53 protein-coding genes (1 of these 53 cut by a window edge) are annotated in these 56,847 nt (G+C 69.0%); 29 read left to right on the top strand and 24 right to left on the bottom strand.

All coding sequences use genetic code 11. The features are described 5' to 3' along the window. Window positions 1–130: the start of an SRPBCC domain-containing protein gene (locus ACZ5IK_RS09760; protein WP_465487354.1), read on the bottom strand. The gene continues 350 nt to the left of window position 1, outside the view; the window shows 130 of its 480 coding nt (coding positions 1–130); its start codon is at window positions 128–130; the stop codon falls past the left edge of the window. 151 nt (window positions 131–281) lie between these two features. Here ACZ5IK_RS09760 and ACZ5IK_RS09755 point away from each other — a divergent pair, with 151 nt between their 5' ends. Further along, window positions 282–524 (top strand): hypothetical protein, encoded by a 243-nt coding sequence (locus tag ACZ5IK_RS09755; RefSeq protein WP_465487353.1) that lies wholly within the window; start codon window positions 282–284, stop codon window positions 522–524. Window positions 525–908: 384 nt separating this feature from the next. Then, window positions 909–1,724, top strand: coding sequence for a DUF1206 domain-containing protein (locus tag ACZ5IK_RS09750; RefSeq protein WP_465487352.1), 816 nt, complete (start codon window positions 909–911; stop codon window positions 1,722–1,724). A 43-nt stretch (window positions 1,725–1,767) separates the two neighbouring features. On the opposite strand, the gene ACZ5IK_RS09745 is transcribed toward ACZ5IK_RS09750, so the two are convergent. Together ACZ5IK_RS09745 and ACZ5IK_RS09740 are read right to left on the bottom strand one after the other, a co-directional pair. After that, the gene (locus tag ACZ5IK_RS09745) at window positions 1,768–2,091 is read right to left on the bottom strand and encodes a putative quinol monooxygenase (protein WP_465487351.1); all 324 of its coding nucleotides are present in this window, start codon (window positions 2,089–2,091) and stop codon (window positions 1,768–1,770) included. Window positions 2,092–2,180: 89 nt separating this feature from the next. Beyond that, window positions 2,181–2,954 carry an AraC family transcriptional regulator gene (locus tag ACZ5IK_RS09740; protein WP_465487350.1) on the bottom strand — a complete coding sequence of 258 codons (774 nt, stop codon included), beginning with the start codon at window positions 2,952–2,954 and terminating at the stop codon, window positions 2,181–2,183. Between the two features lie 93 nt (window positions 2,955–3,047). On the opposite strand from ACZ5IK_RS09740, the gene ACZ5IK_RS09735 reads away from it, so the two are divergent. The 5 genes from ACZ5IK_RS09735 to ACZ5IK_RS09715 all read left to right on the top strand — a co-directional run bounded on the left by ACZ5IK_RS09735 (window position 3,048) and on the right by ACZ5IK_RS09715 (window position 8,856). Next, window positions 3,048–3,851: a sulfite exporter TauE/SafE family protein gene (locus ACZ5IK_RS09735; RefSeq protein WP_410605623.1), complete on the top strand. Its 804-nt coding sequence runs from the start codon at window positions 3,048–3,050 to the stop codon at window positions 3,849–3,851. 144 nt (window positions 3,852–3,995) lie between these two features. Then, a complete protein-coding gene (locus ACZ5IK_RS09730) occupies window positions 3,996–5,981 on the top strand; it encodes a peptidase S8/S53 subtilisin kexin sedolisin (protein ID WP_465487349.1) in 1,986 nt (661 codons plus the stop codon). An 81-nt stretch (window positions 5,982–6,062) separates the two neighbouring features. Next, window positions 6,063–7,244 carry a cysteine desulfurase-like protein gene (locus ACZ5IK_RS09725; protein WP_465487348.1) on the top strand — a complete coding sequence of 394 codons (1,182 nt, stop codon included), beginning with the start codon at window positions 6,063–6,065 and terminating at the stop codon, window positions 7,242–7,244. 160 nt (window positions 7,245–7,404) lie between these two features. Continuing rightward, window positions 7,405–8,232: a poly(ethylene terephthalate) hydrolase family protein gene (locus ACZ5IK_RS09720; RefSeq protein ID WP_465487347.1), complete on the top strand. Its 828-nt coding sequence runs from the start codon at window positions 7,405–7,407 to the stop codon at window positions 8,230–8,232. 69 nt (window positions 8,233–8,301) lie between these two features. Then, complete coding sequence (locus ACZ5IK_RS09715) at window positions 8,302–8,856, top strand: isochorismatase family protein (protein WP_101609623.1); 555 nt, start codon at window positions 8,302–8,304, stop codon at window positions 8,854–8,856. Between the two features lie 6 nt (window positions 8,857–8,862). Here the strand turns inward: ACZ5IK_RS09715 and ACZ5IK_RS09710 are convergent, their stop codons facing one another. After that, window positions 8,863–10,290, bottom strand: coding sequence for a SpoIIE family protein phosphatase (locus tag ACZ5IK_RS09710; protein ID WP_465487346.1), 1,428 nt, complete (start codon window positions 10,288–10,290; stop codon window positions 8,863–8,865). 369 nt (window positions 10,291–10,659) lie between these two features. Between ACZ5IK_RS09710 and ACZ5IK_RS09705 the strand changes: the two genes are divergently transcribed. Both ACZ5IK_RS09705 and ACZ5IK_RS09700 read left to right on the top strand, forming a co-directional pair. Beyond that, window positions 10,660–11,484 (top strand): GAF and ANTAR domain-containing protein, encoded by an 825-nt coding sequence (locus ACZ5IK_RS09705; protein WP_369862235.1) that lies wholly within the window; start codon window positions 10,660–10,662, stop codon window positions 11,482–11,484. 28 nt (window positions 11,485–11,512) lie between these two features. After that, window positions 11,513–12,382 carry an alpha/beta fold hydrolase gene (locus tag ACZ5IK_RS09700; protein ID WP_465487345.1) on the top strand — a complete coding sequence of 290 codons (870 nt, stop codon included), beginning with the start codon at window positions 11,513–11,515 and terminating at the stop codon, window positions 12,380–12,382. Between the two features lie 7 nt (window positions 12,383–12,389). Here the strand turns inward: ACZ5IK_RS09700 and ACZ5IK_RS09695 are convergent, their stop codons facing one another. From ACZ5IK_RS09695 to ACZ5IK_RS09675, 5 genes are all read right to left on the bottom strand, one after another. Next, the gene (locus ACZ5IK_RS09695; RefSeq protein WP_465487344.1) at window positions 12,390–12,731 is read right to left on the bottom strand and encodes a hypothetical protein; all 342 of its coding nucleotides are present in this window, start codon (window positions 12,729–12,731) and stop codon (window positions 12,390–12,392) included. A 163-nt stretch (window positions 12,732–12,894) separates the two neighbouring features. Beyond that, on the bottom strand, window positions 12,895–14,433 hold the full coding sequence (locus tag ACZ5IK_RS09690) for an alkaline phosphatase D family protein (RefSeq protein WP_465487343.1): 1,539 nt from the start codon (window positions 14,431–14,433) through the stop codon (window positions 12,895–12,897). An 83-nt stretch (window positions 14,434–14,516) separates the two neighbouring features. Further along, on the bottom strand, window positions 14,517–15,479 hold the full coding sequence (locus ACZ5IK_RS09685; RefSeq protein WP_465487342.1) for an NAD(P)-dependent alcohol dehydrogenase: 963 nt from the start codon (window positions 15,477–15,479) through the stop codon (window positions 14,517–14,519). Window positions 15,480–15,492: 13 nt separating this feature from the next. Beyond that, window positions 15,493–15,708, bottom strand: a complete 216-nt coding sequence (locus ACZ5IK_RS09680; RefSeq protein ID WP_465487341.1) for a helix-turn-helix transcriptional regulator — start codon at window positions 15,706–15,708, stop codon at window positions 15,493–15,495. After that, window positions 15,702–16,130, bottom strand: coding sequence for a hypothetical protein (locus tag ACZ5IK_RS09675; RefSeq protein WP_465487340.1), 429 nt, complete (start codon window positions 16,128–16,130; stop codon window positions 15,702–15,704). Before ACZ5IK_RS09675 ends, ACZ5IK_RS09680 begins: the two co-directional genes overlap by 7 nt. A gap of 131 nt (window positions 16,131–16,261) precedes the next feature. Here ACZ5IK_RS09675 and ACZ5IK_RS09670 point away from each other — a divergent pair, with 131 nt between their 5' ends. Further along, window positions 16,262–16,657 (top strand): PASTA domain-containing protein, encoded by a 396-nt coding sequence (locus ACZ5IK_RS09670; RefSeq protein WP_465487339.1) that lies wholly within the window; start codon window positions 16,262–16,264, stop codon window positions 16,655–16,657. Window position 16,658: 1 nt separating this feature from the next. Here the strand turns inward: ACZ5IK_RS09670 and ACZ5IK_RS09665 are convergent, their stop codons facing one another. Continuing rightward, window positions 16,659–17,045: a MarR family winged helix-turn-helix transcriptional regulator gene (locus tag ACZ5IK_RS09665; protein ID WP_465487338.1), complete on the bottom strand. Its 387-nt coding sequence runs from the start codon at window positions 17,043–17,045 to the stop codon at window positions 16,659–16,661. 86 nt (window positions 17,046–17,131) lie between these two features. Between ACZ5IK_RS09665 and ACZ5IK_RS09660 the strand changes: the two genes are divergently transcribed. Further along, window positions 17,132–18,589: an MFS transporter gene (locus ACZ5IK_RS09660; protein WP_101609613.1), complete on the top strand. Its 1,458-nt coding sequence runs from the start codon at window positions 17,132–17,134 to the stop codon at window positions 18,587–18,589. 51 nt (window positions 18,590–18,640) lie between these two features. On the opposite strand, the gene ACZ5IK_RS09655 is transcribed toward ACZ5IK_RS09660, so the two are convergent. Continuing rightward, the gene (locus ACZ5IK_RS09655; protein WP_465487337.1) at window positions 18,641–19,891 is read right to left on the bottom strand and encodes a cytochrome P450; all 1,251 of its coding nucleotides are present in this window, start codon (window positions 19,889–19,891) and stop codon (window positions 18,641–18,643) included. A gap of 211 nt (window positions 19,892–20,102) precedes the next feature. Between ACZ5IK_RS09655 and ACZ5IK_RS09650 the strand changes: the two genes are divergently transcribed. After that, entirely contained in the window at window positions 20,103–20,831 is a 729-nt protein-coding gene (locus tag ACZ5IK_RS09650; RefSeq protein ID WP_465487336.1) for an alpha/beta fold hydrolase, read from the top strand. On the opposite strand, the gene pdxR is transcribed toward ACZ5IK_RS09650, so the two are convergent. From pdxR to ACZ5IK_RS09635, 3 genes are all read right to left on the bottom strand, one after another. Continuing rightward, window positions 20,828–22,309 carry a MocR-like pyridoxine biosynthesis transcription factor PdxR gene (pdxR, locus tag ACZ5IK_RS09645; protein ID WP_465487335.1) on the bottom strand — a complete coding sequence of 494 codons (1,482 nt, stop codon included), beginning with the start codon at window positions 22,307–22,309 and terminating at the stop codon, window positions 20,828–20,830. The genes ACZ5IK_RS09650 and pdxR overlap by 4 nt on opposite strands. Before the next feature lie 12 nt (window positions 22,310–22,321). Beyond that, entirely contained in the window at window positions 22,322–25,930 is a 3,609-nt protein-coding gene (gene metH / locus ACZ5IK_RS09640) for a methionine synthase (protein ID WP_465487334.1), read from the bottom strand. Between the two features lie 143 nt (window positions 25,931–26,073). Continuing rightward, complete coding sequence (locus tag ACZ5IK_RS09635; protein ID WP_465487333.1) at window positions 26,074–27,186, bottom strand: acyltransferase family protein; 1,113 nt, start codon at window positions 27,184–27,186, stop codon at window positions 26,074–26,076. A gap of 165 nt (window positions 27,187–27,351) precedes the next feature. Here ACZ5IK_RS09635 and ACZ5IK_RS09630 point away from each other — a divergent pair, with 165 nt between their 5' ends. Next, window positions 27,352–27,891 (top strand): hypothetical protein, encoded by a 540-nt coding sequence (locus tag ACZ5IK_RS09630; RefSeq protein WP_465487332.1) that lies wholly within the window; start codon window positions 27,352–27,354, stop codon window positions 27,889–27,891. Window positions 27,892–27,893: 2 nt separating this feature from the next. Here ACZ5IK_RS09630 and ACZ5IK_RS09625 read toward each other — a convergent pair whose 3' ends face one another. Continuing rightward, window positions 27,894–28,574: a peptidylprolyl isomerase gene (locus ACZ5IK_RS09625; RefSeq protein ID WP_465487331.1), complete on the bottom strand. Its 681-nt coding sequence runs from the start codon at window positions 28,572–28,574 to the stop codon at window positions 27,894–27,896. 166 nt (window positions 28,575–28,740) lie between these two features. Between ACZ5IK_RS09625 and ACZ5IK_RS09620 the strand changes: the two genes are divergently transcribed. Further along, entirely contained in the window at window positions 28,741–29,352 is a 612-nt protein-coding gene (locus ACZ5IK_RS09620; RefSeq protein WP_465487330.1) for a hypothetical protein, read from the top strand. Window positions 29,353–29,364: 12 nt separating this feature from the next. On the opposite strand, the gene ACZ5IK_RS09615 is transcribed toward ACZ5IK_RS09620, so the two are convergent. Continuing rightward, window positions 29,365–29,634 carry a DUF2631 domain-containing protein gene (locus tag ACZ5IK_RS09615; RefSeq protein ID WP_101609606.1) on the bottom strand — a complete coding sequence of 90 codons (270 nt, stop codon included), beginning with the start codon at window positions 29,632–29,634 and terminating at the stop codon, window positions 29,365–29,367. A 95-nt stretch (window positions 29,635–29,729) separates the two neighbouring features. Here ACZ5IK_RS09615 and dxr point away from each other — a divergent pair, with 95 nt between their 5' ends. The 6 genes from dxr (at window position 29,730) to map (ending at window position 37,212) form a co-directional block, all read left to right on the top strand. Next, window positions 29,730–30,935: a 1-deoxy-D-xylulose-5-phosphate reductoisomerase gene (gene dxr / locus ACZ5IK_RS09610; protein WP_101609605.1), complete on the top strand. Its 1,206-nt coding sequence runs from the start codon at window positions 29,730–29,732 to the stop codon at window positions 30,933–30,935. A 3-nt stretch (window positions 30,936–30,938) separates the two neighbouring features. Next, window positions 30,939–32,180 (top strand): M50 family metallopeptidase, encoded by a 1,242-nt coding sequence (locus ACZ5IK_RS09605; RefSeq protein WP_465487329.1) that lies wholly within the window; start codon window positions 30,939–30,941, stop codon window positions 32,178–32,180. A 118-nt stretch (window positions 32,181–32,298) separates the two neighbouring features. Then, window positions 32,299–33,450, top strand: coding sequence for a flavodoxin-dependent (E)-4-hydroxy-3-methylbut-2-enyl-diphosphate synthase (gene ispG / locus ACZ5IK_RS09600; RefSeq protein WP_168214373.1), 1,152 nt, complete (start codon window positions 32,299–32,301; stop codon window positions 33,448–33,450). Between the two features lie 154 nt (window positions 33,451–33,604). Beyond that, a complete protein-coding gene (locus ACZ5IK_RS09595) occupies window positions 33,605–34,459 on the top strand; it encodes a GNAT family N-acetyltransferase (protein ID WP_410605595.1) in 855 nt (284 codons plus the stop codon). A gap of 66 nt (window positions 34,460–34,525) precedes the next feature. Continuing rightward, on the top strand, window positions 34,526–36,331 hold the full coding sequence (locus ACZ5IK_RS09590; protein ID WP_465487328.1) for a penicillin-binding transpeptidase domain-containing protein: 1,806 nt from the start codon (window positions 34,526–34,528) through the stop codon (window positions 36,329–36,331). Between the two features lie 23 nt (window positions 36,332–36,354). After that, entirely contained in the window at window positions 36,355–37,212 is an 858-nt protein-coding gene (gene map / locus ACZ5IK_RS09585; protein WP_409490326.1) for a type I methionyl aminopeptidase, read from the top strand. A gap of 75 nt (window positions 37,213–37,287) precedes the next feature. On the opposite strand, the gene ACZ5IK_RS09580 is transcribed toward map, so the two are convergent. Continuing rightward, a complete protein-coding gene (locus tag ACZ5IK_RS09580; protein ID WP_465487327.1) occupies window positions 37,288–37,977 on the bottom strand; it encodes a FadR/GntR family transcriptional regulator in 690 nt (229 codons plus the stop codon). A 48-nt stretch (window positions 37,978–38,025) separates the two neighbouring features. Here ACZ5IK_RS09580 and ACZ5IK_RS09575 point away from each other — a divergent pair, with 48 nt between their 5' ends. Both ACZ5IK_RS09575 and ACZ5IK_RS09570 read left to right on the top strand, forming a co-directional pair. Next, on the top strand, window positions 38,026–39,273 hold the full coding sequence (locus ACZ5IK_RS09575) for a CynX/NimT family MFS transporter (RefSeq protein ID WP_101609598.1): 1,248 nt from the start codon (window positions 38,026–38,028) through the stop codon (window positions 39,271–39,273). A 55-nt stretch (window positions 39,274–39,328) separates the two neighbouring features. Then, window positions 39,329–39,838: a hypothetical protein gene (locus ACZ5IK_RS09570; RefSeq protein WP_465487326.1), complete on the top strand. Its 510-nt coding sequence runs from the start codon at window positions 39,329–39,331 to the stop codon at window positions 39,836–39,838. Between the two features lie 73 nt (window positions 39,839–39,911). Here ACZ5IK_RS09570 and ACZ5IK_RS09565 read toward each other — a convergent pair whose 3' ends face one another. The 3 genes from ACZ5IK_RS09565 to ACZ5IK_RS09555 form a co-directional block, all read right to left on the bottom strand. Further along, window positions 39,912–41,306, bottom strand: coding sequence for a mycothione reductase (locus ACZ5IK_RS09565; RefSeq protein ID WP_465487325.1), 1,395 nt, complete (start codon window positions 41,304–41,306; stop codon window positions 39,912–39,914). A 75-nt stretch (window positions 41,307–41,381) separates the two neighbouring features. Continuing rightward, on the bottom strand, window positions 41,382–42,107 hold the full coding sequence (locus tag ACZ5IK_RS09560) for a M15 family metallopeptidase (RefSeq protein ID WP_465487646.1): 726 nt from the start codon (window positions 42,105–42,107) through the stop codon (window positions 41,382–41,384). Further along, window positions 42,034–42,291, bottom strand: coding sequence for a hypothetical protein (locus ACZ5IK_RS09555; protein ID WP_465487658.1), 258 nt, complete (start codon window positions 42,289–42,291; stop codon window positions 42,034–42,036). The genes ACZ5IK_RS09560 and ACZ5IK_RS09555 overlap by 74 nt, the downstream gene beginning before the upstream one ends. A 132-nt stretch (window positions 42,292–42,423) precedes the next feature. Here ACZ5IK_RS09555 and ACZ5IK_RS09550 point away from each other — a divergent pair, with 132 nt between their 5' ends. Together ACZ5IK_RS09550 and ACZ5IK_RS09545 are read left to right on the top strand one after the other, a co-directional pair. Then, window positions 42,424–43,257 (top strand): S1 family peptidase, encoded by an 834-nt coding sequence (locus ACZ5IK_RS09550; RefSeq protein WP_465487324.1) that lies wholly within the window; start codon window positions 42,424–42,426, stop codon window positions 43,255–43,257. Between the two features lie 40 nt (window positions 43,258–43,297). Further along, a complete protein-coding gene (locus ACZ5IK_RS09545) occupies window positions 43,298–43,774 on the top strand; it encodes a GNAT family N-acetyltransferase (RefSeq protein ID WP_465487323.1) in 477 nt (158 codons plus the stop codon). Here ACZ5IK_RS09545 and ACZ5IK_RS09540 read toward each other — a convergent pair. The 4 genes from ACZ5IK_RS09540 to ACZ5IK_RS09525 form a co-directional block, all read right to left on the bottom strand. After that, window positions 43,740–44,927, bottom strand: coding sequence for an 8-amino-7-oxononanoate synthase (locus tag ACZ5IK_RS09540; protein WP_101609593.1), 1,188 nt, complete (start codon window positions 44,925–44,927; stop codon window positions 43,740–43,742). The genes ACZ5IK_RS09545 and ACZ5IK_RS09540 overlap by 35 nt on opposite strands. Window positions 44,928–45,084: 157 nt before the next feature. After that, window positions 45,085–46,584: a DEAD/DEAH box helicase gene (locus ACZ5IK_RS09535; RefSeq protein ID WP_465487322.1), complete on the bottom strand. Its 1,500-nt coding sequence runs from the start codon at window positions 46,582–46,584 to the stop codon at window positions 45,085–45,087. Window positions 46,585–46,950: 366 nt separating this feature from the next. Beyond that, a complete protein-coding gene (locus tag ACZ5IK_RS09530; RefSeq protein ID WP_465487321.1) occupies window positions 46,951–47,892 on the bottom strand; it encodes a serine protein kinase RIO in 942 nt (313 codons plus the stop codon). A gap of 256 nt (window positions 47,893–48,148) precedes the next feature. After that, on the bottom strand, window positions 48,149–50,974 hold the full coding sequence (locus ACZ5IK_RS09525) for an ATP-binding protein (RefSeq protein ID WP_465487645.1): 2,826 nt from the start codon (window positions 50,972–50,974) through the stop codon (window positions 48,149–48,151). 309 nt (window positions 50,975–51,283) lie between these two features. Here ACZ5IK_RS09525 and ACZ5IK_RS09520 point away from each other — a divergent pair, with 309 nt between their 5' ends. From ACZ5IK_RS09520 to ACZ5IK_RS09500, 5 genes are all read left to right on the top strand, one after another. Next, window positions 51,284–52,447, top strand: coding sequence for a S8 family peptidase (locus ACZ5IK_RS09520; protein WP_101609588.1), 1,164 nt, complete (start codon window positions 51,284–51,286; stop codon window positions 52,445–52,447). Then, window positions 52,447–53,994: a S8 family serine peptidase gene (locus ACZ5IK_RS09515; protein ID WP_465487320.1), complete on the top strand. Its 1,548-nt coding sequence runs from the start codon at window positions 52,447–52,449 to the stop codon at window positions 53,992–53,994. The genes ACZ5IK_RS09520 and ACZ5IK_RS09515 overlap by 1 nt, the downstream gene beginning before the upstream one ends. Window positions 53,995–54,065: 71 nt before the next feature. Further along, complete coding sequence (locus ACZ5IK_RS09510; RefSeq protein ID WP_465487319.1) at window positions 54,066–55,589, top strand: phytoene desaturase family protein; 1,524 nt, start codon at window positions 54,066–54,068, stop codon at window positions 55,587–55,589. A gap of 27 nt (window positions 55,590–55,616) precedes the next feature. After that, window positions 55,617–56,396 (top strand): DddA-like double-stranded DNA deaminase toxin, encoded by a 780-nt coding sequence (locus ACZ5IK_RS09505; RefSeq protein WP_465487318.1) that lies wholly within the window; start codon window positions 55,617–55,619, stop codon window positions 56,394–56,396. After that, window positions 56,387–56,776, top strand: coding sequence for an Imm1 family immunity protein (locus tag ACZ5IK_RS09500; RefSeq protein ID WP_465487317.1), 390 nt, complete (start codon window positions 56,387–56,389; stop codon window positions 56,774–56,776). Before ACZ5IK_RS09505 ends, ACZ5IK_RS09500 begins: the two co-directional genes overlap by 10 nt. The last annotated feature ends 71 nt before the right edge of the window (window positions 56,777–56,847 follow it).

Raw genomic sequence — 56,847 nt, 5'->3', positions numbered from 1 at the left:
GGTCGGCGGCCTCCTGAACCCAGCCGGTGCCGTCGATCGCGGAATGGGTCGTCGGATCCGCGAGCACCTCGAACACCCTGGTGACAGGCGCGGCGACGGTCAGCTTGGCGTTTACGTTCTCTTCGGTCATGGTGGCAGGTTCCTTTCCTCTCACCCTGCCTACGAACGGCGTCGGCGCCATCCGACATCGCGGCGGAGAAAATTTCGGGAGGATGTGGGCATGTACTGCCTGCAAGCCGTCATCGTCACGGAGACGGCACTCGGTGGACTGATCGCCTGCCGTGGCGTACGTCGAAGCCGAGTACTTCGGCGGTACCGGGACGCAGTCCGCGCAGGTCTGGGAAAACGGAGAGACGGTCCTCGGCACGCTGCAGGTCCCCGAGGACGAGCCAGATCCGGCCGACGGCAGCCCGATTTCCCGGGCGCTTCGGCGGCTCGGCGTGATCAAGGGTGATCACTTCGACGAGTTCGCCGCCGTCGGGCTGGGCAGGCATCGCGATACGGCTGACTGGCTTTCCGCCTAGGAGTTCGCGTCGGAAGCGTGTCGTGTTCGCGGGCGGGTCGTGCTGGGACTGAAGGGAAGCCTCGGCGTCGCGGATCTGGCTTGGCCGACGAGAGCCGGCCGCACCTGACTGTCCACACAGGACACTTCCGGGCGGGCAAATGTCTGGTTGATAACCGGTTCGCAAAGCGCGCAAAGCGCCTAGATCAGACATCTGTCCCGCCGCCGACACGCTGACGCCCTTCTTGCTCGCGGCGAGTTCGACGGCTCGCGGCCGGGATCCTCGAGGTAACCGGGCCTTCGCTGTCTTGTCGATCACGTCGTTCGGCCGGATGGCCCAGTCGCACGGCGGTCTTGGTCGTCGGCCACGAGACTCAGGGAAAGACTGATGAGGAGCGTGAATCGAATGCCCGCGACCAAGGCGAGACAGGTGCGCCACAACAAGGCCGTCCAAGTGATCGGGCGGATCGGGATGGGGTGCTACGGACTGGTGTACCTGCTCATCGGGTACCTGGCGGCGCGCATCGCCTTCGGCGGTGGCGGTCAAGAGGCCGACGGACGCGGCGCGGTCGCCGAGGTCGGTTCGACCCCGGCGGGCGGCGTGCTGTTGTGGGTACTGGCGGCCGGTTTGGTGGCGTACGGCCTGTGGCAGGCCCTGCTGGCCGCGGTCGGGTACACGTGGATCGACAAACAAGGACGCCGCGTCGTCAAGCGGGTGACGTCCGGAGTTCGTTGCGCGGTGGGGATTTCGCTGGGGGTGTACGCGGCCCGGCTCGCGGCGGGCGCGGGAGAACAGGGCAGCGGTGACCAGAAACAGCAGGAGCTCACCGCGCGGCTGCTGAGCTTGCCCGCCGGTCCGTTCCTGGTGATCGTGGCGGCCGTCATCGTGCTCGGCGTCGCGGTGGCCTCGGTGGTGAACGGTGTGCGCCGGAACTTCGTGAAGGATCTCGACCTCTCGTCGCTGCCGTCGGGAACACAGCGTTGGGTCGAACGGCTCGGACGGATCGGTTATATCGCAAGGGGACTCGTCTTCGGCGTGATCGCGGTGCTCCTCGGCTACGCGGCGGTGTCGCACGACCCGTCCCGTTCCGGCGGGCTCGACGCGGCCTTGCGCACGTTGGCCGATCAGCCGTTCGGCACGGTGCTGCTCAGCGTGGTGGCCCTCGGTGTCGCCTCGTTCGGCGCGTACTGCGTCGGCGCGGCGCGGGCGCAGCGCGGCTGAAGTCCCGCCTCGGTCCGTCGAAGAACCGAGGCGGGAAGCGAAACTACTCGACGGCCAGTTCGCCCAGTTCCGACCAGCCGTCCTGGTCGATCTTCGCGTTGACGATCCGCGGCGTCTCGGCCAGGTACGGCGGCAGCTCGCGCTGAGCCGCGCGGAAATGCTCCGAACCGACGTGGGCGGCGCCCGCGTCGTCGTCCCGGAAGGCCTCGACGAGAACGTACTCGTTCGGGTCTTCGAGGCTGCGGGACCAGTCGTACCAAAGGCAACCGGGCTCGGCGCGGGTCGCCTCGGTGAAGTCGCGCGCGATTTCCGGCCACCGGTCCGCGTGTTCGGGACGGACCCGGAACTTCGCCGTGATGAAGATCATGATCGTCCTGCTTCCTGCTCGAGAGAACGGGGATTACTCCGTCGATCATCGCCGACTGGCCGTTTCGACGATACCCGGGCGGTACCCGTTCAGAGCGCGGACGCCGCCCGGTAGTCCCTCGGCGAGGTCCCGAGAAGCCTGGTGAACATGGTGGAGAACGCGGCGGGGCTCTCGTAGCCGAGCGAGGCGGCGATCCCGGCGATGGGGCGGCCGTCCGACAGCAGTGACAGGGAATGCAGCACACAGGCCCGTTGCCGCCAGCGGGCGAAACCCATCCCGGTCTCGGCGGTGAAGATCCGGTTCAGTGTCCGCTCGCTCACGTGCAGCCTAGATGCCCAGGTGCCCACCGGATCGTGGATGTCCGGCTTGTCCAAAAAGGACTCGCACAGCGCGCGCAGCCGTTCGTGCTTCGGCAGTGGGAGATCGAGCGGGACCGGGGCGGACCGCCGGATCTCGTGCAGGATCAGGCCGATGACGGCGGCGTCCCGCCCGCGCGGCGAGTACAGCTCCGGCACGCCGACGGCCTCGTTCAGCAGTTCCCGGAGCAGTGCGGAGACCTCGACCACCTGGCACCGTCGCGGGAACCACGGCACCGCCTTCGGCTCGATGTACAGGCTTCGGGTGCTCACGGTCGTCGTGAAGACCTGATGACCGGTCTCCGGCGGGACGAGCACCGCGCGCCGGGTCGGGATGGTCCACGTGCCGTCGGCCGTTTCGACCCGCATCGACCCCGTCGCGCTGTAGAGGAACTGTGCCCGCCGGTGCCGGTGCGGGGGAATCCGGTGGCCCGGCGGGTAATCGGTGCGGATCGCCACCACCGCCCGGTCGAGGTGGTCGACCTCGTCGATGGGGATGTCACGCACTCCGCCGAGGCTACCCTCGCGCTGTCCGATGCGCGAAAGAAAGTGGCGCCCTTTCGAATGCCCGCCGCGCCGGGAGCACCTACCGTCGAAGGAGTGCTGATCGAGATCTCGGTGCTCCTCGGGTTCGGATGCCTGAGCGGCGTCACCACCGTCCTTTTCGGATTCGGCGGCGGATTCATCACCGTGCCCGTCGTTTACGCCTTCGCACTCGCCGGGCCGGACACCGCCCTCGGGGCGATGCACGTGGCGGTCGCCACGTCGACCGCGGTGATGGTGGTCAACGCCGGGAGCGCGACCCTCGCCCAGCTTCGGACCGGACGGCTCCGCCGCGACTACCTGTGGCCGATCATCGCCTTCATCGGCCTGGGCGCCGTTCTCGGTTCCTTCGCCGCCACCGCGGCCGACGAAAGCGTGCTGCGCTGGCTTTTCGTCGCCTATCTCGCGCTGACCATCGTCGACAGCGTGGTCCGGAAAGGATTCGTGAGCAGGCGGGACGACACGCGGCCCCGTGCGCTCGGCGGGATCACCACCACCGCGGGCGGGACCGGGATCGGTGCCGTGGCGAGCTTCCTCGGTGTCGGGGGCAGCGTGCTCACCGTCCCCCTCATGCGGCGCAAGGGCCTGCCGATGGCCGACGCGACCGCGCTGGCGAACCCCTTGAGCCTGCCGGTGGCGGTGATCGGCACCGCCGTCTACGCCTTCGCGGCGACGGGTGTGTCTTCGGGCGCCTCGCACCTCGGCTACATCGACCTGGTGGCCGCGGGCGCGCTGCTGTGCGGATCGCTGCCGGCCATCGCCGTGACGCGCCGGGTGGTCGGCCGGATCCCGGACCGCGCGCACGCGATCGCGTACCTCGCTCTGCTCGGTGCCGCGCTGGTCGCGATCGTCGTCAGTTAGGAGAAGTCGCCCTGAGTGATCTGATGAGTGGGCGCGAAAGTCAAGTCTTGACAGGGATAACCCGAGGATGGCAGCGCGATTGCGGCAGTAAAGATCCGACGAATCCTCTATACCTTTGCGGGATCTTCCGCCAAGATCTTCCGCATGAAGCTGAGATCGATCACCAAACGCATGTTCGTTCTCGGGCTGCTGACGGTTCTCGGGACCACCGGGGCGACGTCAGCGGCCACCGCCGAACCCCTGTCGTCACCCACGGACGTGAACGCGACAGGACTGCCTCGCGGCGGCTGGGACCCCGTCGGCCCGAACAGCATCGGCGGGCTGCTCGCCGTTTCGCCTGCCGGGCTCGCGATGATGCAGCCCGGCCCGCCCGCGTTGTGGCTCTCCGGCGACCGCGGCGGCTCGTGGACCGCGCGCCGGGGACTGCCCGACGACACCGCCATCCAGGGATTCTTCGCCGATCCGGTGAATCCCGACCGGATGCTCGCGGTGGGCAACAAACCCGGGTACCAGATCGGCGAGTGGCGCGGCCTGCTGCTGAGCACCACCGACCGCGGTCAGACGTGGGAGACCCTGCGCGAGTGGTACCCCGACGGCGCGTTCGGCATGGCCACGGATCCGGCGGGCCGGGTCGTCGTGGTGCAGAACCTCGATTCGCTCAGCGTCAGTACCGACGGCGGCGTGAACTGGAACGACGTGCCGAGGACCTGGCCGCGCGAGGGGATCGCCGCGCCGGTCGGCGCGCTCAAGCTCACCTTGGTCGGCGACGACGCCTACTTCACGACGGTCTACCCGGAGTACTCCCTGTGGGTGGTTCGCGGGGTCAGCGGCAAGGAACCGCGTGCCGAACTCGTCTACCGGGTGAACGGCGAGATCGGGCAGGTCGCCTCGGACGGCAAGCGGTTCGTGGTCACGGTCGGCCCCGAATTGCACGGCTCCACCGACGGCGGGAAGACCTGGACGGTGCTGCGCCGCGAACCCGGCGGGCAGCCTTTGCGTGAACCGCGTTTCGTCGGCGGGCGTCTGTATGTCTCGACGTATAACGACATAGACGTCAGCACGGATTTCGGCCGCACCTGGACTCGCAAACCGGTACCCGCGCCCGGCGAGGGCGTCACCGACATGATCGAACTCCCCGCCGCCGCGGGCAAACCCGCCACCACGCTGATCTCCTCGGTGTACCGAGGCGTGTACGCGGACGGTGGCAAGAACGGCTACCAGCAGATCGGCGTGCCCGGCGAGTCCATCCGAGACCTCGTGACCAGCGGGAACATTCTCCGGGAGAGCGTCGTCGCGGCCGGTGTGCAGGAGATCTACAACACCCCGCTTCCGCGCGGCAAGATCGCCGCCGCGGACAGGGCCTGGCAGTCGCACCCCACCGACCGGCTGCACGAGGACGCGCGTCTGTCCGTCTCGCCGAGCCGTCCGGACGTGGTCTGGCAGGTCACCCGGAACGGGTTCTCGCTCGACGTGCTCCGCAGTGGCGACGGCGGCCGCACCTGGCAGTTCGCGGCGAAGGCGAAGGAAGGTCTCCCCAGGGCGATCTTCGCGCATCCGGCCGACCCGGACCGGCTTCTCGTCTCGGCTTTCGCGCCCAGCGGCTATGTGCTCTACCGCAGCGACAACGCCGGGAAGACCTGGGAAAAGCTCACCACCGACAACGGGTTCATCGCGTTCGCGGGTGACCCCTGGAACGCGAACCGGGTCTGGGGCGGGGACTCCGGAGGCCTGTCCAGGTCCGATGACGGCGGCAAGACCTGGACCCGTGTCTCCGACGAACCGGTCAGTTCGATCTCGGTGAGCCGCTGGGGTGGCGGGCGTGTCCTCGTCGGTGGTGCGGGTCTGCTGCTCAGCGAGGACAACGGCCGGACGTTCCGCCGGGTCCGCGACGGTGGGGATCCCCGGGAGATCAGCCGGATCCTGCCGCATCCGTTCGACTTCAGGGTGTGGTTCGCGAGCAGCGCGACCGGGGGAGGCGTGCTGCGCAGCACGGACTTCGGCCGCACCTGGTCGCCGCTGCCGGGTGCGCTGCCCGACCCGCGGGTGCTCTCGATGGCGATCAGCGCGGACGGCCGGTATCTCTTCGCGGGCACCGCGCAGTCCGGCGCGTACCGGCTGACGCTGTACTGAGTCCGGGACGCTTCGTGGCCGGCGAAAGTTCTGGCCACGAAGCGTTTACTCGGTGCCGGACCGGGTGTCAGAGTCGAGGTCATGGCCATCGACGTCGCAGCCCTCCGGCTTCACTTCCCGTCCCTCACCAACGGAACCGCTTTCTTCGACGGACCCGCGGGCACGCAGACACCCCGGTCCGTCGCCGACGCCATCGCCGGGACGCTGACCGGCCCGCTGTCGAACCGGGGCACGGTCAGCCCGTCCGAGCTCAACGCGGAGAAAGCCGTCTCGGGCTTTCGCGCCGCCTATGCCGATTTCTTGAACCTGCCGGCCGAAGGCATCGTCCACGGCCGCAGCGCCACCCAGCTGACGTATGACTTTTCCCGGCACCTGGCCAAAAACTGGCGCGAGGGCGACGAGATCGTCGTCAGCCGCCTCGACCACGACGCCAACGTCCGGCCTTGGGTCCAGGCCGCCGAACGGGCCGGGCTGACCGTCCGCTGGCTCGACATCGACCCCGAAACCACCGAACTCGACCTCGACTCCCTTGTCCTCACCGAGCGGACGAGGCTGGTCGCGGTCACGGCGGCCTCGAACGTCCTCGGCACCAAGCCGCCGATCCGCCGGATCGCCGACCTCGCCCACGACGCCGGGGCGCTGGTGTTCGTGGACGGCGTCCACTACGCCGCACACGAGCTGGTGGACGTTCCGGCGATGGGCGCGGATTTCTTCGTCTGCTCGCCGTACAAGTTCCTCGGCCCGCACTGCGGGGTGCTCGGCGCGTCGCCTGCCCTCCTCGAAACCGTCGAACCGGACAAGCTCATGCCGTCGCCCGACACCGTGCCCGAACGCTTCGAATTCGGCACGCTGCCTTACGAGATCCTCGCGGGCGCGACGGCCGCGGTGGACTTCCTCGCCGCCCTCGACCCGGCAGCGGGCGGATCGCGGCGGGAACGCCTGACGAATTCGCTGAATTCCTTGCACGACCACGAAATCACGCTGCGCACCAAGCTGGAAAAGGGGCTGGAAGACACCGTCACCGTCCACTGCAAGGCGGCCGACCGGACCCCGACCCTCCTGATGGGTCTCGGCGGCCGCGAGCGCGAGGCGCAGCAGCATCTCGCCGAGAGGCAGGTCGTCGCCCCGGCGGGATCCTTCTACGCCTACGAAGTCTTCGCGGCCTTGAAGCTGGAGAATCCGGCGCTCCGGGTCGGGCTCGCGCCGTACACCAGCGCCGAAGACGTCGACAGGTTGCTGGACGGTCTCTCGACGTTCGCGTAGTGAGGAGAAGGGCAAAGTAGCCCCTGCTTTTGGGGCCGGTCACAAGACTCGTTCGCCTGATCTTGTGATCGGCCCCATGGACGTACGGTGACCGGGCCGACACCCTGGGAAGGGAGCGTCGCGGGCAACGGGGCCCGGGCGGAACGGGACGGTGACCACCATGACGAGGCTTCGGGAACGGACACTGATCGCCGGAATGGTCGTGCTCGCGACCGTGGGCATCGCGCCCGCCGCGGCGGCCACGACCGGGATCGCGGACCAGTGGAGCGAACCGGGTCCCTTCGCGGTGACCGTCGAAGCCCTCGACAGCACGCACACCGTGTACCGGCCCTCGCGGCTGGAGAGGCACCCGGTGATCCTGTGGGGCAACGGAACCGGCGCGAACCCGAAGATCTACGACGGCCTGTTGCGCCATCTGGCCTCCCACGGTTTCGTGGTCGCGGCCGCCGACACACCGAACGCGGGCTCCGGCAAGGAAATGCTGGCCGGAGCCACCACCCTGATCGCCGAGAACTCCCGTCCCGGCAGCCGTTACGAAGGGAAGATCGACACCGCGCACATCGGTGCGACCGGTCATTCCCAGGGCGGCGGCGGGGCGATCGCCGCCGGCGCGGATCCCCGCATCACCGCCACGATCCCGATCGAGCCGGGGCCACAAGGCTCCGCCACGGCCTTGAAGGGGCCTTCGTTCTTCCTCGGAGGGCAGTTCGACACCATCGTCATTCCCGCGCTCCTGGTCATCCCGCGGTACCGCCTCGCCGACCAGGTGCCCGCGATCTACGGCGAACTCGCCGGCGCGACCCACTTCACGCCCGTCGGTGACGGTGGCGGGTTCCGCGGCGCGATCACGGCGTGGTTCCGGTTCTGGCTGTCCGGCGACGAGCGAGCCCGCACGGAGTTCTTCGGTGCTTCCTGCGGCTTGTGCCGGGACGGTGCGTGGTCCGACGTCCGGCGCAACGCGAAGGCCCTGGCCGTTCCGGCGGTTTGATCGACTGTTCCTGTCGGTGCTCCGGGTTAAGGTCTGCCACAGCAGCCTGACCAGGAGGGACACCCTGTCATGACCACTCTCGACAACCGCCCGAACACCGCGCTCTTGGTCGTCGACGTCCAGAACGGCGTCGTCGACGAGGGCCACGAGCGCGACGCGGTGGTGGCGAACATCGCCGCTCTCGTCGGCCGCGCGCGACGGGAAGACGTGCCGGTCGTGTGGGTGCAGCATTCCGACGAAGAACTCGTGCGAGGGAGCGAGGAGTGGTGCCTCGTCGGCGAGCTGACCCGGGAAGACGCCGAGCCGCTCGTCGACAAATCCTATGGAGATTCCTTCGAGGACACCGATCTGGAGAAGGTGCTCGCCGAACGCGGTGTCGGGCGTCTCGTGGTCGTCGGGGCGGAGACCGACGCCTGCATTCGCTCGACGTTGCACGGCGCCCTGGTCCGGGGATACGACGCGACGCTGGTCGGCGACGCGCATACGACCGTGGACAAGTCGGAATGGGGTGCGCCCGAGCCGGCGCAGGTCATCGCGCATACGAACCTGTACTGGCGGTACCAGGTCGCGCCGGGCCGGAAGGGAGGCACGGTCGCGACAGCGGACGTCGAATTCAGCGGCTGAGCCGTCTCAGCTCCGGCCCGGCCGCCGAGCGATCAGCAGCCCCGCGTCGCTGGTGAAAACGTTGCCGCAGTGGGACTTCGCCGCCTGTAGGACGCAACGGGCGGTTTCGGGTGGAACCTGCCCGAGGTTGTCGTCCAGGCAGTCGGCGAACGCGAACCGTTCGCCGTCGGCGGCACGTGCGCCGGAGAGGCCTTCGGTGTGCAGGACCAGCAGATCTCCGGGCCGCAGCCGGGCGGTCCCGATCCGGCCGGGCGCCCCGGCGCCGAACGGCGGGCGCTCCATGCTGTCCAATGTGGTCTGTTGGCGGTCGTGGCCGAACACGAGCGGCGGGATGCCTCCCGCATCGAGGTAACGGAGCCCGCCGTCGGCGAGGTTCAGTTCGGCCAGCGTGCCGCGGACCGTGACGCCGTCGCCGAACTGCGTCGACAGCGCTTTGTCGACAGCGGCTTCCTGGCCGCGTAGGTCCAGGTCTTCGCGACGGGCGGACCGGTAGGCCGCGAGCGCCGCCGAGGCCGCCAGGCCCGCGGACAGGGTGTCCCGTCCGGCGTCGAAGATCGCCAGCCACGCTGTCGTTTCGGAGAGCGCGTAGTCGAAGGTGACGCCGCGAACGTCGTAAGTGGGCTCGACACCGCCCGCCACCACGACGTCGCGCGTCGCCGCGGTCAACGGGGGCAGGTTCTGCCAGAGCAGCTCCGCGATGGGGCCGCGCCGCCGCCGTCGCCGCAGCATGTCGAGGCCGTCGCCGTACCTCATCGCGGCCGCGATGAGGTGGCCGGAGAGCGACGCGAGCCACTGGCACTGGATTCGCAGCGAGGGGTCGTTGAGGTCGGCGTCCGGACCGGCCTCGACTTCGAGCACGCCGATGCGCTCGTCACCGTCCAGCAGGGTGATCCACAACCGTGGTCCGCCCGGCTCCTCGACCAGCAGGGTGCCGGCGTGCCGGTACGCCTCGCCCGCGGTGCTGGCCTCGATGGCCAGCGATGCCCTGACGGTCGGCGACTCGCCGGGAAGCGGGATGAGCTGCCGCTGGTCGTAGTCGGCGAGATAGACGGTGATCTCGAGGTCCAGTGCCCGGCCCGCCGCGGCGATGATCTCGGGCAGCCGCTCGGGGGAGGCACGGTGGGCGCCGTCGAGGAGCCCTACCAGCGCGGCCAACGGCCCGCGAGGCCGGAAGTCCTCGCCGGTCGCGCGGCTGTAGGGGGCCCGGCGCACGCCGGAGACCTCGTCGAGCCGTTCGTTGACCGCGTGGGCGACCATGTCCCGCTGGATCCTGGGCAGGGGGATCAGCTCCTGCAGGAAGCCGTCCAGCTCGACTTCGCTGACGTCGCCGCCGAGAGCGAAATATCTCAGCCACAGCTGCTCGACGGTGAGTCCGGTCCGCGCGAAACAAGCCGCGACGATCCGGCGCTGCTCCTCTGCCTGGAGCGAAGCCACGGTGATCACCCCCGAGTTCTCGACGACACCAGCCGGGTACCAACCGGTGCCCGGTCCGAAACATGAGCGGGCATGAACGGACCCCGAGCCGCAGGAGAACGTGAAATTACGCCAGGTGGCCGAGCGGTGCCTGGTCGGCGTGCCCGGTAGGGGTGATCCGGGACGGGCCGAACGTGGGTCGCGGTAGGCGGGGTGATCCCATTCGGCTAAGGTCGGCTTCCGAAAGCGGTTCTGAGCGTTGAGAAGTTAGCGCCGATCCGCCGGTAACCGGGTTGGTTGCGGCGGTTGATGGTGCGCGCTCGGCGCCGGTTCCAGCCGGTGACTCCCGTGGTGCATCACGCCGATGTGCAGAAGTGGGAGAGGCGGGCTTTGGCCGATGAAATCGACTGGCAGCAGGACAAGAACCGATTCGTCGAGGATGTCGGCGACGGCGAACTGCCGGTGACCTCCGAAAACGGCGCTCGGCTCATCGCCGGGCCACTGGTTAGCCAATTCGTGTCCCTGACCAGGGCGTTGCTGGATTCCGGCTCGGTCGCGGCGGTACTCGAACGAGTGGTCTTCGCGACTCGTGACCTGGTGCCGGGCGCGGATCTGGTGAGTGTCACCCTCCTCGATCCCGACGGTGCGTTCCACACGCCGGTGCGGACCGACGAGATCGCGCGCGAACTGGACCAGCTGCAGTACCAGTACGGCGAGGGTGCCTGCGTCGAGGCCGCGCGGGTTTCGGGACCGGCGGCCGCCTTCAGCGACAACCTCGCCGAGGACGCGCGCTGGCCGCGGTTCGGGCCGGCCGCCGCGGCGCTCGGTTTCCACTCGCTGGTCTCTACAGCCTTGCTGCCCGAGGCGTCGAGTTCGCAGCTTTCGGGCGCGCTGAACGTCTACTCGCGACGTCCGCACGGCATCGCCAGGGCCGATCGCGATGTGCTGTTGCTGCTGGCCACACACGCGTCGCTGGCGCTGGCGACCACGCACGCGGTCACACGCGGTCAGCTCCAGGAGGAACAGCTCCAGCAGGCACTGGACAGCAGGGACGCGATCGGACAGGCCAAGGGCATCCTGATGGCGCGGCGGGGGATCGACGCGGCCGAGGCGTTCGAGGTGCTGCGGAACACGTCGCAGAACATGAACATCAAACTCCGGGAACTGGCGGAGATGCTGTCCAAGCGGCATTCGGAACTGCATCTGCCCGACTGAGCGGGCGGGCGCTACTACGATCGCGACCATGGGTTTCGGTGAACTGGCGTTGTCGCGATCGTTCGAGTGGCGTGGCCGTTCGGTGGCGTGGGAACGACTCGGCGAAGGCGCCCCGGTGGTGCTGTGCCACGGGACACCGTGGTCGGCACAGCTGTGGGCGCCTTTCGCGCGAGCGCTCAGCGAGGAGTTCGCCGTCCATGTCTGGGACATGCCGGGGTACGGCCGCTCGTCGAAGGAGCCCGGTCACGCGGTCGATCTCGGCACGCAGGGCGAGCTTTTCGCCGACCTGCTCGCGTATTGGGGACTGACGGCCCCGCACGTGATCGCGCACGACTACGGCGGCGCCGTCTCGCTGCGCGCCAACCTGCTGCACGGTGCCGAATACGCCTCACTCGCCCTGGTGGACGTCGTCGCGCTGCGGCCGTGGGGTTCGGAATTCTTCCGGCTCGTCGCGGAGAACGCCGAGGTCTTCCAGGCGCAGCCCCCGACGGTGCACCGAGGTGCGCTGGAGTCCTATATCGGGACGGCCTCCCATCGTGGTCTCACCGGCGAGCAACTGGCCACGCTGACCGGCCCTTGGCTGGACGAGCAGGGACAACGCGCCTTCTACCGGCAGATCGCCGAGGCGGACGTCCGGTACACCGACGAGATCCAGGATCGCTATCCCGAACTCGCGCTGCCGGTGAAGGTGATTTGGGGCGCGGAAGACACCTGGATCCCGGTCGACCGGGCGGAACAACTCGCGAACGCGATTCCCGGCGCACTCTTGGACGTCATTCCGGACGCCGGGCATCTGATCCAGTACGACGCGCCGGTCGAACTGGCCTTTTCCCTCCATCGCTGGCTCACCGCGGAAGTGGACCGGTGGGGACCCGGGTCAAGATCAACATCGTATTAGCGAAATATTAGAGATCGTCTACGTGATATCCCGCGACGTAGGCGTTCGCGAGCAGTCCGCCGTGACATTCCGCCGTCGACGGTCCGAAACCGCGCGGAACCCAATGGCCGGCGGTGTACCAAAAGGATGACCCCGACGCGCAGTGAGCGACCACTCGATAGGTTTCCGAGTACCTCGGCAGGGAGAAGCAGGTCGTGGAAATCCCCTCGCCGAAGAGGATTCCGAAGCGGTTGCTGTCGCACCCGTAGGGCGGGAAGGGGCTTTCGGTCGCCGCGGAGGCCGGTGAACCGGCCAGGATTCCGGCCGCCGAGAAGGCGGCCATGACTAAAGCGGCGATTCTCTTCTTCATTGCTTTCTCCCGGGGATCGTTCCCAATGGAAAGCTCAGATTAGCCGCACGGAAGAATTGTCGTGAATTCATCGGGCAGGTGAAACGAGAACGCGTGCGGTGAGCCGCGCTGCTCCGAAAGAGCGTCCCCCGACCCCCTTCTGAGTTCCCGGTCCCCTTTTGGCCTAGCGTCGCCGGTATTGCGCGGGGGACGTGATCGTGGCCCTGTCCTCATAGGACCCGGGCCTGCCGCGGTCGACGTGGAACGTCGTCAGGGTGCTCACCGGCGAACGCGGGTCGCGTCGGTCGCCGATCACCCGCATGTGCGTGCTCCAGCGGCGCGGGGTGACCTCGTAGACGTCGTAGCCGTACCGGTTGCCCTCGAAGTACTTGAGGTGCGGGTTCGCCGCGCCCATCTTCGGCCCGTTCGTGGCGTTCCATTCGGGGGAGTAGGCGCCGGAGGAGACCGAATGCGCGGTGAACTCCGTGCCGATCACCGGGGTGGCCGGATCGGCGAAGTCGGGGCGGATGTCGTCGACGAACGCCGAATGCCAGTCGCCGGTGATCACCACGAGGTCTTCGAGGCCGCTCTGGGCGACGTGGGTCAGCACCTCCTTGCGTTCGGCGAGGAAGCCGTCCCACTGGTCGGTGAACATGTAGCCGCCGCCACCCGGCTTCGCCAGCTGGCTGAGCATGATCGAGTTCACCCAGCAGTGCCACGCCTCACCGGCGCCGGTCACCTGATCCTTGAGCCACGCCTTCTGGTCCGCGCCGAGGATCGTGCCGTCGGGAAGGTTCTGCGCCGACCGGTACTGCCGGAGATCCAAAATGGACAGGTCCAGCAGGTCGCCCCAGCGGCGCTGCCGGTGGATCCGCGGGCTCGCCGGGTGGTCCGGGCGCACCGGCATGTGTTCGAACCAGGCCTGGTACGCCGCCGATCGCCGGGCCTGCAGCGCCGGGGTGGTGCCGCTGTAGTCGTTGACCACCTCGTGGTCGTCCCAGGTGATGAACCAGGGGTGGGCCGCGTGAGCGTCCCGCAGCGAGGGGTCGGACTTGTAGAGCGCGTGCCGCCGCCGGTACGCAGGCAGCGTCAGCACCTCGGGGCCTTCGTGGTCGCGCAGCGGGTTCCCGCCGACCTGGCCGTGTTCGTAGACGTAGTCGCCGAGGTGGACGACGAAATCGAGGTCCTCCCGCGCGATCCCGGCGTGGGCCGCGTAGAACCCGTCGTGGAACGCCTGGCAGTTCGCCGAGGCGAACCGCACCCGCCGGACCGGCCCGACGGGCGCGGTGCGGGTGCGGCCGACCCGGCTGACCTTGCCGAGCGCGTGGAAGCGGTAGTAATACTGCGAGCCCGGCTCCAGCCCGGACACCGGGACGTGCACGCTGTGCCCGAGCCCGGCGGTGGCCGGCGCAGTCCCGCGTGCCACGCGGCGGCGGAAACCTCGGTCGGTGGCGACCTCCCAGCCGACCTCGACGGTGTCTTCGAGCGGCTGCTCGAACTCCATCGGTTTCGGCGCGAGCCTGGTCCAGAGCGCGACGCCGTACGGCACCGGGTCGCCGGACGCGACGCCGAGCGTGAACGGCGCCTCGTCCCACGTCGCGCCCAGCGCCGCGGCGGCCTCCTCCGCCTGCGCGACGGTCATCCGCGAACTCAACGGCCAGGCCAGCCCCAGCGCACCGGCGGTGGCGGCGCCTCGCAACAGGTCCCGGCGGTTGACGGACATCGGTGGTCTCCCTCGGCTTCGTGGTGGGTCGTCCCACACCGAACACGCCCAAGATGGCCGGGGGTGAACGCGAGGGAGAACATTCAGACGGTGATGACGACCTTGCCGCGCGCGTGTCCCTCGCTCGCGTAGCGGATGGCTTCGGGCACCTCGGTCAGCGAGTAGGAGCGGTCGATGACCGGCGTCAGTTTCTCCGCCTCGATGAGCGCGCGAAGCGTCTGGAGATCGTCTTGGTTCTCCGTGGAGAACAGGCCGAGGAGCTTCTGTTTCACGAACGGCCCGAGGAACAGTGCCCGCAGGTTGCGGCCCACCGGCCCGATCCACCGCCCGTCGCCCTCGCCGCCGACGATGACCAGGGTGCCGCGCGGGGTGAGGGCTTTCCGCAGCGAAGTCAGCGACCGGTTGCCCGCGGTGTCGAGGATGAGGTCGTAGCCGCCACCGAAGTCCTCACGCGTGTAGTCGAACACCCTGTCCGCGCCGAGCGACCGGACGAGATCCACCTTGCCCGTCCCGCACACCCCGTCGACCGTGGCGCCGAAAGCCTTGGCGATCTGCACCGCGAACGTGCCGACGCCACCGCCCGCGCCGATGATCAGGACCTTTTGCCGGGGCGCGACCTTCCCTTTGTCGCGAAGCGCCTGGAGGGCGGTGAACGCGGAGATGGGGACGGCCGCGGCTTCTTCGAACCCGAGCCGTCCGGGTTTCCGCGCGAGTTTGTCCACTGTGGTCAGTGCGTACTCGGCGAAAGAACCTTGACAGGTGCCGAAAACCTCGTCGCCGGGCCGGAATCGCGTGACGTCGCCGCCGACCGCGTGCACGACACCGGCGAAGTCGAGGCCGCGGACCCGGGCCTTCGGTCTCCGTACGCCGAAGCCCATCAAGCGCACCAGATACGGCGTGCCCTCCATGAGATGCCAGACTCCGGGATCGACGGCAGCCGCGCGGATCCGTACGACGACACCGTCCGGTCCCGGTTCGGGATCCGGCAGATCGATCAGCTTCAGGACTTCCGTCGTGCCGTACTCGTGCTGGACGATCGCCTTCATGGGGGCCTCTTTCCTAGTCTGGGTACTGAAAAACGTCGTCGAGCCCGACGCCGAACACCCGGGCGATCTGGAAGGCCATCTCGAGGGACGGCGAGTAGCGGCCCTGTTCGATGGCGATGACCGTCTGGCGTGTGACGCCGATCCGATCCGCCAGTTGCGCCTGCGTCATCTCGCCGGCGGCGAAGCGCAGGCCGCGGATCGAGTTCATGACCTTGGTCGGTTTCACCATGTCTGGAATCCCCGGCGGTAAGCGGCGATCTTCGCGATCGAACCGAGCAGGGAGGACAGGACGAAGGCGAGGTACACGGTGTTGGCGATCCAGAAGTGGTCCAGTTCCGCCATCGCCATGACGAGCGCCGCGACGCCGCCGATGACGACGAACGACTGCCCGACGTGCTCACCGAACCGGCCGATTTCCCGGTCTCGCTGGTCTTTGCGCCCCGCGTCACGCGGTGAGGTGACCGACGCCGCGATGTGCAGCACGATCGAGGCCACGATGGCCGCCCCGATCGTCCACAGCAACGGTGCCACGTAAGGGACATCGGCGAGCGGGCCGGATCTCGCCCCGCCGAGGACGACGATCAGGTACGCCGCGTAGGCGAAAACCGTGACCACGAGCATGATCCACGCGCGCTTCTCTTCCAGTGCCACGCGGTCCAAGGTAAAGAGTTCTAGACACCATGTCAAACATTCTTTACCTCGGTGGCCCTGATCGGGTGCTAACGATCAGCCACCCTGGCACGACTCTCTTCGGTCTCATCACCACAGACTGGAGTCCCGGGATGACGAAGACCGCCTGCCGGATCGCCCTGCTTCTCGCCGTCGGCGCGCTCGGTCTCGCCGCGTGCGGTGCTCCGAACCCGCGGCCGGGGGCGCCGGCGACCGTCACGGAGACGGTGGTGAGCGCGCAGCCGTCCAGCCGGGCGAGCGCTCCGACAACGGCGGCCGCCAAGCTCGTCACCGTCCCGGACGTCTCGGGGATGAACCATCAGGACGCGCAGGACGCGATGCAGGCGGCTGGTCTGTACAACCTGCGCGAAGTCGACGGGAGCGGCAAGGGCCGGATGCTCGTGATGGACCGGAACTGGGTCCAGACGGGTCAGGACCCGGCGCCGGGGACGAAAGTCGCCGCCGACGCGGTGATCACCCTGACCGCGGTCAAAATCGGCGAGAAGTGACTCAAGCCTCGACGGTGAGGGTTTCGTTCAGCGTCGCCCGGTGGGTCGGCTTCGCCTCTTCGTAGCGACGGCGGCCTTCGTCGGTCACGACGACGAAGATCCCGCGCCGGTCCGACTCGCAGAGAGCGCGCTGCACGAGCCCCTCGCGCTCGAGGCGGGCCACGAGTCGCGAAGTGGCGCTCTGGCTCAAGTGGACGACCTCGGTGAGATCGGCCGCGCGGCATTTGCCGACGACACAGTTCACCAGGCGTTCGAGGGCTTCGAATTCAGTGACGCCGAGGCCGTGGCGCTCCTGGAGCCGGCACTCGAGCCGTCCGAAGACCGCCGCGTGCCGTGCGGACAGGGCGTGCCACTCCTGCAGCAGGTCTTGTTCGGCGACGTCGCTCACGCGGCCCAAGATAGCATGCACATGAATTTTATGCAAAGTCATTAAATGCACTTGCATTAGATGCGTGTGCATGTACTGTACGGATCATGAGTTCTTCCGTGCAGCTGTCCACCAGCTCTACAAGGTGGGACGCGCGCCTCTGGGGTGTCCTGCTCACTGTGTCCGTCGTCGTGGGCCTCGACGCGCTCGACGTGTCGATGGTCGCCGTCGCCCTCCCGTCCATCCAGGCCGAACTCGGTCTCTCCACCGGTGCCCTGCAATGGGTCATCAGCGCCTACGTGCTCGGCTACGGCGGCCTGCTGCTCCTCGGCGGGCGCACCGCCGACCTGCTCGGCAGGCGCCGGGTCTTCCTCGTCGCCGTCGCGGTCTTCGCGGTCGCTTCCCTGCTCGGCGGTCTCGTCGACGACGGCGCGCTGCTGATCGCCACCCGCTTCATCAAGGGCCTCGCCGCCGCGTTCACCGCGCCGGCCGCGCTGTCCATCATCACCACGACCTTCCACGAAGGCCCCGCCCGCAACCGGGCGATCAGCATCTTCGCCGTCTTCGGTGCCAGCGGCTACTCCGCGGGCCTCGTGTTCTCCGGTCTGCTCACCGAGGTGGGCTGGCGCTGGACGTTCCTGCTGCCGGTGCCGATCGCGCTCGCCGCGCTGGCCGCCGCTGTCAAGCTGATCCCGTCCTACCGCCCGCAGGAGGGTGGCGGCTACGACTTCCCCGGCGCGATCACCGGTGCCGCCGGTTCGCTCCTGCTGGTCTTCGCCGTGGTCGAGGCGCCGGAGATCGGCTGGGCCTCCCCGAGGACGCTGATCACGTTCGCGCTCGCGCTCGCGTTGCTCGTCACCTTCGTGCTCATCGAGAAGCGCAGCAAGCACCCGCTGCTCCGCCTCGGCATCCTGCGCTCGGGCCCGCTGGCCCGCGCCAACCTCGGCGGCGCGACGTTCTTCGGCGCCTACATCGGTTTCCAGTTCGTGGTCATGCTGTACCTGCAGACCGTCCTCGGCTGGTCCGCGTTGCAGACCGCGCTCGGATTCCTGCCCGCCGCGCTGATCGTGGCCTTCGGTTCGCCCAGGATCGAGCCGCTGATCGACCGGCTCGGCACGCCGCGCACGATCCTCGCCGGAGTCGTCGCCCACGTCATCGGGTACGCGCTGTTCCTGCGGATCGACGAGAGTTCCAGCTACGCCGGTTCGGTGCTGCCGAGCATGATCCTGCTGGGTGTCGGCTTCATGCTGGCGTTCTCCTCGCTCAACATCCAGGCGACCAACGGCATCTCCGACGACGAGCAGGGGCTTGCCGGCGGCCTGCTGAACACGTCGATCCAGGTCGGCGGTGCGATCGGCCTCGCCGTGGTGACCGCGGTCCTGACCGGCAACGCGGGTGGCGCCACCGGCCCGGCCGCGCTGCTGAACGGGTTGGCGCCCGCGCTGACCGTCGTCACCGGCATCGCCGTGATCAGTGTCCTGGTGGCGCTGTCCGGGGTCGTCGGCCTGCGCAAGGCCGAAGCCCGCTCCGCCGTCGCCGAACCGGAGTTCGCCGCGGCCGAATGACCAGGGGGTGATGGCCCCTTCCCGCGCTCGGGGGCGGGAAGGGGCCTTTCGCTACCAGCGGATTGGCAGGGACTTCAGCCCGTTCTGGAAGTTCGACCGCAACCGCACCGGGGCGCCGTCGAGTTCCACCTCGCCGGGCAGGTCGAGGACCGCTTCGAACATCGCGCGCAGCTGAACCCTGGCGAGCTGGGCGCCGAGACAGAAATGCGGGCCGTGCCCGAAGGTCAGATGGTCGTTGGGCGTCCGGCCGATGTCGAAGCGGTCCGGGGCCTCGAAAACGGACTCGTCGCGATTCGCCGACGAGAACCAGACGACGACCTTGTCACCCGCGCGGATGTCCACATCGGACAGGACGACGTCTTCGGTCGCGGTCCGGCGGAAGTGCATGACCGGCGTCCACCAGCGGAGCATCTCTTCCACCGCGCCGGGAAGCAGCGAACGGTCGGCCAGCAGCCGCCGGTACTGGTCCGGATGCGACAGCAGCGCCAGCATCCCGCCGGGGATCCCGTTGCGCAGCGTTTCGTTGCCCGCCACGGAAAACAGCCAGAACAGATTCTCGAACTCGTCGATCGAGACCCGTCCTCCGTATTCCACGTGACCCATCAGGTTGCTCATCACGTCGTCGCCTGGGTGCCGTCGCTTGTACTCGCCGAGCGCGGTGGCGTACGCGTAGAGATCCGGCATCCCGGCGCGGGTGCGCGGATCGGGCATCGCACCGTCCGGGCCCGGAACCGGCCGCACGGCCAGCGCCGCCCGCGCGAGCTCGGTGACCTCGCCCGCCTCGACGGTCGCGCTCACCGCGTAGTCGGCGTCCTGGTAGCCGATCACGCGATTGCTCCAGTCGTACATCAGCCGCCGGTCCTGTTCGGGGATCCCGAAGACCTCGGCGAGCGTCAGCAGCGGGAGATCGGCGGCGACGGCGGCGAAATCGCATCGCCGTTCCGCCGCGACCGCGGTGATCAGATCCCTTGCCCAGCCGTGGATCCGCTCGGTCAGCCTGCCGATCGCGCGCGGCGTGAACGCCTTGGTGAGCAGGCCCCTCAGCCGGGCGTGCTCGGGCGGATCCATGTTGAGCATCATCCGGCGGACGTAACCGAGGTCCTGTTCGGTCGCCGGATCCCGGATCTGCGTCCCGCCCAGATGCGACGAGAACAGCTGCGGATTCTTCAGCACGTACTTGACGTCCGAATGTCGGAGCACGGCCCAGAAATCATCCATCCGCACGACCGGCGACTCCCGCCGCAGCGCCGCGAGGTGCTCGTACGGCACTCCCCGGGTATAGGTGTCCGGATCGGTGATCACGGCTCCGAACACTAGCCCGTGTCGTGCGCGTCTGTTCGCGGTCTTCGCGCCCAAGTGGTCCCTGACGTCACGAGCGATCCAGCCGAGTACAACCCGGTACGAGGCCGAATCGCCCGTGACGTCAGGAACCACCTGGATCACGAAGCCCATCGAACAGACGCACACGACACGGACTAGCCCGCGGACGGGGGACTGGGGAAAGATCCGTCCGGTGGAAACCCTGAAGATGCGCACCGCCGGAACCGATGGCCCCGCCGTGCTCCTGCTGCACGGCCTCGGCGCGACGGGAGCGGTCTGGGACGGCCTCATGGCGGAGCCGGGATATCGCTGGCTGGCGCCCGACCTGCCGGGACACGGGGGATCGGCCCGGTTGCCGCACTACTCGTTCGGCGGTCTGGCCGCGACTGTCGCCGACGCGCTCCCGGAACGCGGTCCACTGCTGGTGATCGGCCATTCCCTGGGCGGCGTGGTCGGGCTCGCGCTGGCCAGTGGCTGGTTCGGGGTGAAGGTCGCCGGGCTGTTCGCGGTCGGCGTCAAGGTCGAATGGAGCGAGAGCGACCTTTCGAGGGCGGCCGCCATGGCGGCCAAGCCGCCGAGGGTGTTCCCGACCCGTGAGGACGCCGAACGCGGCTTCCTCAAGCTCGCCGGTCTGGTCGGGATCGCCGAGGCGGATCCCGACGGCGTGGCCGAAACCGAAGGCGGCTGGCGGCTGGCGCTCGACCCCCGGGCGTTCGGCGTCGGCGCTCCCGACATGCGTGGCCTGCTCGGCGCGGCGCGCTGCCCGGTCGTCCTCGCGGCCGGAGAACACGACCCCATGAGCCGCCCCGAGCAGCTTCGCGCGCTCAGCCCGCACTCCGCCGTACTCCGGGGACTCGGCCACAACGCCCACGTCGAGGACCCGTCCTCACTCCTGCCCTTCCCCCGGCAATTCGTCCTCTAGTTGCGGTAGTTCGCCGGCGAACTACCGCAACTAGAGGACGAAACGCGGGGAATCTTGCCCAGGACGGCGATGCCTTCGGCGATGTCACTCGCCGGGCTGGCCCCGTAGCCGAGGACGAGACCCGGATTCATCGGCCGCTGGCAGTGCCACGACAGCGGTTGCACCTTCACGCCCTGCTCCAGCGCGGCGGCGGCGAAGTCGAGGTCGGAGAACTCGGCGTCGAAGGTGATCGTCAGGTGCAGACCGGCGGCCGCGCCGTGCACCACGGCGTCCGGGAGATGGGTCCGGAGCGCTTCGATCATCGCGTCCCGCCGGCGGCGGTGCCGTTTGCGCACGAACCGCAGCTGCCGCTCCATCTCGCCGGATTCCATGAGATGCGCGAGCACCAGTTGCGGGAGGACGGCGTTGCCGAGGTCGGCGAACCGTTTGGCCGCGACCACCTCGTCCCGGTACCGCGGCGGCACCAGCATCCAGCCCACCCGGAGCGCGGGCGCGAGCCACTTCGACACGCTGCCCGCGTAGCAGACCTGTTCGGCCAGCATCGAGCGCAGCGCGGGGACCGGCGGGCGGTCGTAGCGGTGCTCGGCGTCGTAGTCGTCCTCGATGATCAGCCCGCCGTCCGCGGCCCAGCGCATGAGCTCACGACGGCGTTCCCCGCCGAGCACGACACCGGTCGGGAACTGGTGCGCGGGCGTGAGCAGGACGGCGGGCGCGCCGCTGCGGACGAGCTCGTCGACGTCGATCCCGTCCTCGTCGACGCGGATCGGCGGCGTCGCCAGCCGCCGGTCGTGCAGATGCTGCCGCGCGCCCAGCGAGCTCGGATCCTCGACGGCGATCTCGGAGATCCCGTTGTCGCACAGCACCTGGGCCAGCAACCCGAGACCCTGCGCGACGCCGGCGACGATCAGGACGTCGTCGGCGTCGGCGGTGATGCCCCGGGTGCGGGCGATCCAGCGCGCGATGGCCAGCCGCAGCGCGGGCGCGCCACGCGGGTCGCCGTAGCCGAAGGCCGCCGCCGAGAGGTCGTTGAGCACGGTGCGTTCGGCGCGCAGCCAAGCCGTCCTCGGGAAGGCCGTCAGATCCGGTACGCCGGGGGACAGGTCGATCTTCGCCGGTGTCGACCGCAGTGAATCGAAGACGCCGATCCCGGGGGCGGGCCGGAAGATCGTGCCCGCCGACGGCGGACCGGGTGCCGCTTGCTCCTTCGTCCTCGCGGGTGCCGCGACGACCACGGTGCCCGCGCGGCCGCGGCCGGCGACGTGGCCGTCCTCGACCAGCCGTTGGTAGGCCTCGGTGACCACGCCGCGCGAGACCCGCAGGTCCGCGGCCAGCGCCCTGGTCGCGGGCAGCCTGCTGCCGACCGGCAGGCGGCCGTCGGAGATGGCGTGCCGCAGCCGCGACGCCAGCCAGTCCGACCGGCGCCCCGGCGGCGCGTCACCGATGTCCAGCTGCAGGAAGTCCGAGCCCTCGGCAGTCACCTGATCATTGTGTCATTCGGGCTCGTAGGCGAGGTTCGGGCGCAGCCATTGCTCCATAATGGACAGTTCGAGGCCCCGCCGGGCGGCGTAGTCCTCGACCTGGTCCTTGCCGAGCCGTCCGACGGTGAAGTACTTCGACTCGGGGTGGGCGAAGATCAGCCCGGACACGCTCGCCGCGGGTGACATCGCGAAGGACTCCGTCAGCATCATTCCGAGCTTGTCGGAGTCGAGCAGGTCGAACAACTCCTGCTTCTCGCTGTGGTCCGGGCTGGCCGGGTAGCCGAGCGCGGGGCGGATCCCGCGGAACCTCTCGGCGTGCAGGTCTTCCAGCTTCGGATCGGCGTCCGGCTCGAACCATTCCCGCCGTGCCTTGAGGTGGATGTACTCGGCGAACGCCTCGGCGAGCCTGTCCGCGAGCGCCTTCACCATGATGGCTCGGTAGTCGTCCTGCTTCGCTTCGAACTCGGCGGCGAAGTCCTCGGCACCGAGGATGGTGACCGCGAATCCGCCGAGGTGGTCGCCCGCCCCGGCCGGGGCGATGTAGTCGGACAGGCAGCGGTTCGGCCGCTCCAGCGGCTTCTTCGTCTGCTGGCGCAGCATCGGGAACTTGACTCCCGACTCCAGGATGATGTCGTCGCCCTCGGAGTGCGCAGGCCAGAACGCGTACGCGCCCTTGGCCTGGAACCGCTCCTCGGCGACGATCTGGTCCATCAGGGTGTTCGCGTCGTCGAACAGTTCCTGCGCGACCGGGTTCGAGAGGATCGCCGGGTACTTGCCCTTCAGCTCCCAGGCCAGGAAGAGGAAGGTCCAGTCGACCATCTCGCGCAGTTCGGTGAGCGTCGGCGAGATGTACCGGACGCCGGTGAACTCGGGCGTCGGGACCTCGTCGAAGGACACCTTCTCCGGGTTCGCCCTGGCCTGCGCGACCGTCAGCAGCGGGGTGCGTTGCTTGTTGGCGTGCTGCTCACGCAGCTTCTCCTGGTCGGCCCGGTTGTTCTTGTCGAGGATCTCGGCGCGGTCCGCGTCGAGCAGGTCACCGACGACACCGACGACGCGGGAGGCGTCGAGGACGTGCACGGTCGTGTTCTCGTACGCGGGCGCGATGCGGACCGCGGTGTGCTGGCGTGACGTGGTCGCGCCGCCGATCAGCAGCGGCAGTTTCAGCCCGCGCCGCTCCATTTCGGTGGCGACGTTGACCATTTCGTCCAGCGACGGCGTGATCAGGCCGGAGAGGCCGATGGCGTCGGCGCCCTCGGAGACGGCGGTGTCCAGGATGACCGAAGCCTGGACCATCACGCCGAGGTCGATCACCTCGTAGTTGTTGCAGCCGAGGACGACGCCGACGATGTTCTTGCCGATGTCGTGCACGTCGCCCTTGACCGTCGCCAGGACGACCTTTCCGTTGCCCTGGCGGGTTTCTACCCGTCCTTCGAGGCGCGCCTTCTCCTTCTCGGCCTCCATGTACGGCTCGAGATAGGCCACCGACCGCTTCATCACGCGGGCGCTCTTGACCACCTGCGGCAGGAACATCTTCCCGGATCCGAACAGGTCGCCGACGATCTTCATGCCGTCCATCAGCGGACCTTCGATGACCTCGAGCGGCCTCGGCAGCTTCTGGCGTGCTTCCTCGGTGTCGTCTTCGATGTAGTCGACGATGCCGTGCACCAGCGCGTGGCTGAGCCGTGCCTCGACCGTGCCTTCGCGCCAGGACAGGTCGATGACACGCTGGGTTCCCTTGCCACTGACCGTTTCCGCGAAGGTGACCAGCCTGTCGGTGGCGTCTTCACGGCGGTCGAAGAGGACGTCCTCGACCAGTTCCAGCAGATCCTTGGGGATGTCCTCGTAGACCGCGAGCTGCCCGGCGTTGACGATGCCCATGTCCAGCCCGGCGCGCACCGCGTACAGCAGGAAGGCGGAGTGCATCGCCTCACGGACGATGTTGTTGCCGCGGAAGGAGAACGAGAGGTTCGAGATACCGCCGCTGATGCGCACGCCGGGACAGCGTTCCTTGATCCGCGGCAGCGCGTCGATGAACGCCTTGGCGTACCCGTTGTGCTCGGAGATACCGGTCGCGACCGCGAGCACGTTCGGGTCGAAGATGATGTCCTCGGCGACGAAACCGGCCTTCTGCGTCAGCAGATCGTAGGCGCGACCACAGATCGCGACCTTCCGGTCGGCGGTGTCGGCCTGGCCCTGCTCGTCGAAGGCCATCACGACCACGCCCGCGCCGTAGTCGCGGATGCGCCGGGCCTGCTGGAGGAACTGCTCCTCGCCCTCCTTGAGGCTGATGGAGTTGACGACTCCCTTGCCCTGCACGCATTTCAGCCCGGCTTCGAGGACCGTCCACCGCGAGCTGTCGATCATGATCGGCAGCCGGGCGACCTCGGGTTCGGTGGCGATGAGGTTGAGGAAGGTGGTCATCGCTTTTTCGCTGTCGAGCAGGTCGGCGTCCATGTTGACGTCCAGCAGGTTCGCCCCGCCGCGCACCTGCTCCAGCGCGACGTCGACGGCGGCCTGGTGGTCGTCGGCCTCGATCAGCTTGCGGAACTTGGCGGACCCGGTGACGTTGGTCCGCTCGCCGATCATGACGAACCCGGTGTCCTTGCCGATCTCGAACGGTTCGAGCCCGCTGAACCGGGTGCTGGCCTTCGGATCCGGGACGGTCCGCGGCGCCATCCCGCGGACCGCGTCGGCGATCTCCTTGATGTGCGCGGGAGTCGTGCCGCAGCAGCCGCCGACGACGTTGACCATCCCCGACGTGGCGAAGTCGCCGAGCAGTCCGCCGGTCTCCTCGGGCGTCTGGTCGTACCCGCCGAACGCGTTCGGCAGTCCGGCGTTGGGGTGACAGGCCGTGTAGGTGCCCGCGAGGCGGGACAGTTCGGCGATGTGCGGCCGCATTTCCTCGGCGCCCAGCGAACAGTTGACACCGACCAGCAACGGTTCCGCGTGCTCGATGGAACTCCAGAACGCCTCGACCGTCTGCCCGGACAGCGTCCGGCCGCTCAGGTCGACGATCGTGACCGAGATCCACAGCGGCAGATGCGGCGCGACGTCGCGGGCGGCGGAGATCGCGGCCTTGCAGTTGAGGGTGTCGAAGATGGTCTCGATGAGCAGCAGATCGACGCCGCCCTCGGCGAGCGCCTTGATCTGGTCCGCGTACGAGGCGTAGACCTCGTCGAAGGTCACCGCGCGGAACGCCGGGTCCTCTACCTTCGGAGACAGCGACAACGTGACGTTCAGGGGCCCGACCGACCCGGCGACGAACTTCCCGCCCGCCGCGTCCGCCGCCTCGCGCGCGATCTGGGCGCCGCGGAGGTTCATCTCGTACGCGAGGTTCTCGAGCCCGTAGTCCGCCTGGCCGATGGTGGTGGCGGTGAACGTGTTCGTCGTCGTGATGTCCGCGCCGGCGTCGAGATACTGGCGGTGGATGTCGCGGACGACGTCCGGTCTGGTGATGTTCAGCAGGTCGGGGTCGCCCGTGATGTCACGGGGGTGTTCCTGGAACCGCTCGGTGCGGTAATCCTCTGGCTTGAGGCCGGCGTTCTGGAGCATCGACCCCCACGCGCCGTCGAGCACGACGATGCGCTCATCCAGCAGCTTTCGCAGGGCGGTCGTTTCCATCCAGCGCTCCTCCCATGTCGTGGGAGGCGCCCTTGCGGTGATGTCCGGGGCCGAGCGTGGCGGACTCAGCGGTCCGTTGCAGCGCCTCTCGACCTTGGCGACCAGAGTACCGGATCTGGACAAGGGCGCTTCGCCCGAATCACTCAGCCGCTGGCCAGGACGGGATGGGTATCCCGCACCGTGGGATCCGGTGCCGACGGCTTGTCCTGGTCGCCGATTCGTGCCTTGCGACGGGCGACCAGCTTGCGGCCGACGTCGATCATCGGCACCTCGACCCAGCGGTAAAGCACGTCGGCCACGATGAGGGCGGCGATGGTCACGCCGACCGCGGTGAGGGTCCGGGCGGTGCCGAGCTGGGGAATCGAGCCCGCGACGACCGTCGAGACGATTCCCTGCAGGAGATAGACGGAATACGACCGCTCGCCGATGAACCGCATCGGCGGTGTGGAAAGGAACCACGCGATCGGGCCGCGCGGGATCAGCGACGTGATCAGCAGCGCGGCCAGCACGGCGTAGACGAGAACGCCGGTCGTGCCGCCGTCGCCGAGGACGGCCTCGATCCTCGTCAGGTTCGTCTGCACCAGTACGAGCGCGGCGAGCACGGGCACGCTCGCGACCGGATGGGTGAAGACGCGAAGCGCGGCGAACCCCTTCCGATGGTGCAAGGCGATGGCGAGCGCGCAGCCGATGAGGATGGGCGCGTACGCGCCGGAGTACGGCAGGACGGGGATCAACGCGGTCATCAACGCCGCCAGCCCGAGTGCCAGGCCGAGGCGCTTCGGGAAGCCCAGCGCCGCGATGCCGAAGGCCAGGAACGGCCAGACGAGATAGAACTTCTGCTCGACCCCGAGCGTCCAGGACTGGGTGAAGGGCGCGTTGGTCACGAACTCGTTCGTGAACGTGAGGTAGTAGGGCATCGCGTCGGCCAAACCGGTGGTGTGGAAGCCGCCACGGAGGTAGATGAACACGACGACGATGCCCAGCACGGCGAAGTACACCGGCAGGATCCGGAAAGCTCGCCGGAGGTAGAAGTCGGTGAGCGAGATCTTCCCGTTCCGGGACTCTTCACGGAGGGCCAGCGTGGTGATCAGGAAGCCGGAGAGGACGAAGAACAGGTGGACGCCGACCCAGCCGTTGGCGACGGCCCACGCCGGTCCGCCGAAGTGGAACACCACGACCAGGAGCGCGGCGATCGCGCGCAGACCGTCGAGGGCTGGAAAACGCCTCGTCGCGAGGTACTGCTCGTGCGTCATCATCACTGGTACCCCTGAAGCGGCCGGAAGGACACGTCACTCTAAAGGCTTAAGGTCAGGTTCTATGTGCTGCGCCCCCGCCTGACTCGGCGGTGGCCGCCGTGTTCGATCTGGCATGTTCGATCATTTCGCCCGCGATGGCGAAGTCGACAGGGGGTATGAGGACGCATGGGCGTTTGGGCGTTCGACTATGTGCACGTGTCGCCCCGGGAGAGCGGTGACGAGGCTCTGGCGGTCGTGCGTGAGATGGCCACGCATGCCTTGGAAGCGCGGGGGAGCGCCGAGTACTTCGAGATGCGAGACGAGCACCATTGGATCGATCTCGAAGTGTTGAAGTCTGCCGACGGTGCCCGGGGGAGGGCGCAGGTCTCCATGCGTCTCGCGCTGTCCAATCCGCCCGGGCTGGAACGCGAGTTGCGCAAGCTGATCGCGGGCTTGCTGGAGCGATGCGGAGGGCGGATCGTCACCATGCAGCCCCGCGATCGCTTCACCAGCATCGAAGGCGACGGTTGGGAGCGCCTGTGGGCGAGGTTCACGGACAAGCAGGCGTGGTTTCGCGAAGGATACGGTCACTTCGACGCGGCGATCAGTGCCGACGACCTCTCCTCGTACATGCGGGAGAACGCTATCTTCCCGCGGAGCGAGGTGCCTCGATTCGCATACCTGCTGGAGGAGAAAATCCTCCGTGACTCGCAAGGGCACGCCTGACCTCAGAAGCCGACGGTCGCCTTCTGGATCTTCACCGGCTTCGCGGGCAGCCCGTCGCCAGGCACGTTCGGATCCGTCGGGATGATGCCGTTCGCCACGATCCGGTCCAGCACCTCCATGCCCCGCACGACCTTGCCCATCACCGAGTAGTTCTTCGGGATGTTCGCGAACGAGTGCACGATGAAGAACTCGCTGCCGTTGGTCCCCGGTCCCTGGTTGCCCATGGCGATGGTGCCGCGTTCGTAGGTCTCGGTGCCGTCGACCTCGTCCGGGAACTTGTAGCCCGGCCCGCCCTTTTCGGCTTCGTAGATGTCGCCGCACTGAAGGACGCCGAGGCGCGCGGAGTTCGTCAGGCGCCAGCACTGGCTGTGGTCGTAGAAGCGCTGCAGGGCCAGGCTCGCCAGGTTGTGCGCGGCGCACGGGGCGGCGCCCGCGCGGTTCAGGCGCACGGTGACGGGGCCGTAGCTGAAGCGGAACGTGACGTCGATAGTGCCGCGGGTCAGCGCGAAGGGGAGTGGTCGGAACACCGGGCGGGCGGCGGGGTTCTCCGGCGTCGGCGTGAACTCGCAACGCACGATGGGCAGTGAGCCCGCGGAGGCGGCGGGCGCGGCCGTGGCCACACCCGGCAGCAGGACGGCGGCGAGAGCGGAAACGACAGCGGTGACACCCCAACGCAGCTTCATGAGGGGGAACCTAACTCAATCGGGTGGTCGTCGGGTAGCGCTTCACGGACGGGGGCCGGTAAGCGCCGGTACCGAGCCGGTTCAGGTGGTCGTGGGGGGGGGGGGGGGGGGGGGGAAAAAAACCCCCCCCCCCCCCCCACGACCACCTGCACCGAACGGCCACCGCATGCTGAGCTCACTCACCGCCGCGTACCTCGCCCTCTCCCTCGTCGTGCTCCCGCCCACCGAGATCCGCCCCGACCAGGTCGACCACGTCGCCCTGCCCTGCGCGCAGGCGGGCGCCTCCGCCGACGACGCCGACACGGCGGGCGCGCTCAATCAGCAGCTCGGCACCAAGATGCGCGGCTACATGAACCCGTACAACACGTCGTGCGCCAGAGCGGTCGTCGAGACCGTCCAGAGATCGGGCCTCAACGAACGCGCGGCGGCCATCGCGATCGCCACGGTGATCGTCGAGTCGAGCATCGCCAACCTCGACGGCGGACTCGGCGACTCCGTCGGGCTCTTCCAGCAGCGTGCGAGCTGGGGGTCCTTCGCGCAGCGGACCGATCCGGTCTGGGCGACCGGCAGGTTCCTCGCCGTGATGCGGCAGTTCTTCCCCGGCGACTCCTGGAACGACGTCGCCATCGGGGACGTCGCCGCGGCGATCCAGCGGCCGGCGGCGAAGTACCGGCATCGCTACGGGGTCGAGGCCGACGACGCGGTCAAGATCGCCGCCGAGTTGTGGGTCCATGACGGCGAATGGCCCCTGTCCTCGACGGAGAACAGGGGCCATTGAGCCGTGAAGGTGCTACTTGCGCCAGGCCGTGCGCTGCTTGCGGATGTCCATCACGAGACCGAACACCAGCGCCAGCGACAGGCCGATCAGCCACAGGTTCTCGGTCCAGCCGTGGTGGTTGCCGTACAGCATCACCAGCAGGATGATCGCGCTCAGCCAGCCCGCGATCCGCGTCGCCTTCGGGAAGGAACCGTGCCAGCCCCACTCGGCCGACGGCTCGTCGTGGGGGTCAACGGTGTCGACGCCCACCCGGCCGCGCTTTTCGACCGCCTTGCTCGCCACGATCAACTCCTCAAAACCCGATGGTTCGCTTGCCCGCGAATGATCCCACACCTGGCTGCACGCGCCCGACGGGCCCCGCGCGACAATGACCCCCGATGACTACCTCGCGAAGTGTGCTCGTGCTCGGTTCGACCGGTTCGGTCGGCGCCCAGGCCCTCGACGTCGCGGCCCGTAACCCGGAGCTGTTCCGGGTCGCCGGGATCGCCGCGGGCGGCTCCGACCCCGCCGCGCTGGCCGCCCAGGCCCTGGCGCACCAGGTCGACGCCGTCGCCGTCAGCAGGCCGACGGCCGTGGAAGACCTGCAGCTCGCGCTGTACGCCGAGGCGCAGAAGCGCGGCTACTCCAGCGGCGACTTCAAGCTCCCGCGCATCTTCGCCGGGGCCGACGCGGTCATCGAGATGATCGACACCACCCCGGTCGACGTCGTCCTCAACGCTCTTCCCGGTTCCCAGGGGCTCGCGCCGACGCTGCGCGCGCTGGCCACCGGCGCCACGCTCGCGCTCGCGAACAAGGAGTCGCTGATCGCGGGCGGGCCGCTCGTGCTGGCCGCGGCCAAACCGGGGCAGCTGGTGCCGGTCGACTCCGAGCACTCCGCGATCGCGCAGGCCCTGCGCGCCGGCCGCGAGTCCGAGGTCGCCAGGCTGGTGCTCACCGCCTCGGGCGGCCCGTTCCGCGGCCGCAAGCGCGAGGAACTGGCCGACGTCACCGTCGAGCAGGCGATGGCGCATCCGACCTGGTCGATGGGCCCGCTCATCACGATCAACTCGTCCACCCTGGTCAACAAGGGGCTGGAGCTGATCGAGGCGAAGCTCCTGTTCGACATCGAGACCGACCGCATCGACGTGGTCGTCCACCCGCAGTCGATCATTCACTCGATGGTGACGTTCGTCGACGGCTCGACGATCGCCCAGGCCAGCCCGCCCGACATGCGGCTGCCGATCGCGCTGGCCCTGCACTGGCCGGAGCGCGTGCCCGGCGCCGCGGCCGCGTGCGTCTGGGACAAGCCCGCGAGCTGGACCTTCGAGCCGCTGGACAACGAGGCTTTCCCCGCCGTCGAGCTGGCCAGGCACGCCGGGACCGTCGGCGGCTGTGTCCCGGCGGTGTACAACGCGGCGAACGAGGAGTTGGTGGCCGCTTTCTTGGCACAGAACACCGGCTTCACCTCGATTGTGGACACTATTGCCCAGGTGGTGGAAGCCGCCGACGAATGGCGTCGCGAACCTCGCGACGTGGATGACGTACTTGCTGCCGAGCGCTGGGCTCGCGCGCGTGCCGGTGCGCTGATCGGTAAGGGGAAGTAGCGCGTGTGGTTCATTCTCGGGATCGTGCTGTTCGCGCTGGGGATCTGCCTCTCCGTCGCGTTGCACGAAGCAGGCCACATGTGGGCGGCCAAGGCCTTCGGCATGAAGGTCCGGCGCTACTTCATCGGCTTCGGGCCGACGATCTTCTCCTTCCGCCGAGGTGAGACCGAGTACGGCCTCAAGTGGATCCCGCTCGGCGGGTTCTGCGACATCGCCGGGATGACCGCGCTCGACGAGGTCACCCCGGAGGAGTCGAAGCGCGCGATGTGGCGCTTCAAGACCTGGAAGCGCACCGTCGTCATGTCGGCGGGTTCGGCGATGCACTTCATCCTCGGGTTCATCATCCTGTACCTGATGGCCGTCACCATGGGCCTGCCGAACCCGGCCGCGCAGGCCGCCCCCACCGAGGCGGTGATCAGCGCCACGTCGTGTGCCCGCGCGGCCACCACCGTGGAGCAGCTGAACGACACGACCTGCCCGCCCGGCGCCCCGACCCCCGCGAAGACCGCCGGCCTCCAGGCGGGCGACAAGGTCCTGTCCGTCGCGGGCAAGCCGGTGAAGACCTGGCGCGACATGCTGGCCGCCGTCCAGGTCGCCAGCGGCCCGACGCCGTTCGTGGTCGAGCGGAACGGGCAGCAGGTGAACCTGACCGTCGACGTGCCGCGGGTGCAGCGGCTGGTCGCCGACGGCTCCAACAACACCACGGTCAAGGACGTCGGCATGATCGGCGCTTCGCCGATCCAGAACACCGCGCCGCCGATGCTGACCTACGGCCCCGTCGACGCGATCGGCGGGACGCTCAGCTTCACCGGCACGATGTTCTCCGAGACCGCCAAGCGGCTGATCGAGTTCCCCTCCCGGATCCCGGCGGTGGTGGATTCCATCTTCGGTGGCGAGCGTGACCCGAACACCCCGGTCAGCGTGGTCGGTGCCAGCCGGATCGGTGGCGAGGCCGCCGAGCGCGGTCTGTGGGAGATCTTCGTCCTCCTGCTGGCGAGCCTGAACTTCTTCATCGGCGTGTTCAACCTGCTGCCGCTGCTCCCGCTCGACGGCGGGCACATCGCGGTGGTCTGGTACGAGCGCGTCCGGGACTGGTTCCGGAAACTGCGCGGGAAGTCGGCGGGCGGACCGGTCGACTACACGAAGCTTTCCGCGGTCACGATGGTGCTCGTCTTCATCGGCGGGGCGGTGACTCTGCTCACCGTCACCGCCGACATCGTGAACCCGGTCAAGCTGTTCCAGTGACGGACGCCTCCGATTACGGAGCGCACTGTCAGCACCGTTGGGCTGCCCAGGTAATGCTGCTCACCGTGACGGCTGACGTCGTGGATGTCCGCCGATCGGGGTAGGTACGCTTGACGGTGTGACTGTCGCTCTAGGTATGCCAGCGCTTCCTCCTCCCGTCCTCTCCGAGCGTCGCAAGACCCGACAGCTGCAGGTCGGGCCGGTCGGCGTCGGGAGCGAGCACCCGATTTCGGTGCAGTCGATGACCACCACCCTCACCTCCGACGTCAACGCGACCCTGCAGCAGATCGCCGAACTGACCGCTGCGGGCTGTGACATCGTGCGCGTCGCGTGCCCGTCCGCGGACGACGCCGAGGCGCTGTCGGCGATCGCCAGGAAGTCGCAGATCCCGGTGATCGCGGACATCCACTTCCAGCCCAAGTACGTCTTCGCCGCGATCGAAGCGGGCTGCGCGGCGGTCCGGGTGAACCCGGGCAACATCCGGAAGTTCGACGACCAGGTCAAGGAGATCGCGCGGGCCGCGAAGGACCACGGCACCCCGATCCGGATCGGCGTCAACGCGGGTTCGCTCGACAAGCGGATCATGGACAAGTACGGCAAGGCGACCCCGGAGGCGCTGGCCGAGTCGGCGCTGTGGGAGGCGTCGCTGTTCGCCGAGCACGACTTCTACGACGTCAAGATCTCCGTGAAGCACAACGACCCGGTGGTCATGGTGCGCGCGTACGAGATCCTTGCCGAGCAGTGCGACTACCCGCTGCACCTCGGCGTCACCGAGGCCGGCCCGGCGTTCCAGGGCACCATCAAGTCGGCCGTGGCCTTCGGCGCGCTGCTGCGCCAGGGCATCGGCGACACCATCCGCGTCTCGCTGTCCGCGCCGCCGGTGGAAGAGGTCAAGGTCGGGATCCAGATCCTGCAGTCGCTGAACCTCAAGGAGCGCAAGCTCGAGATCGTCTCCTGCCCCTCGTGCGGCCGTGCGCAGGTGGACGTCTACACGCTCGCCGAGCAGGTCACCGCCGGGCTCGAGGGCATGGAGATCCCGCTGCGCGTCGCGGTCATGGGCTGCGTCGTCAACGGCCCGGGTGAGGCGCGCGAGGCCGACCTCGGCGTCGCTTCGGGCAACGGCAAGGGCCAGATCTTCGTCAAGGGCGAGGTCATCAAGACCGTGCCCGAGCACGCGATCGTCGAGACGCTGATCGAAGAGGCCATGCGGATCGCCGAGGAATCCGGCGAGACGATCGGCGAGGGAGAGCCCACCGTCACCGTCGGCTGAGTGGTCGAGACCACGCTATGAAAGTCCCCTTCATCGCAAAATTTGCAATGAAGGGGACTTTCATTGCGCCCAGATGCCCCGACCTGGCCAAGTTCTCTCAGCGTGTCGTGAAGCTTGCGTTCCGTTTACGCCGCTCATCTGGCACCCTGGAGTGGTGTTGCGGCTTGCAGGTGCACGGCTGCTCGATGATCGGGACTATCCGGCGGTCCGTGCCGCGCTCGCCGCAGACCCGGTCAGCAGCTGCATGGTCAGTGCCAGGGTGGAGACCGCGGGTCTCGACCCCTGGCGGCTGGGTGGTGAGCTCTGGGCCGCCGATTCCCGTCCGGTTCGCGCGGGCAGGCTCCAGGGGCTCTGCTTCTCCGGGCCGAATCTGATCCCGTTGCGCGGCAACGCCTCCGCCTTGCGCTCCTTCGCCGATCGCGCCCTGCGCCGCCAGCGGAGCTGTTCGTCGCTGGTCGGCCCGGCCGAGCAGGTGCTCGGGCTGTGGGACGAACTCGAGCCGGAATGGGGCCCCGCCCGCGAAGTCCGCCACGACCAGCCTTTGATGGCGCTCGACGGGGTCCCGCACGTGGCCGCCGATCCGCTGGTCCGTGCCGTGCGCCCGGAAGAACTCGACCGCTATCTCCCGGCCGCGATCGCCATGTTCATCGAGGAGGTCGGCGTCGATCCCCGCAACGGCGACGGCGGCGCCGGGTATCGCGCCCGGGTCGCGGAACTGATCGCCGGCGGCCGCGCGTTCGCGCGGTTCGAGGACGGCGAGGTCGTCTTCAAGGCCGAGATCGGCGCGATGTCCTCCACGGTCGGCCAGATCCAGGGCGTCTGGGTGCATCCGGAACGGCGGAGCGGCGGCCTCGGCACCGCCGGGACGGCGTCCGTCGTGACCAGGCTCGTCCGCGGGATGGGCCGCACCGCGAGCCTGTACGTCAACGCCTACAACAGCCCGGCGCTCGCCGCCTATCGCAAGATCGGCTTCCAGCAGGTCGGGCAGTACGCGACGGTGCTCTTTTAGACCGGACACGGCCCGGATCGGCGTTGCATCCGGTCCGTGACCGCCGGGGCTGGCAGGATCCGGTGCATGCCAGCAGGTCGTCGTTTCGCCGTCGTCGTGCTCGCGGGGGTGGTGGGGCTTTCGGCCTCCGGTTGCGGACTTTTCGCCGATTCCGGTCCCGATGACGCGATCTCGGGTTTCCTCGGCGGGCTCTCCTCCGGTGACGTCTCCGCCGCGGCGTTCTTCACCGATTCGCCGGACGCCGCGCGCGCGTCACTGGAGATGGCGCGGAAGGCGCTTTCCCCCGAGTCGATCAAGGTCGCGGACACGAAGGTCCAGCACGCGTCCGGGGCGGACAACGGGACGGCGACCTATCAGCTCACCTGGAACCTCCCGCGTGGCCGTGCCTGGACGTACAAGGCCGACGCGCAGGTCCATTCCACTCAGGACGGCTGGAAGGTGCGCTGGCTGCCGACCGCGCTCCATCCGCAGCTGGCCGCGCAGCAGAGCATCACGCTGAAATCCGAGCCGCCGGACCTCGCGCCGGTGCTGGACCGCGACGGAATGCCGTTGCTGCGCCCGCAGACCGTCGTCGGCGTGGTGCTCGACCCGGCGAAGGCCGGGGACCTGACGGCCGTCTCCGACAAACTCGGCGCGGTGCTCAACCGGTTCGACGCCTCGGTGACCGGCCAGTCGATCCGCGATGGGGCGAAGGCGCTCAAGCCGGGATCCGGCTATCCGGTGATCAGCCTGCGCGCGAACGACTACCAGCAGGTGAAACCAGAGATCTACGACCTGCCGGGCGTCCGGTTCGGCCAGCAGGACAGGTTGCTGGCCGACGACAAGAACTTCGGCAAGCAGGTGCTGCCCGTAGTCCGCTCGCTCGTCGAGGATCAGGTGGAGGGCTCGGCGGGCTGGCGCGTCGTCACGCTCGACACGGCCGGCGGCGAGATCATCGACCTGCACAACGACCAGCCCAAACCGGCCCCCGCGGTCGTCAGCACGCTCAGCGTGAAGGCGCAGGGTTCGGCCGAGCGGGCGCTCGCCCCGGTCCCGACGGCTTCCGCGCTCGTCGCGATCCAGCCGTCGACCGGTGAGCTCCTGGCCGTGGCGCAGAACGCCCCGGCCGACCCGCAGGGCGCGATCGCGCTGACCGGCCGGTTCCCGCCGGGCTCCACGTTCAAGATGGCCACCGCCCTCGCGGCGCTGTCCGCGGGTTCGGTGCAGGCGAGCAGCCCCGTCGACTGCCCCGGCACGGCCACCTTCGAGAACCGGACGGTGCCGAACGAGGGCAAGTTCGCCCTCGGTGTCGTCCCGTTGTCCACGGCCTTCGCCAAGTCCTGCAACACGACGTTCGCGAAGCTCTCGACCGAGCTGCCGCCCGCCGCGCTGACCGACGCCGCGCGCGACCTCGGCATCGGCGCCGACTTCGTGATCCCGGGCCTGACCACGATCACCGGCTCGGCGCCGCCGGCGAACACCGTCGCGCAGCGGGCGGAGAACGGGTTCGGCCAGGGCACCGTCGTGACCAGCCCGTTCGGCATGGCGGTCGCCGCCGCGACGGTCCAGGCGGGGAGGATCCCGGTGCCGACGCTGGTGCGGGGGATGGCCGCGACGTCGTCCGGGCTCGGGAAGCCGATCCGGCCGGAGGTGCTCGACGCCCTCCGCGGCATGATGCGCGAGGTCGTCACCGACGGCACGGCGACGCTGCTCAAGCCCCTGCCGGAGGTCCGGGGCAAGACCGGGACGGCCCAGTTCGGCGACGGGACGCACGCGCACGGCTGGTTCGTCGGCTACACCGGTGACCTGGCCTTCGCGGTGCTGACCACCGACGCGGGGACGTCCAGACCCGCCGTCGAGGCCGCCCAGCGCTTCCTGGCGGGGCTCGGCTAGCGAGCAGGTCGTAGGCTGGGCTCATGTCCGTTCGTTCCCCCTTGAAGCCCGGTGTCCAGACGCCGAGGCGAGTCGTCCCCGCCAGCATCGCCCGTCCCGAGTACGTCGACCGGCCGGCGCCGAAACGCGACACGGGCAACGGGGTCCGCACGCCCGAGGTGATCGAGGCGATGCGCGTCGCGAGCCGGATCGCCGCGCAGGCGCTCGAGGAGGGCGGCAAGGCCGTCAAACCCGGTGCGACCACCGACGACATCGACAAGGTGATCCACGAGTTCCTGCTGGACAACCACGCGTATCCGTCCACCCTCGGCTACCGCGCCTTCCCGAAGTCGTGCTGCACCTCGCTCAACGAGGTGATCTGCCACGGCATCCCGGATTCGACGGTGATCGAGGACGGCGACATCTGCAACATCGACGTCACCGCGTTCATCGGCGGCGTCCACGGCGACACCAACGCGACGTTCCTGGCGGGTGACGTCTCCGAGGAGGCGCGGCTGCTGGTCGAGCGCACGCGTGAGGCGACCATGCGCGCCATCAAGGCCGTGCGTCCCGGCAGGCAGCTCAACGTGATCGGTCGGGTCATCGAGGCGTACGCGAAGCGGTTCGACTACGGCGTCGTGCGCGACTTCACCGGCCACGGCGTCGGCCCGGCGTTCCACACCGCGCCGACCGTCCTGCACTACGAGGAGCCGTCCGTCGACACGGTCATCGAGCAGGGCATGACCTTCACGATCGAGCCGATGATCACCCTCGGCACCATCGACTACGACATCTGGGCCGACGACTGGACCGTCACCACCAAGGACAAGAAATGGACCGCCCAATTCGAGCACACCCTCGTGGTGACCGAAGACGGCGCCGAGATCCTCACGCTGCCCTGACGTGAGTCGAAAGGGCCCTTCACCGCATGAAACGCGGTGAAGGGCCCTTTTTACGTGGGACGCGGGGAAAGTTCCTCAGCTCTCGTCCCGCTCCACCCTGGCGAGCAGCTCGTCGAGGAAACCGCACGCCTCGGAGGCGGCCCGGTCGGCGTCGCCGTCGGCGATGGCCTCGGCGAGCCCTTCGTGGCCGATCTCCGGCAGGTACTCGCCGCCCGGCGTCACGTTCGACGTCGCGGCCACGCTGGCCGTGATCACCTCGGTGAGCCCGCGGTACATCTCGGTCAGCAGGGTGTTGTGTCCACTTTGGACGACGGCGAAGTGGAATTCCGCGTCGAGACGGGCGAAGTCCTCCCAGCGGCGCTCCCGCAGTTCGAGATTGCGGCGTTCTAGCAGTGAGCGGAGCTCGGTGACCTCCTCATCGGTCCGCGATCTCGCAGCGAGCCGGGCTCCCTCGACTTCGAGGATGCGCCGCACCTGCAGCACCTCGCGCAGTTCCGAACCGCACAACCGCCGGATGGCGCCCGAGACCTCGCTCGTGGCCCGTACGTAGGTGCCGTCGCCCTGCCGGACTTCGAGCAGCCCGGTATGCGCCAGCGCGCGAACGGCCTCACGGACGGTGTTTCGCCCGACCCCGAGCTGTCCTGCCAGCTCCGGTTCGGTCGGAATCCGCTGCCCGATGGGCCATTCTCCCTGCGTGACGGCGTCACGCAGCTGCTCGATGACCTGATCGACCAGGCCGGCACGGCGCGTGGTGGCCAATGGCACAGCGTTGTCCCTTCATCCAATCATCCTATGTATGTGATACTAGCCGACGTGCGTGTCGACTCCCGAGAACCCGTTTCCCCGTTCGATGACCGTCTTGAACTCGAAGGCGCGATCGAAACGGAGTGGCGGCCGGGAGTGATCTCCGGCGGTGTCCTGCTGGGCGTCGCCGTGGTCCTGGTCGCCCTCAACCTGCGCCCGGCGATCACCAGCGTCGGCCCGATCCTCGGCGAGATGCGCGACGACCTCGGCGCCACGGCGACCTGGGCGGGCGTGCTCACCACGCTCCCCGGCCTCTGTTTCGCCGCCGCCGGCCTCGCCGCTCCCGCGCTGGCCCGCCGGTTCGGCGTCGGGGCCGCCATCGCGTCCGCGCTGTCGGTACTGGCCGTCGGCCTGGTGCTGCGCGTGATCGACGGACCGTACGTCGTGCTCGGGGGAACCCTGGTGGCCACGGCGGGGATCGCGCTGGCGAACGTGCTGATCCCAGTCGTCATCAAGGACTCCTTCCCTGCGCGTGTTGGCATGATGACCGGCGTGTACACCGCCGCCCTCCAGGGCGGAGGCGCCCTGGGGTCCGCGCTCACCCCTCCCTTGGAGAACGCGTTCGGCGGCTGGCGCCAAGGTCTGGGCGCCTGGTCGGTACTGGCGGTGCTCGCACTCCTCGTCTGGATTCTCGCAGCCCGCGGTACGGGGCGTGCGACCGTTGCCGAGGCAGGCAAGCAGGGTAGCGGGCGTTCGCTCCTGCGTAGCCCCCTTGCGTGGATGGTCACCCTTTTCTTCGGCACTCAGGCCTTTTTGGCCTACGTCGTGATGGGCTGGCTGCCGGAGGTGATGATCGACGCCGGAGTAAGCAAGGGTGACTCCGGCCTGCTGCTCGGGCTGATCTCGCTCATCGCCGTCCCGATCAGTCTCGTGGTCGCGCCGATGGCCGCGCGGCACCGCAGCCAGAGCCCGTGGATCGTCGGGCTGGGCGTCTTCGGCTTCGCGGGCATGGTCGGCATGATGATCGCCCCGGCCGCCTCGCCGCTGCTCTGGTGTCTCCTCATCGGGCTCGGCATGAGCGTCTTCTCGCTCGCGCTGACGGTGATCGCGCTGCGGGCGCGCACCGGTGCGGACACCGCGCGGCTGTCGGGGATGGCACAGGGCATCGGCTACCTGATGGCGGCCGTCGGGCCGTTCCTCTTCGGACTCCTCCACGACCTCACCGAGGGCTGGACCGTGCCCTGGATCATGATGCTCGTGGTCTTCGTCGCGCAGATGACCTTCGGCGCTCTCGCCGGTCGCCGCCGCTTCGTCTGAACACGTTCAAAAAACTTCTTGACCCCGCTCGGGGCGGAGCCATAACCTGAGTGAGTTGAACCTGTTCAAAAACTTGGTTCTGGGGGTCGGCGTGGTGGAGGAACTGGCGTACGGGGCGGCTCTGGCCTGCTTCGCCGCGGTGTGTGTCGTCTTGGCACCATCGCGGCCGGCGGCCGCGGTTTCGCCGTCCGAGTTCTACCGCGCCGTGGACCGGGTGTGCGTACAGGTGGGGACGGACAGCAGGGCGATCCAGCGCTACTGGCCGGATCCCGAGGGGGACGTCGCGACGGAGCAGCGCAAGTGGCAGCACTTCTTCGCGACGAGGGTGGACGAGGCCAAGGACGTCCTCAAGGGGGCGACGGGGGTCCGCACGGTGCCAGGAGGGGCGGCATCGGCGCGGGAGGAGTTCTTGGCGGCCGTCCACCGGTACGTCGAGGCGGGCGAGCGGTTCTTGGAGAACGGGGCCCGCTCGGCCACCTTGATGGGGATCTCGGACACCCGGATGGACGCGGTGAGCGAACTCGCGGTGCGGAACGGGGCCCGCAACTGCGGCCGCGTCATCTGACCGCCGGGGATGCTATGAAGGGGACTTTCATTGCGAAATTTGCAAGGAAAGTCCCCTTCATAGCATCGGGCGCTCAGTCCAGCGGCAGGTTCAGCAGCGCGTTCTCGACCAGCTCCGGCATCGCCGGGTGGATCCAGTACTGCCCGCGCGCCATGCTCTTCGCGTCGAGACCGAAGCTCATCGCCTGGATCAGCGGCTGGATCACCGACGACGCCTGCGGGCCGATGATGTGTGCGCCCAGCAGCTGCCCGGTGGCCGGGTCGGCGAGCAGCTTCGCGAAGCCGGTGGTGTCCTCCAGCGCCCAGCCGTAGGCGATGCCCGCGTAGTCCTGGTGCGACGTCACGTACGACACGCCCTGCTCGCGAGCCGCGCGTTCGGTCAGCCCGACCGAAGCGACCTGCGGTGAGGTGAACACCGCGTGCGGGACGAAGCGGTGGTCGGCGGCGATCCGCTCGTCCGGGTGCAGCAGGTTGTGCTGCACGACGCGCTGCTCGTGGTTCGCGACGTGCTTCAGTTCGAAGACCGACGAGATGTCGCCGAGCGCGTAGATCCCGTCGACCACGGTCTGCTGGTACTCGTCGACCACGACGTGCCCGCGCTCGCCCGTGGTCACGCCGGTGGCGGCGACGTCGAGGACGTCCGAGTTCGGCGTGCGGCCGGTGGCGACCAGCAGCACTTCGGCCTCGACGGTCTCGGCGCCCTGCGGGCCTTCGAGGTCCAAAGCGACGCCCGACGCGGTCTTGCGCGCGCGGACGGTCTTCCGGTCGAGCCGGACGTCGAACCGCTGCCCGGCCAGTTCGGTGAAGCGGGCGCTGACGTCGTCGTCCTCGGAGCGCAGCAGCGCGCCGGACCGGTTGACCACGGTCACGTTCACCCCGAACGAGGCGAAGACGTGCGCGAACTCGGCCGCGATGTACCCGCCGCCGAGGATCACGATGCTCGACGGCAGTTCGTCGAGCCGCATCACGGTGTCCGAGGTGAAGTAGCCGGTCTCGTCGAGGCCGGGGACGTCCGGGATCACCGGGCGCCCGCCCGCGGCCAGCACGAACCGGTCGGCGGTGATCGTCTCGGCCGGACGGCCATCGGGATAGCTGACCTGAAGTTCCTTGGTCCCGGTGAAGCGGCCTTCGCCCTCGTACACGGTGACGTTCTTGTTGTCCTCGTGCTTGACGCGGTACTCGAGCCCGCCTGCGGCGATCGGGTCGATCCGCCCGAAGATCCGGTCGCGGATGTCACGCCAGCGGACCCCGGTGAGCTCCTCGTCCACGCCGTATTTCGACGACGACGCGGGGGTGGCCGCGACGTTGGCGGCGTGCACGAACATCTTCGTCGGGATGCAGCCCACGTTCAGGCAGGTGCCGCCGAACGTGCCCTTCTCCACGATCGCCGTGTTCCAGTCCGCGAAACGCGGGTCGAGGATCGAGTTACCCGATCCGGTACCGACGATCACCAGGTCGTAGTGGGGCACGCTGTTGTCCTTTGCGGCGGGAGCGGAGGTGGTTCCGACTCTAGCCAACTTGTCACGGAGTCCGGTTGTTCCCGGTCAGCGTCCGTTCGCGCTGAAATGCATCCGGTCCACCGGCGTGGTCCAGGTCCCGCCCCAGGTCCAGCCGATCGCGGTGAAGGCCGCGACGGTCCGGTCCCCGGCGGTGATCATCCCCGGCCGCCGGTTCGCCCGGTCGAGGTACGCCGACGCGAGTTCGGGCAGCACGAGATCGCCCTTGGTGTACGGGTTGCAGAACGGGTTGACGTCGATCGCGAGGCCGTAGGCGTGCGCCGACCAGTTCGTCTGGCCGCGGGCCGGGCGGCAGACGAAGGCGTTGGTGTTGTTCCCGTCACCCGTCGGGGGAGCGGTGAGTTCGGCGGGAGTGGTCACGCGCATTTCCTCGATCGGGAACTTCGCCGCGAACAACCGCCCGAACGCGGTGACGACGGCGTTCGCCACGGAGGCGTTCACGAGCATTTCGCCGGTATGCGCGCGGCCGTCGAAACCCCAAAAAGACAACGTGAGATAGCGCAGTTCGCCTGCTTTCACCGGACAGCCCGCTTGCCAGGTGCTGCGGGCGAGAACCTCGGCGGGGACCGGGACCACCGTGCCCGCGAACCGGTTCCCGGCTGGCGGGGGAAGCAGGTCCGCGGTCGGCAGTGAACGATCGGCCAGTACGGGAGGAGTCGGGAGGATCTGCCCGAAACCGTCACGCCGCAAGGGAAGCGGCTTCGCGCCGACCTGCCAGGCCGGTGCCGGCGGCGGGGCCGGGGTGCTCGATATCGGTGCCGGTGAAGGGGTTTTCGCGGAACTGGTCCCGGCAGCCGAGGCGGACGGCGTGGGTGGCGCTGGTGTCGTTTCGGGCGGAGCCGGACTGGAACACGACAACAGCAGAAAGGCCGTAGCCGCCAGAATCGTCGCCGTCGCCCGCACGGGGTCCAGCGTGACAGATGCGTTCGGTGAGCACAGGTCCACCCGTTTCAGCGACACCGCATCCGGCTTTCTCCGATTAGGGTATTTGCGATCGCTCGTGTACGCGCTGGAGTCGAATGACTTCCCAGGGTTTGACCGTACGTACGCCCCGGTGAAGGGACAGAACATGCCCAAGAAGTCACGTCGCATCCTGATGCTCGCCGTCGGGGCGGTACTCGCGACGGCCGTGATGGTGCCGATCGCGGTCAACAGCGCGTCGGCGGACGACAGCGCGGTGAGCGGACCGGACAAGGCCGCCGAGCCGAGGATCGTGGGCGGCGGCAAGGCTTCGGTCTCGCAGTATCCGTACGCGGTCTATCTGGCCGATCGCGGTGGAAACCAGTACTGCGGAGCGGTGATCGTCAGCTCCACGACGGTCGCGACGGCGGCGCACTGCGCGGTCGCGGTCAAGAAGAACGACGTCCGGGTGGTCGCCGGCCGGGAGGACAAACGCTCGCAGGACGGTGTGGAACTGCGCGTTTCGAAGGTCTGGGTCAGCCCCGGCTACCAAGGGGACCCCGGCAAGGGCGATGACATCGCGGTGATGACGGTCAGCGGCCAGTTGCCGTACCGGCCCGCGAAGGTCGCGGACAACGGCAACGCCGACCTGTACGGCGAGGGAACGAAGGCGACGGTGCTCGGCTGGGGCCGCGTCGCCGACGGAGGCGCGCGTTCGGACTACCTGCGCAGCGCGGTCGTCCCGGTGGTCAGCGACAAGACCTGCCGCACCGCGTACTCGGGCTACGACCCGAGCGACATGGTGTGCGCCGGATACCCCGAAGGCGGGGTCGACGCCTGCCAGGGCGATTCGGGTGGCCCGCTGATGGTGGGCGACACGCTGATCGGGATCGTTTCGTTCGGCGAAGGCTGCGCGAAGGCGAACAAACCGGGTGTGTACACCCGCGTCTCGCACTACGCGAACGAGATCTCGCAGCAGAACAGCCGGGGCCTGATCGGCTGATCGATGCCTTCTTCACGTCCGATGTGCTAACAAGTGGGGCGTGAGCACCGACACCCCGATCATCGAGACCTCGTCGTTCCCGCTGTCCGTCGCCGGTGACGAAATCACCGCCGCACAGCTGCACGGCATCCTCCGCCTGCGCGTCGACGTGTTCGTCGTCGAACAGGAGTGCGCCTACCACGAGATCGACGGGCGGGACCTTCTGCCCGGCACCAGGCACCTCTGGATCGGCGGCTCCGTCGCCGTCGACTCGTACCTTCGCGTGCTGCAGGACGCCGGCGGCACCTTCCGCATCGGCAGGGTGTGCACGGCCGTCCGCTCACGAGGCAAGGGCCTGGGGGGACGGCTGATGGAGACCGCGCTCGCGGGGATCGGAGACGCGCCGTGCGTCCTCGACGCGCAGACTTACGCGACGAAGTTCTATGCCAAGTACGGCTTCGTGGCCGAAGGCGAAGAGTTCATGGAAGACGGCATCCCGCACATCACGATGTGGCGCCGGGAGGCGCCGCGGCCGTGATCACGGCGACCGCGCGGTCCACGTCGGCCTCGGTGAGGTCGGCCCGCGCGGTCAGGCGCAGGCGGGAGATGCCGTCGGGGACGGACGGCGGGCGGAAGCAGCCGACCCGCACGCCCTGATCCGCGCACTCGGCCGCCCACGTGACGGCGGCTTCGGGCGACGGCGCCTGCACCGAGATCACCGCGGCGTCCGGGAGACCGACCCGGAACCCCGCCGCTTTCAGTTGGTACGCAAGGTTTCCGGCCGCCTCGGTCACCTTGGTGGCCAGCTCCGGCTCGGCCTTCAACGCGTTGAGCGCGGCCAGCGCCGCGGCGGCGCTGGCGGGCGCGAGCGCGGTGTCGAAGATGAAACTGCGCGCGGTGTCCACGAGATGCTTGATCACGCGACGTGGTCCGAGTACCGCTCCGCCTTGCGCCCCAAGGGATTTCGACAGCGTGATCGTGGTGACGACGTCCGGCGCGCTGGAGAGTCCCGCGGCGTGGACGGCGCCGCGGCCGCCTTCGCCGAGAACGCCGAAGCCGTGGGCGTCGTCGACGAGCAGCGAAGCGCCGTGTTCCCGGCAGACGGCGGCGAGTTGCTCCAGCGGGGCGATGTCGCCGTCGACGGAGAACACCGAGTCGGTGACGACGAGCGCGCGCGGTTTGCGGCGGGTCGCGAGAGCGTGTTTGAAGGCGCTCGGATCGCTGTGCGCGACGGCGGCGATGTCCGACCGGGACAGGCGGCAGCCTTCGATCAGCGAGGCGTGGATGTACTTGTCCGTGACGATCGCGGAATCCGCGCCGGACAGGGCCGTGACGGCGCCGAGGTTCGCGGTGAAGCCGGACGAGAAGACCAGCGCGGCCTGCGTGCCGCAGAAGCGGGCGAGTTCCTGCTCGAGTTCGGCGTGGACGTCGGTCGTGCCGGAGACGAGGCGGGAGCCGGTCGCTCCCGCGCCCCAGCGCAACGCGGCCGCGGCGGCCGCACCGGCGACGCGTTTGTCCCTGGCGAGCCCGAGGTAGTCGTTGCCCGCGAGGTCGAGTTCGGGCTCCTGCGCCTGCCGGATGCGCAGCTTGCGCACCAGCCCGGCCTCGGCCCGCTTCTCCGCCTCCACGTCGAGCCAGTCGAAGACCTGGTCGGGCGGGAGGTTCTGGGGAGCGGGGCCGGGAGAAGTCACGTCCCGCAGTCTCCCACTCGCGGTCCGGCGGCCGGTGCGGTGGTCCCGCTGTGCCCCCGCCGGAACGCAATGAACGGGACTTTCCTTGCGAAATTCGCAAGGAAAGTCCCGTTCATTTCACGCTGGGGCCGGGGTGGACCGGCTCCGTTCAGTCAGTTCAGCTGTCGTAGCTGCGACGCGGGCGTCCGGTACCCGGACGCTGCGGGCGGCCGCTGCCGCCACCGGACTCGCCACGACGCGGGCGGCCTCGGAAGCCGCCGGGGCGGCCGCCTCCGCCGTGACCCTCGCGGGAGCCCTGGTAGCCACCGCGGTCGCCGCCACCGTAGCCGCGGCCACCGCCGCGACGCGGGGACTCACGACGACGCTCGATGACCGGTTCGCCGCTGGGCTGCTGCGCACCGGTGATGCGAGCGAGCTCGGCGTCGCCCGGGCGGACCGTGGTCTGCTCGGCGCGGACACCGGCGCGGTCGGTCATCCGGCGCACCATGCGGCGCTGGTCGTGGGTGACCAGCGTGACCACGACACCGGACGCCCCGGCGCGCGCGGTCCGGCCGGCGCGGTGCAGGTAGTCCTTGTGGTCGGCGGCCGGGTCGACGTGCAGCACCAGCGAGATGTCGTCGACGTGGATACCGCGAGCGGCGACGTCCGTGGCGACGAGGACCGGGGCGAAGCCCTCCTTGAAGTCCGAGAGGACCCGGTTGCGCTGGCCCTGGGTCTTGCCGCCGTGCAGAGCGGCCGCGTGGACGCCCTTCTCGCGCAGGCGCTCGGTGAGGCGGTCCACGTGGTGCTTGGTGCGGACGAACATGATCGTGCGGCCCTCGCGGGCGCCGATCTCGGTGATGATGTCCTGCTTGTCCTGGTGCGACACCTGGAGCACGTGGTGGTCCATGGTGGTGACGCTCGCGGTCGACGGGGCGACCGAGTGCGTGACCGGGTTGGTCAGGTACGCACGGACCAGGCGGTCGACGTCACCGTCGAGGGTCGCCGAGAACAGCAGGCGCTGGCCGTCACGCGGGGTCAGGTCGAGGATCTCGCGAACCTGCGGCATGAAGCCCATGTCGGCCATCTGGTCGGCCTCGTCGAGCGCGATGAAGGTGCATTCCGACAGCGACGCGGTGCCCTGGCGGACGTGGTCCGACAGCCGGCCGGGGGTGGCGATCAGCAGGTCGACGCCGCGGGAAAGCGCGTCGGCCTGGCGGGTGAAGGCCATGCCGCCGACGGCGGTGCGGCACCACAGGCCGAGGGACTTGGCCAGCGGGGTCAGCGAGTCGGCGACCTGCATGGCCAGCTCGCGGGTCGGGACCAGGATCAGCGCGCGGGGGTGCTTCGGACGGGCGCGGCCGCCGTTGAGCCGGGTCAGCATCGCGAGGCCGAAGGCCAGGGTCTTGCCGGAACCGGTCTGGGCGCGGCCCAGCACGTCGCGGCCGGCGAGCGCGTCGGGGATGGTCGCGGACTGGATCGGGAACGGGGTGGTGATCCCGCCCTCGGCCAGTGCCCGCAGCAGAGGCTCGGGGAGACCGAGCTCCGCCCAGGTGGTGGCCTTGACACTCTCGACGGCGTCGTTGTGCAGCATCGCGTCACCCGCGGGGCGGGTGCGCGGCTTGCGGTGCTGCCGGGCCGACGGTGAGGTGTGGCCGGAGTTGAACGTGACTGTCACAAATGCCTCTCGGACGTGGCACGTCGCAAGGAGGCCCGGGCTGCCCGCACGCAGGCAGGGCAAGATGGTGTGCACAGATGGGCGTTCACAGGGACGAACCCGGCACACCGCGTCTGCATGACACCGCGCGCCAATTGGTTGATACGGATACCGCGAGCCATTCGGTTGGCTTTGGAGGCGACGGACACCACTCATCCACGCCGCCGGTTGCGGTCTAGCACTACTGTACCGGACCGTTATCCGGCCTCCCAATCGGAGGGACCGATTGTGGGCAGGGTCTCCACCGAGGCTTCTCCTGGCGTGTCATGAAAGGGGCCTTCCTGACGGATCACGTCGGGAAAACCCCTTTCATGACACTGTGGACGGTCAGCGGAGGCCGGCGATCTCTTGCAGTTCCCCGATCAGCTCCGGGACCGCCGTCAGCCGCTCCGGCAGTCCCCGTGAGTGGAACCACGTGGCGATGTTCCGCACGTCCCGCGCGAGGAACTCGAGCCCGCCGGGGTTGGCCACGATGTCGACCACCTGCGGCAGATCGATCACCATGATCTGCCCGCGGTGGACGAGCAGGTTGTACGCCGAGAGGTCGCCGTGCGCGAGCCCCTGCGACGCCAGCAGTTCCAGCATCGCCGAGGTCTGGAACCACAGCTCCCGCAACTGTTCCGGCTCCGGCCGGACCTGCGCGAGCCGCGGCGCGGCCGTCTCGCCGTCGCCGAGGAATTCCAGCAGCAGTTCGGTGCCGTCGCGCTGCACCGGGTACGGCACCGGGGCCCCGACCGCCCACAGCCTGCTCAGCGCGCCGAACTCGGCCACCGCCCACTGCTCGGCGATGAGGTTGCGGCCGAAGCTGCTGCGCGTTTCCATGGCCCGCATCTCCCGCGAGCGCCGCATCCGCCTGCCTTCGAGATAGCCGGCGTCGCGGTGGAAGAGGCGGTGCTCACCACTGCGATACCGCTTGGCCGCCAGCACCGTGCCCTCGGTACCGGGCAGGTTGCGCCGGACGAGGTGGACGTCGGCCTCCTTGCCGGTTTTGAGGACGCCGAGTTCGGTGTCCACCGCCGCCAGCTCGGTGATCACCCAGTCGGGTCGCGGGTGCGGCCCGTGCTCGGCTTCACCCCAGGTGCTCCAGCGGTCGGCGCCGTCGGGGATCGCTGTTTCGGTGTAAGCGTCTTCACGCAGTCGGGCGAGCCGGACGCGTTCGGCTTCGGTGAGCCGTCCGCCGCGAGCGGGTTCGGGTTCGTCGTCGAAACGAGCGCGACGGGTGCGGCGGGGACTTTGTTCGTAAGACTCTTCGAGATCGTGCTTGCGCACTGGTGGGTTCTCCTAGTCAGGGGTGCCCCACCGGGCGAGCGTCGTGATTCCGCGCTCAGCCGCGAGGGGCGAGTGGATGGGGGCGGACAACGCCCCGGACAGTCATCAGCACGAGGCACCTCCCGGTCGCATCCACCGGCTCCCTACCGGATCGCGCACGATCATCTCCGACGCCGTCGGGCGCCCGCAACCGAATTAATGCGAGGTAAGGCAAACCGGACCGCGCCTCACCGCCACGCCGTCCCCGTCCCCGTCCCTAAGCCGACCGCAGTCCCGCCAGCTCGCTCCGCGACCGCACCTTCAGCTTCCGCAAAACGCTCGCGACGTGCTGTTCCACCGTGCGCCGGGACAGGAACAGCACCTCGGCGATCTCCCGGTTGGTGTGCCCGGCGGCCAGCAGGCGGGCGACATCGCGCTCGCGCGGGGACAGTTCGTCGCCGTAACCCCGGCGGCCGCGCCGCGAGGGGGCGACGGCGCCGGTGGACCGGAACGCGTGACGGCAGCGTGCGGCGTCGCGGGTGGCGCCGAGGTGGTCGAACGCTTCGGCGAGCGCGGCGAACGTCTCCGCGACGTCCTCGTTCATGGCCAGGCGGCACCGCGTGGCCCGTTCGGCGATCAGCGCCGCGTGATACGGCGCCGGGAGGGCGTCGAACCGCGCCCGTGCCTGCTCGAAGGCCTTGATCGCCTCCGCGTGGTCGCCTCGCGACGCCGCGACGAGCCCGCGGTTCGCGGCCAGCGCGGCACGGGTCGACGGCGCGTCGAGGTCGCCGATCTCGCGTTCGAACTCGTCGGTCAGCGCCTGCGCCGCGGCATCCTGCCCGGTGGCGCAGTAGGCGTCGACGGCGGCCATCACCAGATCGGCGCCCCAGGCCCAGACACCCTTGGCGCGCAAGAGTTCCAGTCCCTTCTCCGCCTGGGTGACGGCGGCCTCGCCGAGGTCCTGCGCGAGCAGCATGCCCGCCATTCCGGCGTGCGCGGCGATCGCGACCGGTGTGAACGCGTTCTCCGGCTGGTCCGCCGCGGTCCCGGCGAACCGGACCGCGGCTTCGTCCCATTCGCCGCGGGCGGCGGCGAGCAGGCCCAGCACCAGGCACAGTTCGCTGGTCACTGGCAGCAGGTCGCGGTACTCGTCGATCAGCGCGTCGGCCCGTTCGGCGAGACCGTCCCAGTTCCCGGTGAGCCAGTCGGTGTGGACCGCCGTCGCGCGGGCCGTGCTGACGACGTACGGCGCCCCGCAGTCGGCGGCCAGCTGCATTCCGCTGCGCAGCAGGCTCCTGGCCCGCCGGTGGTGACCCGTCCAGGCGCAGGCGTCGGCGCTGTTGCAGTGCAGCCGCGCCAGATGCCGCTGCTCGTCGGGCGAGCTGACGCTGGTGGGCGCCCGGTCCAGCATGTCCCAGCCCCGCGCGTCCCCGATGTGCAGCCGCGACGCCGCGTTGTTGGCCAGCAGGATGATCTTCAGTCCCGGATCGGTCGCCCGGTCGATGAGCCCGTCGACCCGGTCCATCCACCGCCGGTGCTCGTGCAGCGGGGTCGCGCCGACCCAGGGCTGGGCGAGGACGCCCATCCCGCGTCCGGCCAGGTCGGGCCGGTCGGCCAGGTCGTTGACGGCGATTTCGATCTCGGTCCTCGCCGCTTCCAGCCCGCCGGCCTGGCGCACCAGCAGGAGCCCGAGCCCCAGCCGGACCTCGCCGCTCAGGCGCCCGGACAGCCTGCCGTCGGTGAGCAGCCGTTCCAGCGCCGGGACGACCTCGGTCTGGGCGAGGCCGTTGCACGCCACCGAACTGAACTTGACCGCCAGCCTGTCCACATCGGACGGTTGCAGGCCCGGTTCGTCGAGCAGGGTGCGGAGCAGATCCGTCGCGGTGGCGAGATCACCGACCGTCGACGCCTGATCGGCGGCCGCTTCGCCGTACTTCAGGGCTCCGGCCCGGTCACCCGCCTTGCGGCAGTGTTCGGCGAGCCGCACGAGGGACTGCGGGAGCCGGTCGCGCAGCAACCGCGCGGCCCGCCGGTGCAGTTCCTGCCGGTCGGGGCCGGGGATGGTGCGGTAGACGGCCTGCTGGGCGAGCGCGTGCCGGAAGCCGTATTCGCCCTCGCCGGTCTCCACCAGGGCGTTGCGTTCGAGCGCGAGGACGAGCGCGCGGTGGGCGCGTTCGGGGGTGAGCGCGGCCGCGGCGGTCAGCAGGTCCGGAGTGGACGGTATGCCGAGGACGGCGGCGGCCTCGGTGATCCGCCGGGCGGCGGGCGGCAGCGCGGTGAGGCGCTCGACAGTCGCTTCACGCAGCAGAGCCGGGACTTCGACCGCGTCGAGCAGACGCCTCGCGGTCGCGCCGTCGGCGTGCACCGCGCCCTCGATGCCCCCGATCGCGTGCACGACCTCCTCGACCACGAACGGGATCCCCGCGGTCCGCTCGTGCAGCCGCGCGGCGAACTCGGCCGAGACGTTCGCTTCGCCGAGCAACGCCGACACCAGCGCTTGGACGCCGTCGCGGTCCAGCGGCCGGAGTGTGACGAGCACGTGCGCGGTGCCGGGCGCGGGCCGGAAGGCGCTGCCGAGCGGGATGCCGCCGGGCGTCTCCTCACGCCGGTAGGTCAGCAGGAGGGTCAGCCCCGGGGGCGGGTCGGTCATCAGGAAGCGCAGCAGGCGGCGGGAGCCGTCGTCCGCCCAGTGGAGGTCTTCGATGAGCAGGACGTGCGGTCCCAGCGCGCCGAGCAGTTCCCGGACGGCGCGGAAGAGCCGGTGCCGTTCGGCCCTCGGATCGCCTAGCCGGGCGGGCGGCTGGGGCAGGTAGGCCGCGAGTTCCGGCAGGTAGGGCGCGAGTACGCCGGTCACGGGGTTGAGTTCGCGCGCCGGGCGGACGTCCTTCAGCGCGTCGAAGACCACGCCGTAGGGGAAGGGCTCCCGCAACGGCTGGCAGCTTCCGGTGAGGACCGGTCGTCCGGCCAGTTCGGGGCAGGCCAGCAGCTCGGTGGCGAGCCGGGTCTTGCCCACCCCCGCTTCGCCTTCGAGCATGATCACCGACGGCGAGCGCATCGCGCCGTCGAGGATCTCGCCCAGTTCCGCATCACGGCCGACGAGCACGGGCGAACTCGTCCTGCGTCGGCAGCCACCGATCACCATGCCGGGTCACCCCCGCTTCACGAACCACACCGTTCGAGTGAACGCAGCTTAGGCACGTGCTCAGCGATCACGGAACCCGCTCGGACGGTCACGGAACTTTCGTAGGGATGGTGATTTTCCCTATTAGATACGTAGTCCTACGGACCGTTGCCTCGCTTGTTCGCGCAGGTCCCACCACCCGAAAGTGATTCAAGCGTGACTGGTCGTCACGGCGCCGGTCCGGAAACCCGCCGGCGCGAACCACCTGTTCGAGTGAACGGAGCTCAGGAAATGCGTGGAGAACTTCGACGTCACCGGATCGCGGGTGCGGTGCTCACCGGTGCCTGTGTAGCGGCCTCGCTGGCCTTCGCCGGATCGGCGACGGCCGCCGAGGGGCAGATCCGCGGCGCCGGTGTGCCGGGAGCCGTCACTGACGGGTACATCGTCTCGCTGAAGAGCGGCGACGCCGGCCTCGCGGCCAAGTACGGCGGCCAGGTGAAGGCGACTTACACCGCCGCGCTGAACGGCTTCTCGGCGAAGATGACCGAGGCACAGGCCAAACGGCTCGCCGCCGACCCCAACGTGGACTTCGTCCAGCAGGACGCTGTCGCCCACATGACCGGCACCCAGACCAACCCGACCTGGGGCCTCGACCGGATCGACCAGAAGAACCTGCCGCTGGACAAGAAGTACACCTACCCGAACGACGGTGCCGGTGCGACGGTCTACGTCCTCGACACCGGTGTCGACTACCGCCAGTCGGAGTTCGGCGGCCGTGCGAGCAGCGGTTACGACTTCATCGACAACGACAGCGACGCCAAGGACTGTCAGGGCCACGGCACGCACGTCGCGGGCACCGTCGGCAGCGCGACCTACGGCGTGGCCAAGGGAGCCAAGATCGTCTCGGTCCGCGTGCTGAACTGCCAGGGCAGTGGCCAGTACTCGCAGATCATCAGCGGGATCGACTGGGTCGTGAAGAACGCCAAGGGCCCGTCGGTGCTCACCATGAGCCTCGGCGGACCGGCCGACTCCGGTGTGGACTCCGCCGTGCGCCGCGCGGTCTCGGCGGGCATCACCAACACGGTGGCTTCGGGGAATTCCAACACGGACGCCTGCTCCACCAGCCCGGCCCGCGTGCGTGAGGCCATCACCGTCAACGCCACCCAGAACGACGACCGCCGGTCCACGTTCTCGAACTACGGCAGCTGCACCGACATCTTCGCGCCCGGCACCAACATCACCTCGACCCGTAACGGTGGCGGTACCCAGCAGATGAGCGGTACCTCGATGGCGACCCCGCACGTCGCCGGCGCGGCCGCGATCTACCTGACCTCGCACCCGTCGGCCAACCCGGCCGCCGTGGCCTCCGGTCTGGCGAGCGCCGCCACCAGCGGCGTCGTGACGAGCCCGGGCTCCGGTTCGACCAACAAGCTGCTGAACGTGGCAGGTCTCTGATGCGCCGCGGCGTGCGGGCCGGTGTGGTGGCCTTCGCGGCCACCGCGCTGGCCGCGCTCGCCGCAGGCAACGCCGTCGCCGCGCAGGCGGAAGGCGTTGTCGTGCAGGCGAACCAGCACTACGGGGATCAGTACATCGTGGTGCTCCACGATGTCGGCACCATGGCGGTCGAGCGGTCTTCGGCCTCCTTGACCGGCCGCTACGGCGGCGAAGTCCGGTCGGCGTACAAGAACGTGCTCCGCGGCTTCTCGGTCAAGGGCATGTCCGAGCAGCAGGCCCGGCGGCTCGCGGCCGATCCCGCGGTCAAGGCGGTCTACCAGGACGGCACGGCGCGTGCCGTCGGCACGCAGACCAACCCCACCTGGGGCCTCGACCGGATCGACCAGAAGAACCTGCCGCGCGACAAGAGCTTCACCTATCCGAACACGGGTGAGGGCGTCACCGCGTACGACATGGACACCGGCATCAACCCGGAGAACCCGGAGTACGAAGGCCGCGCGTCCATCGGCAAGGACTTCGTGGGCGGCAACGGGAAGGACTGCAACGGGCACGGCAGTCACACCGCGGGAACCATCGGCAGCAAGACCTACGGCGTGGCCAAGAAGGTCAAGATCGTCGGGCTGAAGGTGCTGGGCAACGACTGTTCGGGCAACGGTCCCGACTCCGCCATCGTCGACGCGGCCGAATGGCTGACCGCGAACGGCACCAAACCGGCGGTGGCGAACCTGAGCCTGAAGATGGACCAGGTCGGGCTCGGCGACGACGTCATCAAGAAGTCCATCGCGGCGGGCTTCGTCTACGCGGTGGCGGCGGGCAACGAGAACCAGAACGCCTGCAACGTCAGCCCCGCCCGCATCCCCGAGGCGATCACGGTCGGCGCCTCGGACGAGAACGACAACAAGTCCTCGTTCTCCAACCACAGTTCGTGCGTGGACATCTTCGCCCCTGGCAGCAACATCACGTCGCTGTCCACGTCCAACGGTGGTTCGGCGAACATGAGCGGGACTTCGATGGCCACGCCGCACGTGGCGGGCGCGGCGGCGCTGTACCTGTCCGCCAACTCCGGCGCCACCGCACAGCAGACGCGGGACGCGCTGGTGAACAACTCCTCGGACGGTGTGCTCAAGGGCCTGCCGGGCGGGACGGTGAACAAGCTGCTGAACGTGTCGTTCATCGGCGGTGGCGGCCCCGGCCCGAAGTGCGGGGCCAAGTCGAACACCACACCGGTGTCCATTCCGGACGCGGGTGACGCGGTGACCAGTTCGGTGACGCAGGAAGGCTGCGACGGCAAGGCGTCGGCGACGCTGCCGGTCAAGGTCGACATCGCGCACACCTACACCGGTGACCTGGCGATCGACCTGATCGGGCCGAGTGGCGCGGTGTTCGCGCTCAAGCCAGCGGGAGGGATCGGCGAGGCGAGCGGCGTGCACACGTCGTACACGGTGAACGCCTCGTCCGAACCGGCGAACGGGACCTGGAAACTGCGGGTCCGTGACGTTCACCGGTTCGACAGCGGGACGATCGAAGGATTCTCCATCACCTTCTGAGTCCTTGCGAACGGCGGTGCGCCGCGGTCACGATGACCGCGGCGCACTGTCGTTTCGCTGGGAGGCTTGTGATGGAGTCCTATGACGCCGTGATCGTCGGTGGCGGGCACAACGGCCTGGTCGCGGCGGCCTACCTGGCCAGGGCGGGCCGGTCGGTGCTGGTGCTGGAACGCCGCGACGAGGTCGGCGGGGCGGCGGTGTCCTTCCGTGCCTTCCCCGGCGTCGACGTCCGGCTTTCGCGGTACTCGTACCTGGTGAGCCTGCTGCCACGCAAGATCATCGTGGACCTCGGGCTCGAGCTCGACCTCAGGCGGCGGAGGATGTCGTCGTACACACCCGTCGGCGACGGCGGTCTCCTTGTCGACACGGGCGACGAGGGTCGCACGGCGGCGTCGTTCTCCGCGCTCACCGGGTCCACAAAGGACTTCGAAGCGTGGCGGCGGTTCTACGCGATGACCTCCCGGGTCGCGGAGCGGACGTTCCCCACGCTGACCGAACCGTTGCTCTCCAGGGAGGAGCTGCGCTCGGGCATCGATCCGGAAGCGTGGGACGCGCTGTTCGAACGGCCGATCTCCGAAACACTCACTGAGATGTTCGGCGACGACACCGTCCGCGGTGTCGTCCTGACCGACGCGCTGATCGGGACCTTCGCCGACGCAGGTGATTTCCGGCAGAACCTTTGCCTGCTGTACCACGTGATCGGCAACGAGACCGGCGATTGGGACGTCCCGGTGGGCGGTATGGGCGCGGTGACCGGCGCGCTCGCGTCGGCCGCGCGGGCGGCCGGGGCGCGGCTGGTGACGGGCGCCGAGGTGCTGTCCATCGACCCGGACGGCTCGGTGCGGTACCGGCTCGCCGACGACGAGTTCGCCGTGCGCGGCGGTCACGTGCTGGCCAACGTCGCGCCGCGGACACTCGCACGGTTGCTGGGCGAGGAGCCGCCGGAGGCGCCGGAAGGCGCGCAGCTCAAGGTGAACATGGTGCTCTCACGGCTGCCGCGGCTGCGCGATGCGGGCGTCGACCCGCGCGAGGCGTTCGGGGGCACGTTCCACGTCAACGAAAGCTACGGGCAGTTGGCGACGGCGTACGCGGAGGCCGCCGCGGCCGGGATCCCGTCGCTGCCGCCGTGTGAGATCTACTGTCACTCGCTGACCGACCCGTCGATCCTCGGCCCGGCCGAACAGGCCGCCGGCGTGCAGACGTTGACGCTCTTCGGCCTGCACATGCCCGCACGGTTGTTCGAGGGGCGCAACGACTCCGCGCGCGAAGCGGCGTTGCGGGCGACTTTGTCCTCTTTGGACAGTGTGCTGGCCGAGCCGATCGAGGACTGCGTGCTGCGTTCGCCGGACGGCCGGTCGTGTATCGAGGCGAAGACCCCGCTGGATCTCGAAGCCGAATTGGGGCTGCCCGCGGGGCACATCTTCCATCGCGATCTGTCGTGGCCTTACGCGGCCGATGCGGCTCAGGTGGGGAAGTGGGGTGTCGAGACAGCGCACGAACGGGTGCTGCTCTGCGGTGCGGGTGCTGTGCGGGGCGGTGGCGTGTCGGGGATTCCTGGGCACAATGCCGCGATGGCGGTGCTCGCCCGGTCCTGAACGTCAGGAAGCCGGAGGGGAGGTAGCTTGAGTGACATCGAAGCGGTCGCCGACTTGCTTCGTGCCGCCGTCACGGCAATTGACCAGGCCGAACAAGCGGGTCGCCAGGCCGCCTCGGGCTTCGGAGAGTCCGCCGCGCACCTTGAGCAGGTTGTACACGGTACTCATAACCCTCACTTGGTCGTCTTGCCAGGGCTGTATGGCCAACAGCGTGAAGCCACAGAACGGGCGCTTGCCCTCCTGGCGACCGCGAAAGCGAACATCTCGGCCTATTCGCGCAGCCTCGGCGCGTCGGAGGCACCCGCCAGACCGGAAGTCAGCGCGTCGAACAGGCAAGATGGGGTCTTCGCCCGGCACACGACAACCACGAAACCGGCGCTGGTCTCGAAGGAGCGGCTCGACGAACTACGTGCTGAGCTACCGCAACCGGTCGACCCTGGTAAAGGACAGAAGACACACGGCCGATGGATCGACGGCACGGGACGTACTCACACGACGGTCAGTGAGTCCGACGAGTGGGAACAGAAGGTCAACGCGGCGCTTGTCGAAGAACGCTGCCCTCGTGTGCCGATCACGAGGGCGTCCGACGTCGAGCTCAGATTGGCTGCGATGATGCGGGAGAAGGGTGAGTCTGATACCTCCTTGAGGCATATCACCATCGTGATCAACAACAGGCCGTGTGGCGGTCCTTACGGCTGTGACAGGCTGCTCCCCGCTGTCCTTCCCGAGGGCTACACGATCACCGTGTACGGGACGGATGGCTTCGTGAAGACCTACACCGGAGGGGTTTCACCACGATGGCGGTAATCGCTTACTACACCCGCGATGGGGAAGAACTCATCGGTCCGGCCGATGTGGACGCGCTGCTTTCTCGCATGGCCGAAGCCCAGGGCCCTGGTGAGTTGCCACGGATGGCTGCAATCGAACACGAGGAATCCGGCGAAGTCCTCGACGTAGGCGTCAACGGCGCTCATGGGTTCGTCGCGCATATCGGACTGACCGGCGGTAGCGCCATCAGTACGAACGGATCAGACGCACCGGGGACCGTCGAGTACGACGAGCAGGCACATGTTCGCGTGGTACCCGCCGTCGCCGAAATTCCGGTCGACCAGGTCCGCGAAGCCGTCCGCCGATTCGTCAAGTCGGGTGGCGCACGACCCGACAACATCACGTGGGCTGACGTCTAGCGGGTGGAGGGACCCCCCCCCCCGCTGGGACAAAAGAAGGGGGAACTCCCACACAAAAAAGGGGTTCTGGG

The organism is Amycolatopsis sp. NPDC031561 (genome assembly GCF_055580625.1).
The sequence above is the reverse complement of the archived record's forward strand: the minus strand, read 5'-3'. Positions and strand labels throughout refer to the sequence as shown.

Excerpts from the sequence above, each read along its gene's own strand:
- ACZ5IK_RS09750 (WP_465487352.1), top strand. The coding sequence starts at position 909 with ATGCCCGCGACCAAGGCGAGACAGGTGCGCCACAACAAGGCCGTCCAA.
- ACZ5IK_RS09745 (WP_465487351.1), bottom strand. The coding sequence starts at position 2,091 with ATGATCTTCATCACGGCGAAGTTCCGGGTCCGTCCCGAACACGCGGAC.
- ACZ5IK_RS09730 (WP_465487349.1), top strand. The coding sequence starts at position 3,996 with ATGAAGCTGAGATCGATCACCAAACGCATGTTCGTTCTCGGGCTGCTG.
- ACZ5IK_RS09725 (WP_465487348.1), top strand. The coding sequence starts at position 6,063 with ATGGCCATCGACGTCGCAGCCCTCCGGCTTCACTTCCCGTCCCTCACC.
- ACZ5IK_RS09720 (WP_465487347.1), top strand. The coding sequence starts at position 7,405 with ATGACGAGGCTTCGGGAACGGACACTGATCGCCGGAATGGTCGTGCTC.
- ACZ5IK_RS09715 (WP_101609623.1), top strand. The coding sequence starts at position 8,302 with ATGACCACTCTCGACAACCGCCCGAACACCGCGCTCTTGGTCGTCGAC.
- ACZ5IK_RS09700 (WP_465487345.1), top strand. The coding sequence starts at position 11,513 with ATGGGTTTCGGTGAACTGGCGTTGTCGCGATCGTTCGAGTGGCGTGGC.
- ACZ5IK_RS09695 (WP_465487344.1), bottom strand. The coding sequence starts at position 12,731 with ATGAAGAAGAGAATCGCCGCTTTAGTCATGGCCGCCTTCTCGGCGGCC.
- ACZ5IK_RS09690 (WP_465487343.1), bottom strand. The coding sequence starts at position 14,433 with ATGTCCGTCAACCGCCGGGACCTGTTGCGAGGCGCCGCCACCGCCGGT.
- ACZ5IK_RS09685 (WP_465487342.1), bottom strand. The coding sequence starts at position 15,479 with ATGAAGGCGATCGTCCAGCACGAGTACGGCACGACGGAAGTCCTGAAG.
- ACZ5IK_RS09680 (WP_465487341.1), bottom strand. The coding sequence starts at position 15,708 with ATGGTGAAACCGACCAAGGTCATGAACTCGATCCGCGGCCTGCGCTTC.
- ACZ5IK_RS09670 (WP_465487339.1), top strand. The coding sequence starts at position 16,262 with ATGACGAAGACCGCCTGCCGGATCGCCCTGCTTCTCGCCGTCGGCGCG.
- ACZ5IK_RS09660 (WP_101609613.1), top strand. The coding sequence starts at position 17,132 with ATGAGTTCTTCCGTGCAGCTGTCCACCAGCTCTACAAGGTGGGACGCG.
- metH (WP_465487334.1), bottom strand. The coding sequence starts at position 25,930 with ATGGAAACGACCGCCCTGCGAAAGCTGCTGGATGAGCGCATCGTCGTG.
- ACZ5IK_RS09635 (WP_465487333.1), bottom strand. The coding sequence starts at position 27,186 with ATGATGACGCACGAGCAGTACCTCGCGACGAGGCGTTTTCCAGCCCTC.
- ACZ5IK_RS09630 (WP_465487332.1), top strand. The coding sequence starts at position 27,352 with ATGGGCGTTTGGGCGTTCGACTATGTGCACGTGTCGCCCCGGGAGAGC.
- ACZ5IK_RS09625 (WP_465487331.1), bottom strand. The coding sequence starts at position 28,574 with ATGAAGCTGCGTTGGGGTGTCACCGCTGTCGTTTCCGCTCTCGCCGCC.
- ACZ5IK_RS09620 (WP_465487330.1), top strand. The coding sequence starts at position 28,741 with ATGCTGAGCTCACTCACCGCCGCGTACCTCGCCCTCTCCCTCGTCGTG.
- dxr (WP_101609605.1), top strand. The coding sequence starts at position 29,730 with ATGACTACCTCGCGAAGTGTGCTCGTGCTCGGTTCGACCGGTTCGGTC.
- ACZ5IK_RS09590 (WP_465487328.1), top strand. The coding sequence starts at position 34,526 with ATGCCAGCAGGTCGTCGTTTCGCCGTCGTCGTGCTCGCGGGGGTGGTG.
- map (WP_409490326.1), top strand. The coding sequence starts at position 36,355 with ATGTCCGTTCGTTCCCCCTTGAAGCCCGGTGTCCAGACGCCGAGGCGA.
- ACZ5IK_RS09550 (WP_465487324.1), top strand. The coding sequence starts at position 42,424 with ATGCCCAAGAAGTCACGTCGCATCCTGATGCTCGCCGTCGGGGCGGTA.
- ACZ5IK_RS09520 (WP_101609588.1), top strand. The coding sequence starts at position 51,284 with ATGCGTGGAGAACTTCGACGTCACCGGATCGCGGGTGCGGTGCTCACC.
- ACZ5IK_RS09515 (WP_465487320.1), top strand. The coding sequence starts at position 52,447 with ATGCGCCGCGGCGTGCGGGCCGGTGTGGTGGCCTTCGCGGCCACCGCG.
- ACZ5IK_RS09510 (WP_465487319.1), top strand. The coding sequence starts at position 54,066 with ATGGAGTCCTATGACGCCGTGATCGTCGGTGGCGGGCACAACGGCCTG.
- ACZ5IK_RS09500 (WP_465487317.1), top strand. The coding sequence starts at position 56,387 with ATGGCGGTAATCGCTTACTACACCCGCGATGGGGAAGAACTCATCGGT.